Here is a 55,815-nt window from a genome sequence, read left to right on the forward strand (position 1 = left end):
GACGGCCTGGCTGGCGTACGGGCTCCAGGACGTCGTCCAGCAGCGCAAGATGATCGAGACGTCGGAGGGCGACGAGGCGCACCGCCGCCGGCTGGGCACCCACCTCGAAGCGATGCTGGCGCTGTGCGAGACCGTCGAGTGCCGCCGGGTGCGGCTGCTGGACTACTTCGGCCAGCAGAGCACGGCGTGCGGGAACTGCGACACGTGCCTGACCCCGCCGGAGGCGTGGGACGGCACCATCCCCGCGCAGAAGCTGCTCTCGACGGTGCTGCGGCTGGAGCGCGAGCGGCGCCAGAAGTTCGGCGCCGGCCAGATCATCGACATCCTGCTCGGCAAGAAGACGGCGAAGGTCATCCAGTTCGACCACGACACGCTGTCGGTGTTCGGCATCGGCACCGAGCTGGGGGTCTCCGGCTGGCGCGGGGTGGTCCGCCAGCTGCTGGCGCAGGGGCTGCTGGCCGTCGAGGGCGACTACGGCACGCTGGTGCTGACCGAGGCGAGCGGCGAGGTGCTCGGCCGCAAGCGCGAGGTGCTGCTGCGGCGGGAGCCGGAGAAGTCGGCCCGGGCCGAGAAGTCGTCCAGGTCGTCCCGCAAGTCCGCCCCCGTGGACCTGCCCGAGGAGCTGCTGCCGGTGTTCGAGCGGCTGCGCGCCTGGCGCGCGGCCAGCGCGAAGGAGCAGGGCGTGCCCGCGTACGTGATCTTCCACGACGCGACATTGCGGGAGATCGCCACGGCGGCCCCCGCGGACCTGGCGGCGCTCGGCACGATCAGCGGGGTCGGGGAGAACAAGCTGGCCAAGTACGGCCGGCAGATCCTGGACACGCTCTCGGGCACGGAGCGCGAGCCGGAGGCGCCGGACACCCCGGAGGACTTCGGCGACGTGGCCGAGCCCGAGGACGCGGAGGACCCGGCGGGGGAGCCCGACCCGGAGTTCTAACAGCCCGCAGTCAGCCGCCGGACCCGCGGGAGGTGCCGGCGGCCGCGTGCGCGGGCACGGCCCAGCGCGGGGGGCCGTCCGGGGCCGACGCGGTGACGAGCTTGGCGAGCAGCAGCCACACCACGAGCGCCACCACGAGCAGGACGGCCGAGGCGGTGTCGTGGCCGGCCAGCCGCAGGCCGACCGAGACGACCGCGGTGGCCATCGCGGCCCCGCCGGCGGCGGGGGAGCGGCCGGACCACCAGCGCCGCGCCGCCGGATGGTGCCTCACGGGCCGCTCAGTAGCGCAGGACGAGCGCGACCCGTCCGTCGTCGCTGAGCGAGTCGTCGGGCACGAAGCGGACCTCGGTCTCCTTGTCCAGGGCGGCCTCGATGAGCTGGTCGACGACGTCCTCCTCGACGCCGTCGGCCGCGGTGCCGCCGTCGACGGGCACCAGGTGCCCGTCCTGGATCCGGGCGGAGGCCTGGAAGTGCTCCTCGACCAGCAGCAGCGAGCCGCGGCCCTCGGTGACCGCCTGCCAGGCCTCGTCGAGACCGCCGGCGAAGCGGCGCTTGCCGCGCGCGGTGCCGAGCTCGTCCAGCGCCTCCGCGGTGCGCCGGGCGGTGTACTCCGCGATCACCGGCTGCAGCCGCTCCGCGAGCTCGTGGGCGGGCGCCTTGTCGAGCCCGGCGCGCTCCAGCCGGCCCACCAGGTCCTGCGGGTGCTGCGACAGCTCCGTCAGGAGCGCGACGGTGCTGGTCGTACCGACCAGGAAGACCGGCCGGCGCTCCTGGTCCAGGGCCTTGTCCAGGGCCGCGTCGACGGAGCGCAGGTACTGGCGCATCCGCTCGGTGCGCTGGTGGCCGGGGACGGAGCCGATGTTCGCGCCGGGGAGGGCGTCCTGCGGGTCCGGGATCTCGGGCCGGAGCGGGAAGCCGTGCCGCTCGACGGGCACCAGCCGGTCGCCGGAGCCCTCCCACAGGTGCGTCGCCTCCTCGGACACCACGAGCACCCAGTACGGGCGGGTGTACAGCCGCGCGGCGACGAGGTTGCGGGTCAGGAAGGTGTTGGCGAAGACGAGGCGCTCCTGGACCTCCACCGGGGAGGCCAGCTGCCAGATGTGCCGCTCCCCGGGAGCGAGCAGGACCAGCAGCCCGTCCTCCGGGGTGCGGAAGTCGACGTCCTGGGCGACCGCGTCGAGCTGGCTCTCCAGCTCGATCCGGTCGGCGCGCCCGACCTGCGGGTCCTCCGTGAGGCGCTTGCGGGCCTCTTCGAGGAGGTTGCGCAGCCGGATGGGGTCCTGCGCGTTCTCCGGCCGGTGCCGGTGGGTGGGCATCAGCAGCGAGACCGCCGGATAGGGCCGCGGCCTGCGCAGGCCTTCGAGGATCGCAGGGGTCAGTTCACTGGTGTGCATGCTCGCCCTCTCCACCTGCCCGCCGCGGGAGCGGGCGGATCCGTCCTACCAGGGGAACAGGCTTGGGGGCGGAGCGCGACTCGCGGAGCGCCGGACGGGCGCCGTTCGGCCACCGGCCCGGGCGCCGGCCGGGCGGAGAGCGGGCCGGATCCCGGTCAGGACCCCGGGCCGGTGGGGCGCCCGCGCCGTCCTACGCTGGAGCTTCGATCACTCTGCAGGAAGCGGTGCGCGATGCCCCAGCCCGGTCCGGTACCCGACCCAGCCGCTGCCTCGGCGTTCCCCGCCACCGGCCGCCGGGTGCTGGTCAGCGGCGCCTCGCGCGGGCTCGGCAGGGCGCTCGCCCAGGCGTTCGCGGCCAACGGCGACCGGGTGGCGGTGCACTACGGGTCGCGCCGCGAGGAGGCCGAGGAGACGCTGGCGGAGCTGCCCGGGACGGGTCACGTCCTGCTGGGCGCCGACCTCGCCGACCCGGCGGCGACGGCCGGGCTGGCGGCCGCGGCTGCGGACGCGCTGGGCGGCGGCATCGACGTACTGGTGAACAACGCGGCCGTCAACACCCCGCACCCGCCCGCGACCACCGGGTACGAGCAGTGGACGGACGCCTGGCAGCGGCATGTCGCCGTCAACCTGCTCGGCACGGCCAACCTCAGCCATCTCGCCGCGAACCTGATGATCGCCGCGGGCACCGGCGGCCGGATCGTCAACATCGGCTCGCGCGGTGCGTTCCGCGGCGAGCCGGACCATCCCGCCTACGGCGCGACGAAGGCGGCGGTGCACGCGCTGGGCCAGTCGCTGGCGGTCGCGCTCGCGCCGTACGGCATCGCCGTGGCGTCCGTGGCGCCCGGGTTCATCGAGACCGACCGCGTCGCCCACCGGCTGACCGGCGCCGGCGGCGACGCGATCCGGGCGCAGAGTCCGTTCGGCCGGGTCGCCGCGCCCGCCGAGATCGCCGCCGCCGCCCTGTGGCTCGCGTCGCCCGCCGCCCTGTGGGCCTCCGGGACCGTCCTGGACGTCAACGGCGCCTCTTACCTGCGGACTTGACGGGGTCGGGGGTGGTCACCGGACGGCGGTCGGGGCGGTGCGCCGACCGGTGCCGTTCCCCACTCGGCGCAGCCCAGCGGGCGATCCTTGTGACGGCCCCTCATGGTGGAGGCAAGGCCGCCGCACGAGCGGCCGGATCCACCGTTCGAGAGGCACCACCGTGACCGACAGCTTGCAAGATCTGCGCCGCTGCACCTTGGCGATCGATCTGGGGGCTGCACGGACCCGCATCTATGCGAAGCGCGCCGGACTGATCGTCGACGAACCGAGCCTGGTGGCGGTCGACATCCGCAACGGGCGGCTTGTCGCGGTCGGCGGCCTGGCCGAGCGCATGGCCGGCCGTACCGCCGAATACGTGCGCGTGGTCCGTCCGTTCTCCGGCGGAACCGTCGCCGACGTGGACATGGGCACCCTGATGCTGCGCCAGCTCCTCGGCGACAAGGCGCGCAGGGCCTGGCTGCGCCAGTCCAAACCGCGGATAGCGGCGGCCGTCCCCATCGGTGCCGGGCCGCAGGCGCGCCGGATCCTGTGCGAGACGCTGATGGAGCTCGGCGCCCGGCAGGTGGAACTGGTCCACGCCCCGCTCGCCGCCGCGGTGGGCTCCCTGATCCCGGTCGGACAGCCCGAAGGCAGCATGATCGTCATCTGCGGTGCCTCCGAGACCCAGGTGGCGGTGCTCTCCTTCGGCGGGATCATCGCCGGCGAGGTCCTGCCGGTCGGGGGGAACGCCATGGACGACGCGGTGCTCGAACACCTGCGGATCCACCACGACCTGATACTGCCGCACCAGGGGCTGCTGCCGCTGCACCAGGTGCTGTCCGAGTCGGCGGCGGAGCCCCAGGCGAGCACCGACGTGCACGGCAAGGACGTGTCGAGCGGGCTGGCCCGCTCGCTGAGCCTGGAGACCGCAGGGGTGCGGGACGCGATGCGCGACCCGCTCGCCGCGCTGGTCAGCGGCATCGGCCGGGTACTGCGGCGCTGCCCGCCCGACCTGGTGGTCGACATCGCCGACCGCGGGATCATCCTCACCGGCGGCAGCGCCGTCCTGCCCGGCCTGGACAACATGCTGGGCGCCGCGACCGGCATGCCGGTCCACATCACGAAGGATCCGGCGCTCTCCACGGTGCTGGGCCTGGGCATGATGATCGAGTCCGCCGAGGCGGCCGAACCCGTCGCCGCGGCGCCGGAAATCCGGCCGGAGGGCGCTGTACGGGCGGCGAGCCAGGAACTCGCATGACCGGCCGGTCGTACGGGGCGGCCCTGCCCATAGCATCCGGGGTACTCCCCGGGGTCGGGAGAGAGTGATGACCCTGGTGCCGGTTCTGGAGCGCGCGCGCCGCTGCACCGTCGCCGTGGACCTGGGAGCCGACAGGACCCGCGTGTACCTCCGGGGACACGGGCTGGTCGCCGACGAGCCCAGCGTCGTCGCGTTCGACACCGAGCGCGGCGAGGTGGTCGCGATCGGTACCACCGCGGAGCAGCTGACCGGCCGCACACCGGAGCACGTCGTCTTCATCAAGCCGGTGGCGGGCGGCATGGTGGTCGACGTCGAGATGGCGCGGCGCCTGCTGCGGCACGTGGCCGGGTCGAAGCTGCGCCGGGCGCGGCTGCGCACCCCGGTGCTCCGGGCGGCCCTGAGCCTGCCGCACGACGCCCCGCCGGTGGCGCGGCGCACCGCGTTCGAGACGCTGGCGGGGCTCGGCCTGCGCCGTGTCGAGCTGGTGGACTCGCTGCTCGCGGCGGCGGTGGGCTGCGGGCTGCCCGTGGAGTACCCGGAAGCGACCATGATCGTGCTGGCGAACGCGGACAGCACGCAGGTGGCGGTGCTCTCCATGGGCAATGTGGTGGCCTCCGAGACCGTGCCGGTGGGGAGCGACACCATCGACCGGGCGGTCGTGGAGTACTTCCGGGGCCATCACGAGCTGACGCCCTCGTACCAGACCGTGCAGTCGCTGCGCGAGGCGATCGGCCGCACCGTGACCGCCTCCGAGCCGGACGTCGAGCTGAACGGCCGGGACATCGTCAGCGGGCTGGCCCGTTCGGTGACGGCCGACGCCCAGGTGGCCCGGGACGCGATGGCGGGCCCGCTGCGCCCGATCCTCGACGGGGTCAGCATGGTCATGCGGCGCTGCCCGCCGGACCTGGTGGTCGACATCGCGGACAGCGGGCTGACGCTCGGCGGTTCGATCTCCCGGCTGCCGGGGCTGGACTCCCTGCTGCGGACGGCCACCGGACTGCGGGTGCAGATCGCCGAGCACCCGGACGGCTGTGTGGCGCGCGGGCTGGGCGCGATGATCGACGGCACGATCGCCCCGGCCCGCCAGAGCGTGCCGGTCAGGTAGCGGTCCCCGCGGAGGGCCCCCGGCACGAGCCGGGGGCCCTCCGCGTACCTCCGGGGCGCGGGCCGGCAAGGCACCCGTTCGCCGCCTGCCCGCGGACCCCGCGCCGGCCCGAGGGGCCGCGGCACGGGCGACCCGGAGCTTAAGAGCGCCTTATCCGGAACTCATCCTGGGCTCATCCGGGGCCGAGGCGGGCTCGATCCGGAACGCGCCCGGCACCGGTCGGGACCGGCCCCGGCACGCCCCGGTACTGGTCCGGACCGAACCCGCTCCACCCCTGACCAGGGGCGGAACCGGAGCCGGCGCCGATCGTCCGCGGGGCGGACCCGCGGCCCGTTCGGGGCCGGTCCGCGCGCATCCGGAACTGATCATCGAACTGCCCCTTGGCGTCCGTTCGTTGCGGTGCTTGAATACACCCGCCCGGTTAGGAAAGTTTCCTAACTAAGGCGTGGGCAACCTCCCGAGCCCCGAAGTGGCCGCCCCCCGGCCGGAAGCGGAGAGCACGTGAACGACCACCGCGCAGGACGATCCCGCAAGCGCCTGACCCTCCTCATAGCCACCGGACTGCTGGCGGCAGGCGCCACCCCCCTGGTGATCGCAGCCAACGGCAACGCCGCGACGCCCGTGGCCGCGCACAGTACCGCGGCCAAGGCAGCGGCCGTCGGCCTGGACGACGCGCACAAGAAGGACATCGCGATGCAGCTGGTGTCCAGCGCCGAGAACTCGTCGCTGGACTGGAAGTCGCAGTACAAGTACATCGAGGACATCGGCGACGGCCGCGGCTACACCGCCGGCATCATCGGCTTCTGTTCCGGGACCGGCGACATGCTGGACCTGGTCGAGCTGTACACCGACCGCAAGCCCGGCAACGTGCTCGCCAAGTACCTGCCCGCGCTGCGCAAGGTCAACGGCACCGAGTCGCACTCGGGCCTCGGCTCGGGCTTCGAGAGCGCCTGGAAGACCGCCGCCAAGGACACGGCCTTCCAGACCGCGCAGAACGACGAGCGTGACCGCGTCTACTTCAACCCGGCCGTCAAGCAGGCCAAGGCCGACGGCCTGCGGGCGCTGGGTCAGTTCGCCTACTACGACGCGATCGTGATGCACGGCCCCGGCACCGACAGCACCAGCTTCGGCGGCATCCGCAAGGCGGCGCTGAAGAAGGCCAAGACCCCCGCTCAGGGTGGAAACGAGACAACGTACCTCAACGCCTTCCTCGACGCCCGCAAGGCGGCGATGAAGACGGAGGAGGCGCACAGCGACACGAGCCGGGTCGACACCGAGCAGCGCGTCTTCCTGCAGAAGGGCAACCTCGACCTCAACCCGCCGCTGAGCTGGAAGGTCTACGGCGACAGCTACAACATCGCCAACTGATCCACGGCGGGGGCGGGCGGCGTCGCGGGCCACGCGGCGCCGTCCGTCCCAACAGCCGCTCCGCGTGCGCCCCTTGTGGTGGCCAAAACCTTCCGTCTAACCTGTGGGGCGCCAGTCCGGCCCCCGGTCGTGGAAGAGGACGAGGTCTATGCCATTACGTGGTCGTCACCGCCGCTACCGGCCCAGCCGGGTCTCGCAGGCCTCACTGACCGTCACCGCGGGCGGAGCGGGTCTCGCCCTTCCGCTGATCAGCGTCAGCGGCGCCTCGGCGGCGCCGCTCAGCACCTGGGACAAGGTCGCGCAGTGCGAGAGTACCCAGGACTGGAGCATCAACACCGGCAACGGGTACTACGGCGGTCTGCAGTTCGCCAACAGCACCTGGAAGGCCTACGGCGGCACCGTGTACGCCTCCCGCGCCGACCTCGCGACGAAGTCCCAGCAGATCGCCGTCGCGGAGAAGGTCCTGCGCGGCCAGGGCCCGCGAGCCTGGCCGGTGTGCGGGCCCAAGGCGGGACTGACCCGCGGCAGCGCGGCCCCGCAGCAGGCCGCGGCGCACGCGAAGAAGGCCGCTCCCGCGAAGACGCCCAAGGCGCCCGTGAAGCTGGCCACGAAGGCCGCGCCCGCCAAGGCCGCCCCGGTCGCCAAGCCCTCCTCGCCCACCACTCCGGGCCGGACCACGGCCGACGCGTATGTCGTCGTCAGCGGTGACACGCTGTCCGGCATCGCGACGGACCACCGGACCAGGGGCGGTTGGCCGCAGCTGTACGCCGCCAACCGGCAGACCATCGGCGGCGACCCGGACCTGATCTTCCCCGGCCAGCACCTCAGTCTGCCCAGTACCGGACCGGCCGACCGGACGCGGCCGCCGGCCGCGAAGCCGCAGCCGCACGAGAAGGCGGCGCCCGCCAAGCCGGCGGTGGTCCACAAGGCGGCCCAGAAGCCCGTCCACCAGCCGGCGCAGAAGCCGGCCCAGCAGCCCGCCCACCGGCCCGCACCGTCCGGATCGTCCTTCATGGCGCCGGTCAGCGTCAGCCCCAGCACCGCGTACCACGCCTCCGGCGCCAGCTGGTCGAGCGGCTACCACACCGGCGTCGACTTCCCGGTCTCCACCGGCACGTCGGTGAAGGCCGTCGGCAACGGGACGGTCGTCTCCGCCGGCTGGGGCGGCGCGTACGGCTACCAGGTCGTCATCCGCCACCCCGACGGCCGGTACAGCCAGTACGGGCACCTGTCGCAACTGTCCGTACGGTCCGGGCAGCCGGTCAACCGGGGCCAGCAGATCGGCCGTTCCGGATCCACCGGCAACGCCACCGGCCCGCACCTGCACTTCGAGATCCGCACCGGGCCCGGGTACGGCTCGGACATCAACCCCCTCGCCTACCTGCGGTCCCACGGCGTCAGCATCTGACCCCGGCGGGACCACCGGCAGGACCGCCGACCCGACCACCGGCACGCCGGCGCCCGCACGGCGCCGGCGTGCCGCCGTCGGCCGCCGGAACGAGGCGTTTCACTCTTTCGAGGGACAACGCGCGGCGGGCACCACCGCGCGCGCGAGGGCGGGCATGCCTTCATGAGGACAGGCCGTCCCCGGCCAGGCATCCCCCCCAGGAGTCCCCATGACGCTCCCTCAGTTGCGCCACGTCTTCGCCGGCGGGCAGCGGGCCGGCTCGCCCGAACCGGGCGGCCCGTCCACCGCCCTGGACCTGGTGGTGGACCTGGGAACCGCGAACACCCGGGTGCACAGCAGGAACGGCCCGGTGAGCGAGGGCGCCTCCGTGGTGGCGGTGCGCACCGGGACGAACAAGGTGCTGGCGATCGGCGAGGAGGCCCGGCGGATGCTCGGCCGCACCCCGCCGGGCATCGTGGCCACCGCCCCGCTGCGCCACGGGGCGATCACCGAACTGGAGGCGGCCTCGCGGCTGCTGTGGCACGCGCTGGGACGCAGGCGGCCGTGGACGGCGTGGGCGCCGCCCCGGGTGCTGGTCACCGTCCCGGTGCTGGCCACCTCGGTGGAGCGCCGGGCGCTGCAGGACGCGCTGCACGCCGCCGGGGCCCGCCAGGTGCGGATGCTGCCCAAGCCGCTGGCCGCGGCGATCGGCGTCGGACTGCCGGTGCGGGACGGCGACGGCTGCATGGTCGTCGACGTCGGAGCGGGTACCACCGACGTGGCCGCGTTCGCCTTCGGCAGCATGATCGCGTCCGCCTCCACGGCCGCCGCCGGTGACGCCTTCGACGAGGCGATCACCACGTACCTGGAGAGCCGGTACGGGCTGACGCTCGGCGTCCGCTGGGGGCAGCAGGTCAAGACCGGACTGAGCGGTGCCGGCCCCGCCGCGCTGCCGGTGACCGGCCGCGACCAGGACACCGGCCGGCCGCGTACGGTGCGGGTGACCCTGGCGGAGCTGACCGGGGTCGTCGCGCCCTACGTCCGGGTGATCGCCGAGACGGTCGACGCGGTGCTGGAGCAGAGCCCCACCGGCGTCGCCGACGACATCACCCGGCTGGGCCTGGTGCTGACCGGCGGCGGCTCGCTCATGGGCGGTCTGCGCGCGCAGCTCGCCGGCCTGCTCGGCATGCCCGTCCGCCCCGCGGCCGACCCGATGTCCTCGGCGATCCTCGGCGCCCGCAGATACCTCACCGAGGCGAGGTCGCTGCCGCAGCAGCTGCTCCCGGTCTGACCCTGAGGCAGACCGCGACCTACCGCTCGTCGCCCAGGACGTAGAGCCCCGGCAGGTTGACGACGACGGCCTCCTGGGTGCTGCGCGCGATCACGACGACGGCCTCCTCGTCGTCGCTCGGGTTCTCCTCGCGGTGCGGGACGAAGGGCGGCACGAAGATGTAGTCGCCGGGCGCGGTGCGCAGCCGGACCTCCTCGCGGACGCCGTCCGACTCGTCGAGGAAGACGAACTCGGGGTGCCCGCTGACGACATGGATCGCGGTCTCGGAGGCGCCGTGGTGGTGGTCGGAGGACGCGGTGGCGGGCGCGACATGGGTCTGCCCCATCCAGATGCGCTCCGAGCCGACCGTGCGCCCGCTGATGGCGGCGAACCGGCGCATGCCGCCGGTCTGCGCCGTGTCACCGTCCAGGGCGTCGGCGCGGATGTGGTGCAGCCGGGCGTGCAGCGGCAGCGAGCTGCCGGCGCCCGCGTCCGGAGCGGGGTCCGGCAGGTCGGGGTGGAAGCCGTCGAGCGGCGACGGCTGCGGGGGGTGCGGGTGCGAGGTCATGGCGGTTCCTGCCCGGGGCTCGACGGCTCGGTTGCGGACGGCGGTTGCGGACGGTGCCGCGGAGGCCCTGGCCCAGACCGTAGAGAGCGGGTTGAATGGATGTCAAGATGTGTCCATTAGCGTCGGCCCGGCTGTCCGCCGGTTGCCAGGGCCGCTCGATCCCAGGGACGCACCCTCACGAGGAAGACGGTACCCATGCACATCTCGGCCAAGACGGACTACGCCGTGCGGGCGCTCGTGGAGCTCGCCGCCGACGGCGGCAGGCCGCTGACCTGTGAGGGCATCGCCTCGTCGCAGGAGATCCCGTTCCGCTTCCTGAAGTCGGTCTTCGGCGATCTGCGCCGGGCCGGACTGGTCCGCAGCCAGCGCGGCTGCGAGGGCGGCTACTGGCTCGGCCGGGACGCCGGGCTGATCACCCTGGCCGAGGTGATGGTCGCGGTCGACGGCGACTTCATGACCCTGCGCGGTGAGCGCCTGGACGACCTGGACTACCCGGGCGCGGCCCGGCAGCTGCCCTCGGTGTGGCGCGCCGTGCAGGCGGCGGCGGAGGACCTGCTCGGGCGGATCACCGTCGCCGAGCTGGCGGACGGCGGGGCCGCGGCGGGGGCGGGTCTCGCGGAGCTGCTCGCACCGCGGGCGGGTGCGGTGGCGCGGGCGTGACGCCGCGGGCCGGAGGGACCCTGGAGATCGTGGAGTTCACCGACCCGGCCTGCCCCTGGGCCTGGGGCTCCGAGCCCACCTTCCGCAGGCTGCGGCACGCGCTGCGCGGCGCCGAGGCGGCCGGCGACGCCTCCTGGCGCCGGGTCTGCGGGATCCTCTTCGACGAGGACGACGACCCGGCCCCCGACCCCGCGGCGGAGGCGCGCTGGTACGAGGAGTTCGTCGCGGGGATCGCCCGGCACACCGCCGCGCCCTTCGCGCACCGGCTGGAGCGCGTCGCCGTCAGCAGCTGGCCGGCGTCGCTCGCGGCGAAGGCCGCCGAGGCGCAGGGCGCGCCGGTCGCGGAGCGGGTGCTGCGGCGGCTGCGCGAGTCCACCTTCGTGGTCGGCACGCCCGCGGACAGCGAGCGCGGGGTGTGCGAGGCCGTCGCCGGCGTCCCCGCCCTCGACCGGGAGCGGCTGGTGCGCGACATGCGGGACGCGGCCACCGTGCGGGCGGTGCGCCGGGACTGGCGCGAGACCCGCACCCCGGCGCGCTGCGTGCTGGACGCGGACGGTCCGGGGCCGCACGGCGGCCGGGCGAAGCTGGTCAACGGGCGGCACCGCTACGCCCTGCCGACCCTGCGGCTGACCGGTCCCGGCGGCACCGTCCACGTGCCCGGCTGGCGGCCCTACGAGGAGTACGCGGACGCGGTCCTGCGGGCCGCGCCGGGGGTGCGGCTCGCCCCGGGCCTGCTGGCCGCCGACGCGGCGCTGGAGCGCTACCGCACCCTCACCGACGTGGAGTTGGGCCTGCTCACCGGGGCCCGCGAGGCACCCGCGCACGCCGTGCGGATCGCGACGGGGAACGGTCCGCTGTGGCTGCACCCGGACGAGGCACGCACCCACCCGGCGGTGTCGAACGTTGCGTGACGTGGGCCGTTGGCGCAATCTCGGCTCATGAGACACCGAAAGGTGTCCATTGACAGCGCGTCGGCCCCGCCGCCAGTATGTGCGCATGAACCCGACGCACCCCGGTGTGGTGTGCCGATACGTGGACTACCGGCGTACCTCCAGCGCACTCTGTCGCTGACCCCGCCCTCTCCACCCGGCCACCAGTCCCGGCGACACCCGACAGGCACCTGACCCGCTGACGCGGTCCGGTCGCCCGCCGGCCGCCGGACGGCCGTCCGTGCGAGTTCCGTGGCGTCCCGTTCCCTGTCGACGGCGCCGCCGCTGCCGCCTGCCGCAGGCCCCTTCCCGTCGCCGTACCGCATCCGTCGCCGTACCGCCGCGCGTGCTCCCGCACCTGCTTCCCGCACGTTCCCGGCCGGCACCGCACGTACCGCACCCTGCCCGTCCTCATCCCCAATCCTCCGCGCCCTCGGTACCCGACGAGGCGCCGTACGGCCGTGCTCCCATGCCCCCGCCCCGGCATGGCCGCACGGCCGAGAAAGGTGGCGCACGCCCATGCAGAGCTTCCGCACCCCCTCCACCACCGCTGACGCCGACCGGCCCGCCGCGCTTCCCGCGGGCCTCGGCCGGCGCTCCTTCCTGGGCCTCGCGCTCGGCGCCGGCGCCGCCCTCACCCTGGCCGCCTGCGGCTCGGACGCCGCCCCGGCCACCGCCGGCGGCACCGGCGGCACCCTCAAGTGGGGCTGGGCACTGCCCACTTCGTGGGACCCGGTGACGTCCTCGGCGGGCTGGGACGTGCACGTCCTGTCCCTCGTCTACGCGGGCCTGACCAAGGAGAACGAGAAGGGCGACCCCGTTCCGGCGCTCGCCGAGTCGTGGAAGTACAACGCGGAGGGCACCTCGGTCACCTTCACGCTGCGCAAGGGGACGACGTTCAGCGACGGCACCCCGGTCGACGCGACCGCCGTCAAGAAGAGCATCGAACGCGGCCGGGACCACCCCAAGTCGCTCATCGCCGCCCAGCTGTCCAACGTCAAGACGGTCACCGCACCCGACGCCGGCACCCTCACCATCACCCTGGCGAAGCCCGACTTCCAGCTCCCGGCCCTGTTCGCGGGCAAGACCGGCATGGTGGTCAACCCCAGGGCGTTCGAGGCCGGGGCCGACGCCACCGCGATCGCCACCAAGCCGGCCGGCGCCGGACCGTTCACCCTCACGTCGTACGTGCAGAACTCCCGCGCGGTCCTGCGCCGCAACCCGGCCTACTGGGACGCCGCCCGGATCAGGACCGAGAACTTCGAGGTCTACCCGCTGCCCGAGGCCTCCACGGTCGTGGCGGCCCTGCAGTCCGGGCAGTACAACGTCGCGCAGATCCCGGGCAGCCAGGTCGAGGCGGCCAAGGCCGCCGGACTCCAGGTGCAGGTGATCCCGTCCCTGGTGGTGGCGACACTCGACGTCAACATCAAGAAGGCGCCCTTCACCGACCCGGACGTCGCGCTCGCGCTGAAGTACGCCATCGACCGGCAGGAACTGCTCAAGGCGGCCGCGTTCGGCCACGGCGAGGTCAGCTACCAGCCCTTCCCCAAGGGGTATGTGGCGCACAACGACGAGCTGGACGACCTGTACCCGTACAACCCGCAGAAGGCCAAGGAGCTCCTCGCCAAGGCCGGCCACGCCGACGGCCTCGAACTCACCCTCACCACCTCGGCCGCGCAGGGGGTGCCCGAACTCATCCAGGCGCAGCTGAAGAAGGTCGGCGTCACCGCGAAGATCGAGGTCATCCCGGCGGCGCAGGCCACCCAGATCATCTACATCCAGCACTCGCGGGCGCTGTTCACCGACCAGTTCGCCGGACGGGACTCCGCCGTCCAGGCCTTCCAGGTGCTCTTCGGCGAGCAGGGGCTGATGAACCCCGGCCGGACCGTCGACCCGGAGCTCACCGCGGCCCTCGACGTCGTGCGGCGCACCCCGCTGGAGTCCCCGGACTACCCCAAGGTGCTGCAGAAGGCCACGTCGATCGCCGTCCGCTCGATGCCCAACGTCTTCCTCTACACCGTGCCGCGCATCCTGGCCCGCAGCCCCAAGGTCTCCGAGATCCCCGCGTTCACCGTCGTGCAGCGCTTCGAGGGGGTCACCGCGTCATGAGCGTCACCGCGCCTGCCTTCCGGGCATCGCTGCCGCGGCTCGCGCGCCGGGCCGCCGCCGCACCGCGGCCGCTCGGCCGGCTGCTGGCCGTCAGCGGCACCGTCTTCCTGCTCTCCTCCTTCCTCACCTTCGGGCTGGGCGCGCTGTCCGGGGCCAACCCGGCGGCCGCCGTCCTGGGGGAGACCGCCACGCCCGACGACATCAGCCGCATGCAGCACCAGTTCGGCCTGGACCGCCCGCTGGTCGTCCAGTACCTGAGCTGGCTGGGCCACGCCCTCACCGGCGACCTGGGGCGGTCCTGGTTCACCACCCTGCCGGTCTCCGACAGCATCGCCCAGGCGCTGCCGGTGGACCTGTCGATCGCCGGACTCGCCCTGCTGATCGCGGTGCTGCTCGGCGGCGGTGCCGGCATCACCGCCGCGCTGCACGCCGGCGGCCGGACCGACCGCGCGGTCACCCTGGTCTGCTCGGTCCTGGGCACCCTGCCCGCGTTCGTGGTGGCGATCGCCCTGATCGTCGTGTTCTCCGTGCAGCTCGGTGCCCTGCCCAGCGGCGGCTACGTGGCCTTCTCCGCCGACCCGGCCGGCTGGCTGCGCTACGCGATCCTGCCCGCGTTCGCGCTGAGCGTCGACGCCGCCGCGTCCATCGCCCGGCAGTTGCGGACCTCCCTGGTCGGGGCGGTGCAGGAGAACTACGTGACCGGCGCGGTGATGCGCGGCTTCTCCGGGCGCCGGGTGCTCTTCGGGCACGTGCTGCGCAACGCGGCGGGCCCGGCCCTGACCGTGCTGGGCATGAGCGTGCCGGTGATCCTCGGCGGGGCGGTGGTCACCGAGCGGATCTTCAACCTGCCGGGGATCGCGCAACTGTCCCTGCAGTCCGCGCAGCAGCACGACATCCCCGTCATCCAGGGCACCCTGCTCGTCACCGTCACCGTGGTGCTGATCGCCAACGTCGCGGTCAACGCGGCGCTGGCCGCCCTCAACCCGGCGGCCCGGCGGGCCGCACCGGCCGCCGAAGGGAGCGGATCATGAGGTCACTGCGCCGGGTGTGGCGGGTGCGCGCGGCCCGCCTCGCGCTGCTCGTGCTGGCCGCCGTCGCCGTCCTGGCCGTCGCGGGCGCGGCGCTGAGCCCCTACGACCCGCTGGCCCAGGACACCGCGAACATGCTGCACGGCCCCGGCGGCGCGCACTGGCTCGGCACCGACTACCTCGGGCGCGACGTGCTGAGCCGGCTGCTGTCGGGCACCGGACTGTCGGTCGCGGGCGCGCTGGAGGCGGTCGGCGCCGCGATGGCCCTGGGCTTGCTGCCCGGCCTGGCGTCGGTCTGGCTCGGCCGCGGGGTCGAGTGGACCGCGCTGCGGGCGGTCGACGCCCTGATGACGCTGCCGTTCACCGTCTTCGCCATCGCGGTGGTGGGGGTGCTCGGCAACGGGATGCACCAGGCGATGCTGGCGCTGGGCGTGCTGTTCGCGCCGCTGTTCTTCCGCGTCACCCGCGCCGCCGCGCTCGGCCTGAAGCAGGCCCAGTACGTCGAGGCCGCCGAACTCGTGGGCGCCTCGCGCTGGTGGATCCTGCGGGTCCACATCTGGGGCAAGATCCTGCCGACGGTCGCCGTCACCACCGCCCAGGCCGTCGGCCAGGCGCTGCTGGTCGTCGCCTCCCTCACCTTCCTGGGCCTCGGCGTCCAGCCGCCCGCCCCGACCTGGGGCGGCATGCTCGCCGCCGACCTGGGCTTCCTCGCCCAGCAGCCCTGGGCGCCGCTGATCCCCGCCGCGGTGATCATGATCACCGTCGGTGCGCTGAACATCCTCGCGGACGCGATCCGCGACAGCGGCGCCGCCACCGAGCCGCCGCGGGACGCGCCGGCGGCCCCGCTCGCCGAGCCGGCGCCGGCCACCCCCGCCTCCATCGATGAGTTCCGCACCAGCCGGAAGGAGCAGACCGATGCCGCAGTCCCCGTCGCCTGAGCGCGTCACCGGCCGGGCCGTACCGCGGGGCGAGCCGGCCCTGTCCGTCGAAGGGCTGACGGTCACGGTCGCCGGCGGCCGTGCGCGGGCCGTGCGCGACGTCTCCTTCGCGGTGGCACGCGGTGAGTCCGTCGGCCTGGTGGGGGAGTCCGGCAGCGGCAAGAGCCTCACCTGCCGCTCGGTGCTGGGCGTCCTGCCGCCCGGCTGCGAGGTCGCCGCCGGATCCGCCGTCCTCACCGGGACCGCGCCCGACGGCGCGGACTCCGAAGGAACCGAACTCACCGCGCTGACCCGCCGCCAGTGGGACGCCGTCCGCGGCAGCCGTCTCGGAGCGGTCTTCCAGGACCCGGCCTCCTACCTCAACCCGACCCTCACCGTGGGCCGCCAGCTCGCCGAGCAACTGCGGGTCAAGCTGCGGCTGTCCGGCGCCGCCGCGCACGCGCGGGCCGTCGCGCTCTTCACCGACGTCGGGCTGCACCGCCCCGCCGACGTCTACCACCAGTACCCGCACGAGCTCTCCGGCGGCATGCTGCAGCGCGTCCTCATCGCCATCGCGATCTCCTGCGACCCCGAACTGCTCATCGCGGACGAGGCCACCACCGCGCTCGACGTCGTCGTGCAGGCCGAGATCCTGGAACTCCTGCAGCGGCTGCGCACCGACCACGGACTCGCGCTGCTGCTGGTCACCCACGACCTCGCCGTCGTGGCCGAGGTCTGCGACCGCGTCCTGGTGATGTACGCGGGCGAGATCGTCGAGGACGGACCCACCGCGCAGGTGCTCGCCGCGCCCTCGCACCCGTACACCGAAGCGCTGCTGCGGGTCGCCTCGCTCGGCACCTGGGGCCGCCGCGAACTGGACGTCATCCCCGGCCTGCCGCCCGAGGCGGGCGCGGAACTGCCCGGCTGCCGGTTCGCCGACCGCTGCGCGTACGCCACCGCCGCCTGCACCGCGGCGCCGATCCCCCTGCACACCGCGGGCGACGGCCACCGCTCCCGCTGCCTGCGGGCGGCGGAAGCCGCCGGTGCCGTGACCACGACGCGCAAGGAAGGAGCCACCGTATGACCACCGCCACGGAACACCCCCGCACCGCCGGGCCCGACACGGCCGGCCGGCCGCTGCTCGACATCCGCGGCCTGAGCGTGGCCTACGGCCGGCGCGGCGCCCACGCCCGGGTGCTGGACGGCGTCGACCTCGGCGCCCGCTCCGGCGAGATCCTCGGCATCATCGGCGAGACCGGCTCCGGCAAGACCACCCTGGCCCGCGCCACCGTCGGCCTGGTGCGGCCCGAGGCCGGCCGGATCGGCTTCGACGGCCAGGACCTCGCCGCGCTGCGCGGCCGCGCCCTGCGGGCCTTCCGCCGCACCGGGCAGGTCCAGTTCACCTTCCAGGACTCGCTGCGCTCGCTCGACCCCGAGCTGACCGTCGACCGCATCGTCGGCGAACCGCTCGCCGTGGCCGGCGTCCCGCGCGAGCGGCGCGCCGCCCGGGTGGCGGAGGCCCTCGCCCGCGTCGGGCTCGACCCCGCCGCCCTGGGCACCCGCACCCCCGGACAGCTCTCCGGCGGTCAGCGGCAGCGGGTCTGCGTCGCCCGCGCCATCGTCACCCGCCCGCGGCTGCTGATCACCGACGAACCCGTCAGCGCGCTGGACGCCTCCAACCGCAACCTCGTCCTGCACCTGCTCGACCGGCTGCGCCGGGAACTCGACCTCGCGATCATCGTCATCTCGCACGACCTCAGCTCGCTCGCCGGCATCGCCGACCGGGTCGCGGTCCTCTACCGCGGCCAACTCGTCGAACAGGGGCCGATCAGCGAGGTGCTGGAGCACCCGCGCCACCCGTACACGGCGCTGCTCACCGCGTCCGCCCCCAGCGTGCGGCGCGAACACCGGCTGCTGCCGGCGCAGTTGCGTACCGACGGCGGGAGGCAGGCGTGGCCGGACGGGGAGGGCTGCGCGTTCGCGCCGCGCTGCCGCTTCGCCGGACCGGAGTGCCGCGAACGGCCCGCCACCGTGCCGTCCGACGGCCCCGGGGCGCGCTCCGTCGCCTGCCACCACGCCACGACCTGGCGCCGCGAACTCGGCTGAGCCCCCGCGATCCGCCCGCCCGCATGCCGCCCGCTCCACCTGCCCCGACCGGCCGGAGACACCGTGCCCACCACCGCCGCACCCACCGCCCTGCCGCCGCTGGACCTCGACCGGCTGCCCGGCATCCGCGCCGAACTCGCCCTGCGGGCCGCGGAGCACGACCGGGACGCGTCCTTCCCCGCCGAAGGCTTCACGCTCGCCCACGGCGCGGGCCTGCTGACCGCCACCGTCGCCACCCGGCACGGCGGCCCCGGCGCGGGACTGGCCGACACCGTCCGGATCCTGCGCGCGCTGGGCGGCGGCGATCCGGCCGTCGCCCTGGTCACCGCCATGACCCTGTTCACCCATGCCGCCGAGGCCCGCTCCGCGCACTGGCCGCGGGCCCGGTACGCGGAGGTGCTGGCCGAGGCCGCCGCCGGACCCGCACTCCTCAACGCCCTGCGGGTGGAGCCGGAACTGGGCAGCCCGGTACGCGGCGGCCTGCCCGCCACCACCGCCCGCCGGGACGGCGCCGACTGGCTGCTGACCGGGCACAAGATCTACTCCACCGGCGCGGTGGGGCTCAGCCGGATGCTGGTCTGGGCCCGCACCGACGAGGAACCGGTGCGCGTCGGCTCCTTCCTGGTCCGCGCGGGAAGCCCCGGGCTGACCGTCGAACGCACCTGGAACCACCTCGGGCTGCGCGCCAGCCGCAGTGACGACGTGGTCCTCGACGCCGTCCGCGTCCCGCGCGGGGACGTGGTCGCGCTGGCGGCGCCGGGGTCGGCGGCCCCGGACCCGGTGGCCGGCGCCTGGGGCGCGCTGGGTCTGGCCGCCCTCTACCTCGGCATCGCGGGCGCCGCCCGCGACTGGCTGACCGGCTTCCTGCACGAACGCGTCCCCACCGCGCTCGGCGCACCGCTGGCGACCCTGCCGCGCTTCCAGAGCGCGGTCGGTGAGATCGAGGCCGCCCTCACCGGCGCCGACACGCTGGTCGACGCGCTCGCCGCGCGCGTCGACGCGGGCGACGCCGAGGCGGTCGACCGGGCGCAGATCGCCAAGCTGCTCGGCGTCCGGGCCGCGATCGGCGCGGTGGAGCAGGCCGTCGCCCTGGTCGGCAACCACGGCCTCACCCTCGACAACCCCCTGCAGCGCCAGCTGCGCGACGTGCTCTGCGGCCGGGTGCACACCCCGCAGGACGACTCGGTCCTCGCGGCGGCCGGCCGGGCCGCCCTCGCCCGCCACCGCCCGGAACCCGCACCGCCCGCCGCCGCTTCCGCGTCCCCCGCCTCCCCTCCCGTCTCCTCCGACCCTTCCGCAGTCCCCGCACCGAAAGGCAACTGATCCCCATGTCCGTCGAATTCATCGGCATGATCGGCACCCAGGACGTCTCCGAGACCCGGCCCCCGCACGGCCCGGTCATCGACACGGACTACACGGTGCGCTTCGCCCGCGCCCACGAGGACGCGGGCTTCGACCGCATCCTCATCGGCTACAGCTCCGGCAGTCCGGACGGCACCCAGGTCGCCGCGCACGTCGCCGCCCGCACCGAGCGCCTCGGCCTGCTCGTCGCGCACCGCCCCGGCTTCATCGCGCCGACCCTGGCCGCCCGCAGCTTCGCGACGCTCGACCACTTCTCCGGCGGCCGCGTCGCCGTCCACACCATCACCGGCGGGCACGACACCGAGCAGCGCCGCGACGGCGACTACCTCGGCAAGGAGGACCGCTACGCGCGCACCGACGAATACCTCGGCATCCTGCGCCGCGCCTGGACCTCGGGCGAGGCCTTCAGCCACGAGGGCGAGCACTACCGGTTCGAGGACTACCGCAGCGACGTCCTGCCGGTCCGCGCCTCCGGCATACCGCTGTTCTTCGGCGGGTCGTCCGAGGCGGCCTACCGGGTCGGCGGCCGGCACGCCGACACGTTCGCGCTGTGGGGCGAGCCGCTGGCCGAGACCGCCGAGCAGATCGCGTCCGTCCGCGCGGCGGCCGTCGCCGCGGGCCGCACCGACGTCCCCGGCATCAGCGTCTCGTTCCGCCCGATCCTCGGCCCGACCGAGGAGCTCGCCTGGGACCGCGCGCACCGGATCCTCGACACCATCAAGGGCGGCAACGGCGGCTCGTTCGTGGGCAAGCTCCGGCGCTTCACCGGCAGTGAGGGGCCGCAGAACGTCGGCTCGCAGCGGCTGCTGGCGGCCGCCGCCAAGTCCGACCGCCACGACCGGGCGCTGTGGACGGCGCCGGCCCAGGCCACCGGCGCGGGCGGCAACTCCACCGCGCTGGTCGGCACCCCCGAGACCGTCGCGCAGGCCCTGCTCGACTACATCGACATCGGCGTCACGACCATCCTGATCCGCGGCTACGACCCGCTCAACGACGCCATCGACTACGGGCGCCACCTCATCCCGCTGGTCCGCCAGGAACTGGCCCGGCGCGAGGCCGCGGGGACCCCCGCCGAAGCCGGATCGGCCGCGCTCGCGACCGCGGGCAGCGCGCGATGACCGACGTCCTCACCACCACGACCTCGCTGACGCACAGCTGGCACCCACCGGGGGGCGTCACGACCCGCGGCACCCTGCTGGTGCTGCCCGGACGCGGTGAGCACGGCGGCGTCTACGAGCGCTTCGGCCGCCGCCTGGCGGCCGACGGGTACGCCGTCCACACCACGGGTCCGGGGGTGGAGGACGCGCCGGACAGTATCGGCGCGGCCCTGCTGGAGGCGGCCGGGGCGGATCCCGTCACCCCGCTGGTCCTCGTCGGCGCGGACACCGGGGCGCTGCTGGCCCTGCGGGCCGCCGGGGATCCGCGGCTGCCGGTGGACGGCATCGTCCTCGCGGGCATCGCCTCCGCCGAGGCCGCCGCTCCCGGCCGGACCGCCGGGACCGCCGTGTCCGGCATCGTCTCCAGCGCCGACTCCGCCGGCTACCGGCCGGGTGACGGGCCGGGCTGGCAGGACGAACTCGGCGCCCGGACGGCCTGCCCCGTGCACCGCCGGCGTCTGAGCTCCGACCCGGAGTTCCGGCGGGGCGCGCTGTCTGCGCCGGTCCCCGCGGCCCTGCTGGAGCCCACGGCGCTGACGGCACGCGGGCTGCCGGTGCTCGTCCTGCACGGCGACGCCGACCCCGTCACCTCCGCCGACGAGGCGAGGGGGCGGGCCGAGGGATTCCCGCGGGCCGTCGTCGGCATCGTCCACGGGGGAGTGCACGACGTACTGAACGACGCCTCGCACCGCACCGTGGCCGCGACCGTCGTGCAATGGCTCGAACGGCTCCGCGGGGGAGCGGAGCTGAGCCCCGTGCTCACCGTCGAGACCGATCCGCACCACGTCCTCGGAAGGATCCCGGAATGACCGTGACCAGCGAACGCCCCGCCCCGCCCGTCTCGCCCGCCGGCACGGCGGACGCCTCCGTACTGCTGCGCCGTACGCTGCGGCGGCACGCCGCCGGGGTCACGGTGATCACGGTCCCGGGGCCCGCCGGATTCACCGCGACGTCCTTCACCTCGGTCTCGCTGGACCCCGCGCTGGTCACCTTCTACCTCGGGCTGACCGCGTCCACCGCCCGCGCCGTCCAGGAGGCCGAGCACTTCGCGGTGCACGTCCTGGGCCCGGGGAACGCCGCGCTGGCGCAGCAGTTCGCGCGCAGCGGCACGGACCGGTTCGCGGGCGTGTCCTGGACGCGGTCCCCGGACGGGCTGCCGCTGCTCGACGGCGTCCCGGCCTGGCTGACCGCCCGGGTGACGCTGCGCCAGCGCATCGGGGACCACCTGCAGATCGTCGGTGAGGTCGAGACCGGCGGCGGCCCGGCCACCGGCCCCGGCCTGGTGCACCACGACGGGGTCTTCGCCTCGACCGCGTCGCTGTAGCCGGGCCGTCCGGCGCCGCCCTTCCAGGCGGCGCCGGCGCGCGCCGATCGCCCGCCGCATAGGGTCTGCGGCATGGACGACACCTGGGGACCCGGCGCCTCCCTGCGGATCCGGCTGCTCGCGGCCGCGGCCGCCGCGCTGACGGTCGCCGCGGCGCTGGGTATTCGGGCGGGCGCGACGGGCCTGCCGGGAGCGGCCGAGAAGTACGCGGGCGACGCGCTCTACACCGTGCTGCTCCACACCCTCATCGTGCTCGCCGTGCCCCGGGTTGCGCCCCGCACGGCCGCCGCGGTCGCCCTCGCCGCCAGCTGGGCCGTCGAGTTCTGCCAGCTCACCCCGGTCCCGGCCGAACTGTCCGCGCGCAGCACCCTCGCCCGTCTGATCCTCGGCTCCACCTTCAACGCGCCCGATCTGTTCTGGTACGCCGTGGGCGCTCTGGCCGCCTGGCTCACGCACGCGATGCTGCGGAACGGCTCCATCACGGGTTAGCGCCCCGCGCGCCCCTCGCCCGCCCCGCCAGGACACCCGCCGGGCCGGGCCGTTCGCCCCCTCTTCCAGCGCCTTTGCGCCTACCGCCGAGGCGGGGAGGGTACGGCCGCCGGGAAGCGCTCTCACTGATGCGTGTTCATCTCTTGAACACATTGGCGCGCATCACGGATCAATTGCTTCGCGAACCGACCTCTTACATTGCTGACACGTGTCATCTACGCTCCTCGACAACGCCCCGCCGCGGCCTTCGGAGCCGGTCGGTTCGACCGCTGGCGCGCGTTCTCTCCGCCCTGCCCCCGTTCCGCTGTCTCTTCCGTCGAAGGGTCCACCGATGAGCACACTGCTTCCCGAAGAAGGGTCCCCGGTCCTCGCCTCCGGAGGCCCTGACGAGGTCATGCTCCCCGTCAACCGCTACCGCCTGGGCCCGCTGTACGTCACGCTCCCGCTCGCGAACATCGCCCTGTACCTGCTGTGGCTGGGGGTCGGCAGCTTCCTGCTGCCGATCCAGGTCGCGCAGATCACCGGTACGAACGACACGGGCGCGCTCTCCACGGCGAGCACCACCGGCGCCATCCTGGCGACCGTCGGCAACCCGATATTCGGCCAGCTCTCGGACCGCACCCGCTCGCGCTTCGGCCGCCGCGCCCCCTGGATCCTGCTCTGCGCGGGGTTCGGCGCGCTGGCGCTGATCGGTCAGGCGCACGCGAGCTCGATCGCGATGCTGGGCCTCAGCTGGGGCGTGGTGCAGTTCATCATGAACGGCTACCAGGCCGCCCTCACCGCCTGCATGCCGGACCGGGTCCCGCAGTCCAAGTACGGCACGTTCTCGGCCCTCGTCGGACTCGGCGTACCGCTGGGCACCATCGTCGCGGCCCTGGTCATCGGCGGGGTGCCGGGCGGCAAGTTCGGCCTCGACGGCGTGATCGGCGGCTTCGGCGGCCGGTTCGCGGGGGAGAGGGGCTACTACCTGATCGCGGCCTGCGTCGTCGTCGCCGCACTGCTCTTCACCGTCGTGTCACCGGACGCGCCCGCCCGGGACCTGCCCCGGCAGACGTTCGACCTGCGGGCGTTCCTGTCCAACTTCTGGGTCAACCCCAAGGAGCACCCCGACTTCATCTGGGCCTTCCTGTCCCGGCTGGGGGTCATGCTCGGCTACTTCGTCGTCCTGACCTACAACATGTACCTGCTGGCCGACTACATCAGGATCCCGCCGCAGGACCTGCTGCCAACGGTCGGGTTCCTGATGATCGTCAACGCGGTCTGCACGATCGCCGCCGTGGTGCTGATCGGGCCGATCGTCGACCGCGTCGGCAGGGTGAAGCCCTTCGTCCTGGCCTCCGGCATCGGCGCGGCGCTGGCGCTGACCCTCCCGATGATCTCGCCGACCGAGGGCGGCATGGTCGCCTACAACGTCGCGGGCGGCGCCGCCTTCGGGGTGTACATGGCCGTCGACATGGCCCTGATCACCAAGGTCCTGCCGGCCACGGACGACGCGGGCAAGGACATGGGGCTGATCAACATCGCCAACGCGGGCCCGCAGATCCTCGCCCCGACCGTCGCCGGCTGGATCGTCAGCGCCGCCGGGTACGACGCGCTCTTCCCGGTGGCCGCGGTCGTCTCCCTCGCGGGAGCCGTCCTCGTGCTGCGCGTGCGGGGTGTGCGATGAGACTCCGCCACCACCGCTCCACCGCCGCGGCGGTGCTCGCCGCCGGAGCCCTCGTCCTGCCGCCGGCCGGCAGCGCGAACGCCGGGACCGACCACTCCCGTCACGACGGTTCGCTCGCCGGGATGCGGATCCTGCTGAGCAACGACGACTCCATGCAGCTGGCCCGCCCCAACGGCTCCGACGGAAAGGGCCTGTACGAGGTGCGCCGCGCGCTGTGCGCCGCCGGCGCCGACGTCGTCGTCATGGCGCCCTGGGCCAACCAGAGCGGTGCCGGCACCGGCGCCACCGGCAGCGGAACGCTCACCGTGCGGCGCCGTACGGTCCTGCCCGCAGACTACGGCCGGGACTGCGCGGGCGCGCCCGCCGCCGGCGCCGTCCTCGGCGTGTGCAAGGGCGCGGTCGCCTGCGACGCCGGGAGCGTGAGCGCCACCCCGGTCGACACCGTCCGGCTCGCCCTGAACGGCGGCCTCGCCGCCAAGGCGGGCTGGACGACGGGCCCCGACCTCGTGGTCACGGGCAGCAACTACGGGCCCAACGTCGCCTCCGTCGTGAACGATTCGGGCACCGTCAGTGCCGCGCTCGCCGCGATCGAGGAGGGCGTGCCCGCCGTCGCCCTCAACAGCTCCTACGACCCGACGGTCACCACCTCCTTCGAGGTCGCCGACCGCACCTACCGGCAGACGGCCGCGTTCGGTGCCGCCTTCATCGCGTCCCTGCGTGACCGGCGGCTGCTGGGCACCGACTTCGTCGTCAACGTCAACTACCCGTACCTGGCGGAGGGGCAGCGGCCCCGGGACACGGTCTGGTCGTCGGTGGGCAGCCAGAAGCTGATCCAGCCCGGCTACGTCCCGACCGCGCCCGCGGGCGACACGTTCACGGTCGGCGGCGCCCTCTGCACCGCGGACCAGCCCCGGTGCCGTCCCGAGACCAAGCGCGACGCGGACTACCGGCTGCTGCAGCAGGGGAACGTCACCGTCACCCCCATCACTCCTGACCGGACGTTCGAGGGCCGCGAGGCCGGGCGGCTCGAACGATTCGTCAGGACCGGCCGCTGACCTGACCCCGGCGGCCGAACGAGGACACCGGCTCCGGCCCTGGGAGGGGAAGCGCCGGGGCCGGTGTCCTCGCCCGCACGTCCGGGTGGGGGCGGCGGTCACGCCCGGGTGATGACGGAGAACTCCGTGCCGAACGGGTCGGTGACGGTCGCGATCCTGCCGTAGGCCATGTCCTCGGGGGCACTCGCCGTGCCGCCGGCCGCCGTGGCCCGCTCCACCGCGGCGTCGGTGCCGTCGACCTCGAAGGTGGTCGCCCAGGCGGACGCGGAAGCGCCCGGCAGGCCGAAGACACCGCCGATCTCGTAGCCGTCCGGGCGGCGCAGGAAGGTGAAATCGAAGTCCGGGAGGTCCGGGTTGGAGTCCAGCGTGTAGTCGAAGACACCGGTGTAGAAGGCACGGGCGGGTCCGGGGTCCGGGGTGACCAGGTCGTTGCGGACCAGCGAGCCCGGTTCGTTCACGACCTCGCAGCCGACGTGCGCCCGGCCCTGCCAGAGCCCGAACCGCGCCCCGACCGGGTCCTCGGCGACGGCCGCGCGGCCCAGGTCCATCACCTCGTCCGGCGCCATGAGCAGGGTGCCGCCCGCGTCGCGCACGCGCTTCGCGGTCGCGTCGCAGTCGTCGGCGGCGATGTACATGAGCCAGCGGGGGACCGCCGCCCCGTCCGTACCCCGCGTGATCGCCGCGACCGCCTTTCCGCGCAGCAGGCACGTCGTGCGGGAGTCGCTCGCCGCGGACCCGCCGGCGTACTCCCAGCCGAAGAGCGCGCGGTAGAACCCCATCGCGCGCTCGCGGTCCGGGACGCCGAGCTCGATCCAGGTCGGCGTGCCGTTCGGGGGGTTGCTGGTGACGTGGCTCATCGCACGGCCTCTCGTCGCAGCCTCGGAACCGGGGAGGCTGGGTACCCGTGGCTCCGACGCTAGGAGGCCATGCGGTCAGCCCGTGTCCTCGACGGATCCGCCGACCGAACGGCCGCTCGACCGGGCGCTTGGCTGAGCGACCGACCGACCGACCGCTCGACCGACCGGCTACGGCGTCGGGGCGCCGCGCACGGTCAGCTCGGCGAGCAACTGCCGGGTGGCCTCGGCCACCGCGTCCACCGCGTGGTCGAACGTCTCGCGGTTGTGGGCGGCCGGCGCGCGGAATCCGGAGATCTTCCGGACGTACTGCAACGCCGCCGCCCTGATGTCGTCCTCGTCGACGTCGGGAGTCATCGGGGGGCGGAGGGTCTTGATGCTTCGGCACATGCCTCCAGTGTGCTACCCCCCTCTGACACCCGCCGGGGGCGGACGGCCGGCGCAACCGGTGGATACTCGTCCCACGGAGACGACGGACCCACCCCGCCGCACGGCGACCCCGGACAGAGGCGGACATGAGCAGGCAGCCGACCACGGCCCAGCGCCGGGTGATCCTGGCGGCCGACGCGAGCACCGGTCTGCTCGGCGGCTCGCAGGCCCTGCAGGACGCCCTCTGCGGGCAGGGGCTCGCCGTGCGGCACCCGCGCCCGCCGCACCGGTGCTATCTGACCCCCGCCGGACGCGCGCTGCGCGCCGAACTCCTCGCGCCCCCGCCGGAGCCGCCCGCCGGCGTGCCGCCCGAGGTGGGGACCTTCGCCGCGCGGACCGGTCACGAGACGGCTCCCGCCGACGATCCGCGCCGGGCCCGGGAGGTCGCCGTCGCCTGGGAGGGCCTGCTGGAGCTGCGGCGCGTCACCAACCGGGGCATCACCGACCGGCCCTGCCCGTGGGAACGCGCGCACCTCGTGCCCGGCGCCGCGCTGGCGCTGGAGGCGGCCGGGTGCCGTCCGGCGGTGGACGGCGGGAAGGGCGGGGACGGCTACCGGGTCGGTCCGGCGCCGCAGCCCGAGGCGGTGCGCGTCGACTGGAGCGGCGGCGCCGCCGACGCCGTCGCCGCGGAGGCGGCCGTCTGCGCGGCCGCCCTGGAGCGGGCCGGCTGGCAGGTCACCGAGCATCCGGACGTCGTGCGGGGGCGCTTTCTGCTGGCTTCGCCGCGCCGCGCGTGACGACTCCCTCACCGCGTCGTGACGACTCCCTCGCCGTGTACAGCACTCGCGCTGTACACTGGTGGAATGTCGAAGCATGTGACGATCCGCCTTGACGAGGAATTCCTCGAGAGACTCAAGGCCCGCGCCGCTGAGCGGGGCACCACGGTCACCGCTCTGATCACCGAAGCCGCCAAGCGCGAGCTGGACGAGAACCGCGACCGGTTCCTGGCCGAGGCCGCGGACTTCAACAACGAGGAGAACTGGGCGTACGTCCAGGAGAGGTTCGGCCCTCGCTCGTGAAGATCGATCTGACCTGGGCCTGGAACGTGCTCGCCCACCACCTGCCCTCCGACCCCATGGTCTGGGATCCCTCGGGGATCGAGGCCGCCATAGCGCGCCACGCGTCGGACCTCGTCATGGCGCCCGACAGCCCCGGCCACGACACCGCCTGGCGGGCCGCGGCCCTGCTGCACACGCTGACGGTGTGCCCGCCGCTCGAGTCGCCCATGAACGAGTTCTACGCCATGGCCATGACCCGCTCGTACTGCGCTGCGGCGGGCTGGAAGACCCTCCCGGACACGGTCGCCCTCGGCGACCTGGTGGAAGAGGTCAAGACCCACAGAACCGGCATCCAGCAGGTGGCCGAGGTGCTGCGCCCCCTGAACTGAGGCCGTGGGGACAGGGGCGCGCCGTGGTCCCGGAGCGCTGACGCGCCCGGCCGCGGAACCGCTCCCGGGCGGTCGTACGAACGCTCGCCGTAACCCCCTCCCCCCGTGGAAGCGGGTGCCGGCGAGCGCTCGTACGGCCGCCCGGGTCGGCCGTCGGCTGCCGGCCGTCAGCCGGCGTCCGAGGGGCCGGTGAGCAGGGCGAACTGGGCGCCCGCCGGATCCAGGAGCATGGCCAGCCGGCCGACGCCGGGTGCGTCGTCGGGCGGCATGACGGCGGTGGCGCCGTGGGCGACGGCGGTGGCGAAGGTGGCGTCGCAGTCGGCCGTCGCGAAGTACGGGTGCCAGTTCACGGTGGCGCCGGGCCCGGAGGCGCCCGGGGGCAGCTCCATGAGCCCGCCGTGCTCCGCCTCCGCGGTGGCGTCGGTGCCCGCCGGGCGGCAGAGGGTGTAGGTCATGCCGGGCATCGGGGTGTCGGTGTACTCCCAGTCGAAGACCTGGTGGTAGAACGCCTTCGCGGTGGCCGCGTCGGTGGTGTGCAGTTCGACCCAGCACAGCGCGTTGTCCGCGCTCACCACGTCCAGCCCCTTGTTGTCGCCGGGCTGCCAGACGTTGAACCGGGCGCCGGCCGGGTCGGTGAAGACAGCCATCCGGCCCATGGTGAACACGTCCATCGGCGGGTAGGGCATCGTGCCGCCGGCCTGCTCCACGGCCTTGCCGGTCGCGTCCGCGTCGGGCGTCATGAAGTACGGCGTCCAACACGGCTCCACGCCTTCGGCCATGATCGGACCGATGCCGGCGACCGTCCTGCCGTCGTCCTGCACGAACATCCCGTAACCGCCCGCCTCGGGGCCCGCGGACTGGAACGTCCAGCCGAAGACCGCGTTGTAGAAAGCGGCGGACGCCGGGATGTCGCGGCTCGCGAGGTCGAGCCAGTTCGGGGCGCCCGGGACGTAGTCGGTGGAGAGCATGAGGGGTTCCTTCCAGCTGATCTCGGTGCGTGCCCGGTGCGGCGGGCGCGGCTGTCTGTGGGTAGACGACGCGCCGCCGCAGAACTCATCGTCCCCGCGCGCGGTATTTCCAGCGACTCGTGGATCCGCCCCGCGCTCGGAGGTGACCTGCGGCTATGTCGTGACCGGCGGGCGGTTCTCACCGGAGCTCTTGACAGCGGCCCCGGATGGCGCTCCCATGCATGCCTAGTTAGGAAACTTTCCTAACACTGCTTGCGTCCCGTCCCGCCGTTCTGAGGGAAGGTCCCCCACGTGCGCATCCCCACCCCCCGAAGACTCCTCGGTCTGACCCTGACCGCGTCGCTCGGCCTGGCCCTGCCGCTGGCCGCCCAGGCGCCGCAGGCCCAGGCGGCCACCACCCGCTACGAGGCCGAGAACGCGGCCCTGTCGCAGTCGGCCGTCGCCACCAACCACACCGGGTTCTCCGGCACCGGTTTCGTCGACTACACCAACGTCTCCGGCTCCTCCGTGGAGTTCACCGTGACCGCCGCGGCCGCCGGCAGCGGCACCCTCGCGTTCCGCTTCGCCAACGGCACCACCGTCAACCGCCCCATGGACATCGCGGTGAACGGCACCACGGTCGCGTCCGGAGTCTCCTTCGCGGGCACCGGCTCCTGGGACACCTGGCAGACGAGAACCCTGACCGCCGCGCTCGCGGCGGGCACCAACAAGGTCCGGGCCACCGCGACCACCGCCAACGGCGGACCCAACCTCGACTACCTCGACGCCGACTCCCAGGGCGGCGGAGGCGGCGGTCCCGCCGTCCCCTTCGGCAGCCACCGCTTCCCGTACACCGCAGGCACCCTCAAGCCCTCCGGCGCGCAGAGCACCGTCGACCAGGCGGTCGTCACCACGTACAACCAGTGGAAGGCCGCCTTCGTCAAGCACAACTGCGGCAACGGCTGGTACGAGGTCATCTCGCCCGACGCCGACCACCCCTACGTCGCCGAGGCCCAGGGCTACGGCATGGTCGTCACCGCGCTGATGGCCGGCGCCGACGCCAACGCCAGGACCGTCTTCGACGGCATGGTGAAGTTCGTGCTCGCCCACCCTTCGGTGAACAACGCGCACCTCCTCGCCGCCGAACAGGACAGCTCCTGCCGGAGCGTCAACGGCTCGGACTCCGCGACCGACGGCGACCTCGACGTCGCCTACGGCCTGCTGCTCGCCGACCGTCAGTGGGGGAGCACCGGCACCTACGACTACAAGAGCCTGGCGATCGCGCACATCAACGCCATCAAGGCCAGTGAGGTCAACGCCACCACCCACCTGATGCTGCTCGGCGACTGGAGCGGCCCCGGCGAGTCGCACCAGTGGATCACCCGGTCCTCCGACTGGCTGATCGACCACTTCCGCGCCTTCAGGACCGCGACCGGTGACAGCGCCTGGGACACCGTCCGCACCGCCCACCAGAACCTGATCACCCAGCAGCAGGCGAGCTACGCGCCTGGCACCGGACTGCTCGCCGACTTCGTGGTCAACACCAACACCACCCCCAAGCCCGCCGCGGGTGAGGTGCTCGAGAGCCCCAACGACGGGGACTACGGGTGGAACGCCTGCCGCGACCCCTGGCGGCTGGCCGCCGACGCCGTCACCAGCGGCGATCCGGCCTCCCTCGCCTCGGCCCGCAAGCTCAACGCGTGGATCAAGACCAGGACCGGCGGCAACCCCGCCGCCGTCGTCACCGGCTACCACCTGAACGGATCGACGTTCGACAGCGGCCATGACATGGCGTTCACCGCGCCGTTCGCCGTCGCCGCCCTGACCGATCCCGGCTCCCAGGCCTGGCTCGACGCGCTGTGGAACAAGCTGGCGGGCACGCCCATCGACGCGTCGCTCTACTACGGCGGCAGCGTCCAGCTCCAGTCGATGATCGTCGCCTCCGGGAACTACTGGGTTCCCTGACCCGAGCGGTGGGGGCACCTCCCGGCGGGGAGCCGGGAGGTGCCCCCACCGGGCCGCGGCCGTCACGCCGTGGCCCGCCCGTAGAGCACCAGGCACCAGACCAGGCAGCCGAGCGCGCCGGTGGCGGCCACCGCACGGAAGGCGTTCCAGCGGACCCACCGCGTCTCGAAGCGCAGCCGGACCGCGGCGAGCGCGGAGGCAGCGGCGGAACCGGCGTCCCCGACCGCGTCGAGCTCGTCGTTGAGCGGGATGTTGACGGCGAACGTCGAGACCAGCGTCAGCACGTACAGGGCGGCCGCGGCGCCGATCCAGGGCAGCGGACCGTCCGGGGCGTCCCCGACCAGGTGCAGCGCTCCGGCCAGCACGGTGAGCACCAGGGAGCCGCCGAAGCCGAGGGCGAACCAGCCGTTGAGGATCCTCACGTTGATCCCCTGCATGGTGCCGACGAACGTCCGGTCGTCGGTCCCGCGCAGACCGGGCATGACGGCGCACGCGAAGCCGTAGTACAGGCCCGCGATCAACCCGGTGGTGAGCGTGGCGGCCACCAGTGCGACCGTGCGGAACGCGTCCATCGTCCGAACCTCCCTCGGCGGACCGCCGTGCGGCTCGGCGGTCATGGGAACAGTCAAGTCCCCGCGTCCCGGGCGGTCCATGACTCAGAGCCTCAACTCCATACGCGTGCGTCCACGGCGGCGTCTAGGCTGAGCGCCATGGACGCACTCGCCGGTCTCCTGGACGGGCCCCGGGCCCGGGGCGCCTTCCTGATGCGCTCGGTGCTGGACCCGCCGTGGTCGCTGCGGATCGAGGACCGGGCGCCGCTGACCCTGATCTCCCTGGTCCGCGGCGAGGCGTGGGTGCTGCCCCGGGACGGCGCGCCGGTGTGCCTGCGCGCCGGGGACGTCGCCGTCGTACGCGGCCCGGCCCCGTACGTCGTCGCCGACACCCCGGACACACCGCCGCAGATCGTCATCCACCCCGGGCAGCGCACCACCACCCCGGACGGCGAAGAGCTCTGCGAGGCCATGGACTTGGGGGTCCGCACCTGGGGCGACCGGCCGGACGGCGCGACGATGCTGTTCACCGGCACCTACGCGATGGACGGTGAGGTCAGCCGGCGGCTGCTGGAGGCCCTGCCCACGCTGCTGGTGCTGACCGCGGACTCGTGGGAGTGCCCGCTCGTCGCCCTGCTGAACGAGGAGATCGTGCGGGACGAGCCGGGCCAGGAGGTCTTCCTCGACCGGCTGCTGGACCTGCTGCTGATCGCCGTCGTCCGCGCGTGGTTCTCCCGGCCGGAGGCCGAAGCGCCCACCTGGTACCTGGCGTTGGCCGACCCGGTGGTGGGCCACGCGCTGCGCCTGCTGCACGACCACCCGGCCCACCCGTGGTCGGTGGCCGCGCTCGCGGCCAAGGCCGGGGTGTCGCGCGCCGCGCTGGCCCGGCGCTTCACCGACCTCGTCGGTGAGCCGCCGATGGCGTACCTCACCGGATGGCGGCTGTCCCTCGCCGCCGATCTGCTGCGGGAGCCCGAGGCCACGGTCGGATCGGTCGCCGGAAAGGTGGGCTACGGCAGCGCGTTCGCCCTGAGCACCGCCTTCAAGCGGGTCCGCGGCATCCGGCCGCAGGAGCACCGGGCGGGCGTGTGACGCCCCACGAGGCAGGGGAACGGAGCAGGATGACGGCTGAACGGCGCGTGGCGGTGCCCGCGGCGCGGGTGCGGCTCGAGAGCTGGGCGGAGCGGGACCTGGCGCTGCTGCGGGCGACGAACTCCCCGCAGATGATGGAGCACCTGGGCGGCCCGGAGACCGAGGAGCAGCTGTTCGCCCGCCACCAGCGCTACCTGCGGATCGAAGGCGCCGGCACGGGCCGGATGTTCAGCGTCGTGCTGCTCCCGCAGGGCGAGGCGGTCGGCACCATCGGGTACTGGGAACGGCCCTGGCAGGGCGAGACGGTGTACGAGACCGGGTGGGGCGTGCTGCCGCGGTACCAGGGCCGGGGGATCGCGGTGGCGGCCGCCACCGCCGTCATCGCCGACGCCGCGGCCCGGCGCACGCACGCCTCCCTGCACGCGTACCCCTCCGTGGACCACCCCGCGTCGAACGCGATCTGCCGCAAGGCCGGGTTCACCCTGGTCTCCGCGTGCGACTTCGAGTACCCGCCGGGCAACCCCATCCGGTGCAACGACTGGCGGGTGGACCTGACCGCGGCCGCCGGGTAGCGCCGCCGCGGCCCCTGCGGGGGCGGCCGACCTCGTCATGGCGGTGAAATGTCCGCTTTCGAAACCATGGTGGCCGACATCCCGGGCACACGTACACTGGAGCGGTGTCGGGCAGGTCCCTGCTCCGCCCGACCACCTGTACGCATCACCTGTATCCAATCGTCCGCGGCCGGACCAGTCAGCGCCGCCGCCCGGAAATCGGCCGACCCCCACGGGTCCGGAGCCGGCTCCGGGCGCATGCCGCAGTCGTTGCGCAGTGACAGGTAGCGGTCCTCGGCCGATCCGGCCCTACGATCCGCACGCAGATCTCCCCCTGTGGGGACGGCCCCACCTCCACGCGCATCATCGCGGTATCCGGTCTGCCCTCGTCCCTGCCGTCCGGCCGGGCCACCCAGTGCACCGCCGGCCGCTTCCGAGGGGATAGTTGTGAAACTCAGTGCACTGCTCGACGGGCACGACCACCACGTACTGCAGGGCGACCCGGCCACTTCGATCAGCGGGATCGGCTTCGACGCCCACCGGATGACCCCCGGCTCGCTGTACATCGCCGTACCCGACCACGAGGACGGCGGCCCCGGGCTGATCGGGCGGGCCCTGGAGCTCGGCGCGGTCGCGGTCCTGGCCCAGGGCGACGGCCCGCACCTCGCGGGCCTGCCCGAGACGGTCTGCGTGGTGCGGGTGAGCGACGTCCGGGCAGTGGCCGCGGTCGTCGCCTCCCGCTACTACGGCGAGCCGGGCCGCGCGATGGACATCGTGGCCATCACCGGCACCAACGGCAAGACCTCGGTCTCCTACATGGTCGAGGCGGTCCTGCGGATCGCCGAGGGCGTGAAGGTCGGCGTCATCGGCACCTCGGGCAGCCGGATCGGCGGCGAGTCGATCCCCATGCCGAGGTCGGTGCTGAGCACCCCGGAGGCGCCGGACCTGCAGTACCTGCTCGGTCACATGCGGGACCGCGGGACGGCCGGGGTGGTGCTGGAGGCGACCTCGATGGGGCTGCTGCAGCGCCGGGTCGAGGGCGTCTTCATCGACGTGGGCGTCTTCACCAACCTGACTCAGGACCACCTGGACGACCACGGCACCATGGGGCACTACAAGGACGCGAAGCTGCGGCTCTTCCAGGGGCTGTGCCGGCGTGCGGTGGTCAACGCCGACGACCCGGTCAGCGCCGAGATCATCGCGCTGATGCCGGACGCGGTGACCACGTACGCCCTGGACGGCGCGGCGGACTACCGCGCCACGGACCTGGTCGTGGACGCGGCCGGCAGCCGCTTCACGCTGCACCACGCGGGCCGCCGGTACGCGGCCGCGATCCCGGTGCCCGGCCGCTTCTCGGTGGCGAACGCGCTGGCCACCGTGGCGGCGTGCCATCTGCTCGGCCACGACCTGCAGGGGCTCGTCGACGCCCTCGCCCTGATGCCGCCCACGCCCGGGCGCCTGGAGCGCTACGACACCCCGGGGGGCGCCCGCGTGATCGTGGACTACGCGCACTCCCCGGACTCGCTGGAGAAGGTCCTCACCACCATCCGCACCTTCACGACCGGCCGGATCATCACCGTCTTCGGCTGCGGCGGGGACCGGGACATCACCAAGCGGGCCACCATGGGCACCATCGCCGGTGAACTCTCCGACCTGTGCGTGCTGACCTCGGACAACCCGCGCTACGAGGACCCGGAGGAGATCCTGGACCAGATCGCCCCCGGACTGGTCCGCACCGGGATCCCGTTCCAGCGCATCGCCGACCGCCGGGAGGCGATCCGCTACGCGCTGTCCGCCGCCGGCCCCGACGACATCGTGCTCGTCGCGGGCAAGGGCAGCGAGCCGTTCCAGATCGTCGGGGACGAGCTGCTCCCGTTCAGCGACATGGGCGTGGTCCACGAGCTGGCACTGGAGCCGGCAGCGGAGCCGGCGGTCCGCTAGCCGCACGGCGGCCGCCGAGGTCCCGCCGCCCGGGTCGGACCGCTCAGGTCAGGCGCATCGCGAAGGTCACGACGGTCCCGGGGGAGGCCGCCGTGATCACCAGGCGGTCGGAGAGCAGCCGGGTGAGCCACAGTCCGCGGCCGACCGGGGCGCCGTCGAGTCCCGGCACCAGCTCGGGGATGACGTCCGCGGAGAAGCCGGGGCCGCAGTCGCTGACACGGCACTCCAGTTCGTCGCCGACCTTGGTCAGGGCCAGATCCCCGTCCCCGCCGGCGTGTTCCACGACGTTCGAGGCGACGGCGTCCACGGCGAGGACGAAATCGCCGCGGCGCGGCCCCGACAGCCCCGCCAGGGACGCGCGCCGGTCGACGAGGACCCGCAGCCGGGGCAGGTCCGCGCCGGTGAACGCGACCTGCAGCAGGCACTCCGCGGGCCGGTCGACCGAGCCGCCGGCCGGGTAGGTCAGCATCGCGTCCCCGTCCCGGTCAGCACCAGCCGGTCCGGTCCCGGCTCGCCCAGCGCGCGCAGGACGCGGAGCTGGCCGGGCTCGCAGCGGACGTCGACGCGGTCGTGCTCCTCGGCGGCGCCGACCAGGCGCAGGAGGTCGTCGGCGCACCGGGCGCTGAGGAAGCTCAACTGCGTCAGGTCCACGACGAGTTCGCGGGAGTGCGCGGTGCGCGCGAGCGCCCCGCGGACGGCAGCGCAGAACTGCTCGCCGGTGGCGAGGTCCGCCTCGCCGATCAGCCGCAGCGAGGTGTCGCCGTGCACCGCCCGCAGCTCGCCGAGCCGGGAGAGCAGGTTGACGGGGTGCGCCCGGCACATCCGCGCCAGGATGTCGTCGTCGAACCGGCGGCGGTCGTACGCGCAGATCTCGCTGTAGGAGCCGTCCGCGAACAGGTGCTCGGCGTGGGACTCCCGGTGCGCCATGGTGTCGAGGTCGGCGTCCAGGTCCGCCACCCAGTGCATGTCGATGTAGGTGCGCAGCCCGGTGTACCCCTGGCGGCGCGCGCGGGCGGTCTCCTCGCGGATCCGCTGCCACTGCCGTTCGGCGGTGAAGCCGCGGTCGGGGCGCAGGAGGGCGCGCATGCTGGTGAGCACCAGCTGGCCGCAGGCCCGGACACCGGCCATCGACGGGCTGTCGGCCTCCAGGCGGGACCACAGCTCGTCATCGCTCACCCGGGGAGCGGCGAAGAGCATGACCTTCTCGCCCCGGGCGAGGCCTGTCCAGGCGAAGGTGGTGAGTACATCCCAGTTCGACTCGTCGTCGTCATAGCCGACGAAGCAGTGGTCGCCCGCTCGCGTGCGCTGCACGGAGATCGTGGCGGGATGGACCTCATCCCAGACGGGCATCGCCCCTCGCTTTCCTACGGTTCGGGCCGCGGTTCCCGCGGCCCGAAGGCGTGGCAAAACTAGCGAGTCTGCATTCACGTGCGGCGAGGACCGACCGAAATGAGCGATGGCGGAGGGAAGTTGTTCTCCCGCTGCCAGGAGGGCTCGCGATATGTCATCGCGTGATCGGATCTGACCGTTCGTCGAGATGCCGGTGACCGGTCACCGGCGTAGGTCATCGACGTCGCGGCTCAGCGCGGAACGCGGTGCCCCGCCGTGGCGCGTCCTACCACTTCGAGCGCTGCATGAAGCGCCGGTGGGCCGACTGGGCGGAGTCGGAACGCTGGACGGGTACGGGTGAGGGCTTCTGCTGCGGACTGTCGGTGGACTGGCTCGGGCCGCTGGTGGTGCCGGGCATGATCTTCGTCCTCCCTGTCGGTGTCGACGGCGCTGTGGATCAGGAGGCGCCAGGTTAACCGCCGATGGTGCGGTCCGGGCTTCTCATCGGGCCGCATACCCCCGTTCGGGGGACGCATCCACCGCAACCTGTTGACGGGACACGGTCAGAGTTCTACCGTCCGATGGCGGTGGACTGAGTTGTCTTCTGTTCGCTTTTCGGAACCCTTCTCCACAAACCCCAACGGCCCTTGCCCGGCCGCGAAGAAGGAGCCCCCCGTATGCGAAGCATTCCGCGCACCCCCTTATCCGTGCTGCGAACACCCCTGGCCGTCCTGCTCGCACTCGTGCTCGCCGCGTTCGCCGTCCTGCAGGCGCCGCCCGCCCACGCGGCGGTGAACACCGCGATCACGCTCGACGGCGCCTCCCCGGGCCGGGTCTTCGACGGCGCCGGCGCGATCAGCGGCGGAGGGGGCAACTCACGCCTGCTGGCGGACTACCCGGAGCCGCAGCGCGGCCAGATCCTGGACTACCTGTTCAAGCCCGGGTACGGCGCGGCGCTGCAGATCCTCAAGGTCGAGATCGGCGGCGACACCAACTCCACCGACGGCGCGGAGCCCAGCCACGAGCACACCCGCGGCGCCGTCGACTGCACCACCGGCTACGAGTGGTGGCTCATGGAGCAGGCCAAGGCCCGCAACCCCGCGGTGAAGCTGTACGGACTCGCCTGGGGCGCGCCCGGCTGGATCGGGAACGGGAACTTCTGGTCGCAGGACATGGTCGACTACCTGATCGCCTGGCTGGGCTGCGCCGCGCAGCACGGACTGGCCATCGACTACCTGGGCGGCTGGAACGAACGCGGCTACGACAAGGCCTGGTACGAGAACCTGCACGCGACCCTGGCCGCCAAGGGGTACGGGGCGACGAGGATCGTCGGCGCGGACTCCGACTGGTCGGTCGCCGGGGACATCAGGACCGACGCGGCCTTCGCCGCCTCCGTGGACATCGTCGGCGCGCACTACCCGTGCGGCTACATGTCGGCCATGACGTCCTGCTCCACCACCTCCGACGCCCTGGCGACCGGCAAGCAGCTGTGGGCGAGCGAGAACGGCTCGGAGGACCACAACACCGGCGGCGCCCCGATCGCCCGCGCCATCAACCGGGGTTACCTGGACGCGAAGTTCTCCGCGTTCATCAACTGGCCGCTGGCCGCCGCCCTCTACCAGAACCTGCCGTTCAACACCGACGGGATGCTGACCGCCACCCAGCCCTGGTCCGGCTCGTACAGCGTCGGGAAGAGCACCTGGGCCACCGCGCACACCACGCAGTTCACCCAGCCGGGCTGGCAGTACCTGGACTCCGGCAGCGGCTACCTGGGCGGCGACCGGGCGAACGGCAGCTACGTCAGCTACCGCTCGCCGGGGAAGACCGCCTGGAGCACCGTCCTGGAGACCCTCGACGCCCCCGCCGCCCAGACCGTCACCCTCAGGACCGCCGGGGGACTGCCCGGCGGCACGGTGCACGTCTGGTCCAGCGACTTCGCCTCCGGCCGGCAGGGCGACTACCTCGTGCGCGGGGCCGACCTGACTCCCGTGGCCGGTGCCTACCAGCTGACCCTGCAGCCGGGCCGGGTGTACTCGGTGACCACCACCACCGGCCAGGGCGCCGGAACGGCCGCCCCGCCCGCCCGCAACCTGCTCGCGCTGCCCTACGCCGACGACTTCCAGTCCGTCCGGCGCGGCGGCGAGGCCCGGTACCTGGCCGACATGAACGGCTCCTTCGAGGGGGCGGCGTGCGGCGCGGGCCGCACCGGCACCTGCGTCCGGCAGATGGCCACGACGACGCCGATCACGTGGGACAACGGCAGTGATCCGTACGCGACCCTCGGCGACCTGAGCTGGTCCGACTACACCGTGTCGGCCGACGCGATGCTGGAGCGGGCGGGCGCGGTCCGGCTGCTGGGCCGGATCGGCACCCAGAAGGGCTTCTCACCGGGCAGCATCAACGCCTACTCCCTCCACCTCGCCAGCACCGGCGCCTGGTCCATCCTCCGCGACAGTGCCACCGGGGCGGTCACCACCCTCGCCTCCGGCACCGTCGCCGCCCCCGGAACCGGCAGCTGGCACCGCCTCGCCCTGACCTTCGCCGGGCGCACCATCACCGCGACGATCGACGGCGCCAGGGCCAGCGCCGCCACCGACGACTCCTACGGGGCCGGGCAGGTCGGCATCGGCACCGCCGGGTACGTGGCCGCCCAGTTCGACAACCTCAGCGTCACCCCCGGCTCACCGGCCGTCCCGTCGGGCACGTACACGCTGGTCAACCGCAACAGCGGCAAGGCGCTCGACGCGGCCGGGCAGGGTACCGCCGACGGCACGCCCATCATCCAGTGGACCCGCAACGGCGGCGGCAACCAGCAGTGGCGGATCGCCGCGGCCGGCGGCGGCTACTCCACCGTCACCGGAGTGAGCAGCGGCAAGGCACTCGACGTACCCGCCGCCTCCAAGGTCGCGGGGACGCAGCTCAACCTCTGGACGGCCAACGGGGGCGCCAACCAGCAGTGGCTGCTCGTGCCCTGCGGCGGCGGCTCCTACACGCTGGAGAACCGCGACAGCGGTCAGCTCGCCGATGTCAGCGGGGCCTCCACCGCCGACAACGCACCGGTCGTCCAGTGGCCGGCCAACGGCGGCGCCAACCAGCAGTGGCAGCTGGTGCCCGTCCCCTGAGTGACTGCCCCGTCCGCGACGGACCGGCCGATCCGTCGCGGACGGCAGCCGGACCCTGCCAGTGGTAGGAGCCGCGCTGGTACGCACCGCGTGCGTACGCGGCACAGAGGGCTGGGTCGGCCTGGCCGGACGGCGAAGTATTCCTTCCGGGAGCCCGCGGCGCGATCGGCGCGGCGGGCCCGGTATCCGGAGGGAACGGGACGATGACGATGACTGAAGGGGCGCCGACCGGGGTCGGGGCGCCGGCCGGCGGATCCGTGCGGGAGCCGGTGCGGGAGGTGGGACGCGAGCCGGCCCCGGAGCCGGTGCGGGAGTCCGGGCCCGACCGGATGACGGGCCGGCTGCGGCTGGTCCTGGTGGTGCTGCTGGTCGCCCAGTTCATGCTGGCCGTGGACTTCTCGATCCTCAACGTGGCCCTGCCGGTGGTGGGCCAGGGGCTCGGGTTCCCGCTGGCGGACCTGCAGTGGATCGGTACCTCGTTCGCCCTGGCCGCCGCGGGGTTCACGCTGCTGTTCGGCCGGATCGCCGACATCGTCGGCCGCCGCCGGCTCTTCCTCGGCGGGCTGGCCGTGCTGGGCGTCTCCTCGCTGGTCGGCGGGCTCGCGGTCGACCCGGCCATGCTGCTGGCCGCCCGCGTCGCCCAGGGACTGGCGACCGCGGCCGTCACCCCGGCCGGACTGTCGCTGCTGACCTCGTCCTTCCCCGAGGGCCCGCTGCGGGACAAGGCGCTCGGTCTCAACGGCGCCCTGATGTCGGCCGGCTTCACCGCGGGCGCGGTCCTCGGCGGGGTACTGACCGACCTGCTCTCCTGGCGCTGGGCCTTCTTCGTCAACGTCCCGGTCGCGGCGGCGGTACTGATCGTGGCCCCGCTGGTGATCAAGGAGAGCCGTCCCGCGGTCCGGCCGCGGCTGGACGTGCCCGGCGCGATCACCGTCACCCTCGGCCTGCTCGCCCTGGTCTTCGGGCTGACCACCGCGGGTGAGAAGGGCTGGGGCGATCCGGTGGGGCTGCTCTCCCTGGCGGCCGGCGCCGCGCTCCTCGTCGCCTTCCATGTCGTGGAGAAGAGCGCGTCCGCCCCCCTGGTGCCGGTGGCGATGCTGCGGCGCCGCACCGTGATCTGGGGCAACGTCGCCGGTCTCATCGCCTTCGTCACCGAGACCTCGCTGGTCTTCCTGCTCACCCTCTACCTGCAGAAGGTGCTGGGCTTCTCCCCGCTGGCCGCGGGCCTGTCCTTCGGGGTGCTGGGGCTGGGCACCGTCGCCGGCGGCCTGGTCGCGGCCCGGGTGATCGGGCGGATCGGCACCCGGGCCACCCTGGTGGCCGGAGGCCTCGTCCAGGCCGCCGCGACGCTGGCGCTGGTCGCCCTGGGCGACGACCGCGGCTGGATGGCGCTGCTGCTGGCGGCCACGTTCGTCGGCGGGATCGGCAACATGCTGGTGATCGTCGGCTTCATGGTGACCGCCACCTCCGGCATCCCCGACGCCGAGCAGGGCATGGCGACCGGCCTGGCCACCATGACGCAGCAGGTCGGCATCACCATGGGCGCCCCGGTCATGAGCGCGATCGCCACCGCCGGGATCACCGCCTCGTCCGGGACCGGTGCCGTCCTGGCCGGCATCGGGAACGCGGTCCTGGTGAACGCGGCCCTCGTGCTGGCCGGCGCGGTCCTCGCGGCCCTGTTCCTGCGCGGCGCCCGGCGGGCATGACGCCGGTCCCCGGCGGTGCGCCGCACACGCGGCGCACCGCCGGAACGGCCGCATCCGGCACGGACGGCGGTCACGTGCTACTGTGGATCTCAGTTGCAGTTGTGGTACCCATGAAACTTTGTGTGCACCTGACGGTTACATCCCTCAGGTGCATTTTGTTTTTCCGGTCATCTCCGGATGGGCTCATTGCGGCGACGCGGAACACGTGAAGTGCGTATTCCGGCTGTGCCCCCTATCAGAGGAGATTTGACATGGCTACTGGCACCGTGAAGTGGTTCAACGCGGAAAAGGGCTTCGGTTTCATCGAGCAGGACGGTGGCGGCGCTGACGTCTTCGCCCACTACTCGAACATCGCCGCTCAGGGCTTCCGTGAGCTCCAGGAGGGCCAGAAGGTCTCCTTCGACGTCACCCAGGGCCAGAAGGGCCCGCAGGCGGAGAACATCGTTCCCGCCTGACGCTGACAAGAGCTGAGCCAGGGCCCGCACCTCACGGTGCGGGCCCTGGCTGTTGCCCGGACTCCGTCGTGAACGCCGGAGTCCGTGTTCGTCATTCGTCATTTGCTTCGGTTCGTTCTTGCGATTCCTTGCGCGGCTGCCGGCCGCCGAGCCTTCCTCGACACGCGCCGCATCGAGGAAGGTTCCGCATGAACCGCACCACGCGCTCGAACAGCCCCTACGCCCGCAGCAGCCGCACCGGCGGCTCGGGCAGCAGCTACACCAAGCCCTCCGGCGGCTCCGGGAACACCAACGGCTTCACCGGCCGCTCCCGCTCGCAGTCGTCGAACCGCCCCAGCGGTGCCGGCCGCCGGCCGGCCGCGCTGCAGGGCGAGTTCGCCCTGCCGGTCACGATCACCCCGGCGCTGCCCGCCGTCACCGCGTTCGGCGCGCTGGACATGCCGGTCGAGGTGCTCAAGATGCTCACCAGCCTGGGCATGAACGAGCCGTTCCCGATCCAGGGCGCGACGCTGCCGAACTCACTGGCGGGCCGTGACGTCCTCGGCCGCGGCCGCACCGGTTCCGGCAAGACCCTCGCCTTCGGCCTGGCGATGCTCTGCCGCACCGCCGGGCAGCGCGCCCAGCCGCGGCAGCCGCTCGCGCTGGTGCTGGTGCCGACCCGCGAGCTGGCGCAGCAGGTCACCGACGCGCTCACCCCGTACGCCCGTGCCCTGCACCTGCGGCTGGCCACGGTCGTCGGCGGCATGTCGATCGGCCGCCAGGCGAGCGTGCTGCGCGGCGGTGCCGAGATCGTCGTCGCGACGCCCGGCCGGCTCAAGGACCTGATCGACCGGGGCGACTGCCGGCTGGACCGGGTGGCCATCACGGTCCTCGACGAGGCCGACCAGATGGCCGACATGGGCTTCATGCCGCAGGTCACCGCGCTGCTGGACCAGGTGCGCCACGACGGGCAGCGGATGCTGTTCTCGGCCACCCTGGACCGCAACGTCGACCAGCTGGTGCGCAAGTACCTGCACGACCCGGTCGTCCACTCCGTCGACCCCTCGGCCGGCGCGGTCACCACGATGGAGCACCACGTGCTGCACGTGCACGGCGCCGACAAGCGGGCCACCACCACGGAGATCGCCGCGCGTGAGGGCCGGGTGCTGATGTTCCTGGACACCAAGCACGCCGTCGACATCCTCACCCGCGAGCTGCTGGCCAGCGGTGTGCGGGCGGCCGCGCTGCACGGCGGCAAGTCGCAGCCGCAGCGCAACCGGACGCTGGAGCAGTTCAAGACCGGGCACGTGACCGTGCTGGTGGCGACCAACGTCGCCGCCCGCGGCATCCACGTCGACAACCTGGACCTGGTCGTCAACGTCGACCCGCCGAGCGACCCGAAGGACTACCTGCACCGCGGCGGCCGTACCGCCCGCGCGGGGGAGTCCGGTGTGGTCGTCACGCTGGTGCTGCCCAATCAGCGCCGCGACATGACGCGCCTGATGGCCGACGCGGGCATCACGCCCAAGACGACCCAGGTCCGCTCCGGCGAGGCCGAGCTGACGCGGATCACCGGCGCCCAGGCCCCGTCCGGCATTCCGGTGGTCATCACCGCCCCGGTGTCCGAGACCGCGAAGCGCAGCGCCGCCTCGACCCGCGGCCGCCGCAGCCGCACGGCCCAGGCCCGTCGTGCCGGTGCGCCGGATCGTTCCTCCCGGCCGCGTACGACGACCGTCTGACCCCTGCGGGGCTGATCCCGCAGAGCCTCCGTCCGACCGTTGCCGGTCGGCCGGGGCAGTACCGAAAGACCGCCGGGTCCCACTGACGAGTGGGGCCCGGCTTTTCCGTTGTCAGCCGCCGCTCTCGCCGGTGAGCGGTTCGCGCGGCGACGCCGGGAGCACCGCCTCGCTCACCCCGTCGACCAGCGTCAGCACCTGGTCGGCGCCGGTCAGCTCCAGCGTGCGCAGCAGTTGCGGGGTGGGGTCGGCCAGCACGAGGACGTCGCCGGCGTCCTCCAGCTTCTGCCGGATGGTGAGCAGCAGACCCAGCCCGCGGGAGTCGCAGAAGGTGAGCCCGCCGCAGTCCAGGACCAGCCGGGAGCGGCGGGCAGGACCGTCCTGCCGGGCCCGCAGCACGACGTCCACGGCGCTCGCCAGGACGTCCTCGCTGTCGAGGTCGAGCTCGCCGACCAGGGCGAGGACGTGGGCATCCCCCTGGTCGTGGTGTACGGGCCGCACCTGCAGCCGAGTCATGGTCGTCTCCCGGAAGATCAAGATCACCGATGGTGGGGTGCGCCTGCGGCGGGGCGGGCGAGGGTAGCGTACCTGGCTTCCTGGCGAGCGTAAATCTATCTCCGCCACGATAGACATTTCCTGATCGGGTTGTTAGGTTTTCTGACGTAAAGAAGGACGTCGGTGATCTCCGGCCGTTGCCTCGCCCCGCGTGGGCCGTACGCCGCAGAGGTGCGATGACTCGATGACTCCCAGACCCCGTACGAAGACGACGGACAAGTTCGACGACGACGACTACCCCGCCTACACGATGGGCCGCGCCGCGGAGATGCTCGGCACGACGCCCGCCTTCCTGCGGGCGCTGGGTGAAGCGCGCCTGATCACCCCGCTGCGCTCGGAGGGCGGCCACCGCCGCTTCTCGCGCTACCAGCTGCGCGTCGCCGCGCGCGCCCGCGAACTCGTCGACCAGGGGACGGCCATCGAGACGGCCTGCCGCATCGTGATCCTGGAGGACCAGCTCGAGGAGGCCCTGCGCCTGAACGAGGAGCTGCGCCGGCCGGCGGGCGGCGAACCGGTCCAGGACACCTGAGCCGCTGGACGTCCGGCGGTCCTTCGGTCCCGGCGGCCTGCCGCCGCGGGGCCGCAGCGCCTAGGGTCGGGGCTGTGCTGAGCATCGTGGATGAACTGACCGGCCCCGGTCCGCTGCGCGTCTGCGCCCATGTGCCGGGGGAAGGCGAACCGGGTGATCTGACCGGGCTGCGGGTGCTCCTCGTCGCGGACGTGCTGGCGCGCGTCGTCGAGCTGCGCGGCAGAGCCGTGCTCCTGGGACGGACCGGCCCGCACGTCCCGTCGGCCGAGGCGGCGGGCATCCGCCCCGCCGACGCCACCGGCACCCTCGAGGAGATCACCGCAACGCTGGGCGGCCCTCCCGTCGCGCATGTCACCTCGCGCGCCTACGAGGGCGCGGGCGGCGTGACGGTCCGGGTCGGCGAGGCGGGCATCACGGGACCGGCGGAGCCGGACGCGCTCGCCGCGCGGGCGCTCCTGCTCGGGCATCCGCACCACGAGCCGCTCGCCGCCACGTCGGAGGACATCGCCGCCGACGGGCGCCTGCTGGCCCGCTGGCGGGGCGCGGTGGCCGACTGGGCCGAGGAGCCGTCCAAGCCGATGGCCGCCGACCTGGTGCGCGCGGCCCGGGCCGCGCTGGAGGACTCCCTCGACACCCGCGAGGTGCTGCGGCTGCTGCGCGGGCTGGAGGCGGCGGGCGAGGTGCCGGCGGGCGCCAAGTTCGAGACCTTCGCCCACCTCGACCGCGTCCTCGGCCTGGAGGTCGTCCGCGAGATCGGCCGCCCGCGCGCCACCGGGACGCCGGAATGAGCGGGACGCGACAGCTGGTGGTCCTGCGGCACGCGAAGTCCGCCTGGCCCGAGGGCGTCCCCGACCACGACCGGCCGCTGAACCGCCGCGGCCTGCGCGACGCCCCCGCCGCCGGCCGGTGGCTGGCCGAGGCGGGCATACGGCCGGACCTCGTCCTGTGCTCCACCGCCCGCCGCACCCGCCGGACGTGGGAACTGGCCGCCGCCGAGCTGCCGGCGCCGGTGCCGGTCCGCCACGAACCGCGCCTCTACGGCGCCCCCGAGGACGAACTGCTCGCCCTCGTCCGCGAAACGCCCGCCGGCGTGCGGACGTTGCTGCTGGTCGGCCACAACCCCGGCGCCCAGGAACTGGTCCTGCGCCTGGCCGGCGAGGCTGCCGGCACCACCCTGACCCGCGCCGCGACCAAGTTCCCCACCTCCGCCACCGCCGTCCTCACCTGGAGCGGCCCGTGGTCCGTCCTCCGGCCGGGATGCGCTCTGCTGGCCGACTTCGCGGTGCCGCGCGGGCGGCCCGAGGACCGCCCCTGAGCCGCGGGTCACGGCAGCAGCGGCGCCAGGAGTTCTTCGTCTGCGGGGTACGGGCGCTCGGCGGGGAGCAGCCGGGTCGCGGCGGGCAGGTCGCCGGCGCGGACCAGGGCGTGGACCTCCCGGGCGAGCGGTGTCACGTCCGTGATGCCCACTGTCCACGCGTCCGCGTACCGGCCGGCCGCGGCGCCCGACAGGCCCAGCTGGAGCGAGCGGTAGGGCAGCGGCTGGAGCCGCAGGTCGCGTTCGGGGTCCCACTGGACGCGGGCGGGGGAGCGTTTGAGCTCGTGCTTCCACGCGGCCGGGTCGGCGTGGAGGCCGCGCTCGTAGTGCGAGAGGCACGCGTGGCGCAGCGCCCACTCGAAGCCCTCGCGGGTGATCTCGACGGCCAGCACCGTCTCCTGGCCCTCCTTCGTGCCCCACCCGCAGCGGTACATCATCCACAGGAAGCTGGGCTTGATCCAGGTCATGCGGTCGCGCTGCCAGGCGGCCGGGAAGCGGCCGGTGCGGGCCGCGGGCAGGCCGAGGTGCGGTGCGTAGGCCTGGTAGACGGTGACGGTGGTCTCCGTGTGCAGGGCGCGGATGCGGCGGTTCGGTTCTTCCACGGGATACAGGGTGCGGGTGGCGGCCGCGGGTGCGCCAGCGGTTTCTACCGGTGGGTGGGGCCCAGGGTCCAGTAGACGATGGACAGGGTGGCCATCGAGACCAGGGTGGAGACCATCACCGCGTCGCGGGCGAGGTCGGTGTCCAGGTCGTACTGGCGCGCGTAGATGAACGCGTTCTGGGCGGTGGGCAGGGCGGAGCACAGGACCACGGCGAGCAGCTGGTGCCGCGGCAGGTGGAGGAGGAGGCCGCCGACGGCCAGGGCGATCAGCGGCTGCACCAGGGTTTTCAGGCCGACCGTCACTCCGACTTCGAGGATCCGGCCCGGGCCGGTGGCGGCCGGGCGGCCGTGCAGGGACATGCCGAGGGAGACCAGCGCGGTGGGGACCGCGGCCGCGCCCAGCAGTTCGCAGGAGTGGCCGAGGGCCGTCGGCAGCCGCCAGCCCGCGGCGGCGACGACGGCTCCCAGGGCCGAGGCCATGATGATCGGGTTGCGGACCGGCATCGTCAGCATCCGGGTCAGGCCGCCGCTCCGCCGGCCGGAGCCGGAGCCGGAGCCGGTGCCGGCGTCGAGCAGGGTCAGGATGACGGGGGAGACCAGCAGCACCTGGAAGAGCAGGATCTGGGCGACGAACGAGGCGTCCCCCAGTACCCGCAGCGCGACCGGGATCCCGAGGTTGGCCGAGTTGACGTATCCGGCCGCCATGCTGCTGACAGCCTGGTCGGCGAGCTTGTGGTGGAAGAGCCGGCGAGCGGCCAGCAGACCGAGCGCGCAGACCGCGACGGTGCCCGTGGCGAAGGCGATCATCGAGGTGTTGGCGAAGGTCTCGAGGCGGGCCCTGGAGATCATGACGAACAGGGCGGCGGGCATGGCCACGTGGAAGACGAAGCGGCCGAGGACGGGCTCCGCCTGCTCGCCCAGCAGACCCGTGCGGCTGACCAGGTAGCCGGCCGCGGTCAGTATCCAGATCGGGGCGAAGGCGGCGAGCAGGGAGTTCATGCGTCCTCGGGTCCGGTGGTGCGCGGACGGGGCCGGGCGGGGGCGGCCCCGGATCGGCGGTGCGCCGCCGTCCATGATCCTCTTCGGCGCGCGGCCGGTTCCGGCGGGGCGGCGGGCCCCGCGGCCGGGACGCGGCACCCGGTCGGCCACTCCGGTGGACACCGCCCGAAACCTTGTACGAAGCCCCGACGGGTCACCCGGATCCGTGTCACGATGTCGCTGTCCGGACTCGGGGGGAGTGCGGCCACCATGGCAGTTGAATTCAAAGTGCTCGGCAGTATCGAGGCCAGCGTCGACGGCCGGCCGGTCGCGCTGGGCCATGCCCGGCAGCGGGGCGTGCTGGCGGTCCTGCTCGCCGACGTCGACCGCCCGGTGACGACCGATCAGCTGGTCGACCGGGTCTGGGGGGAGCGGCAGCCGCGCCAGGCGCGGTCCGCCCTGCACAGCTACCTGTCCCGGCTGCGGCAGGCGCTGGCACCCACCGACGAGGCGCGGATCGTCCGCCACCCCGGCAGCTACTCCCTCACCGTCGCCGACACCGCGACCGTGGACCTGCGCACGTTCCGCCGCCTCGTGGTGCAGGCCCGTGCCACGCGGGACGAGGCGGAGGCGGCGGCCCTGTTCGAGCAGGCGCTGCGGCTGTGGCGGGCGGAGGCCTTCGCCACCATGGACACCCCGTGGATCAACGCGCTGCGCGGCACCCTGGACCGGGAGCGGTTCGCCGCCCAGCTGGACCTGGGCGACCTCCAACTGCGCCTCGGGCACCACGCGGCGCTGCTGCCGGAGCTGTCGGCCCGCGCGGAGGCGCACCCGCTGGACGAACGGGTGGCCGGGCAGCTGATGCTGGCGCTGCACCGCAGCGGCCGGACCGCCGACGCCCTCGACCACTACCAGCGCGTCCGGCGCCGGCTCTCCCGGGAGCTGGGCCTCGACCCCGGGGCGGCGCTGCGGGACATCGAGGCGGGAATCCTGCGCCAGGACACCGGCTCCGGCCCGGCCGAGCCGGTGCCCGCGACCCGGCCCGTGCACCGGCCGGGTCCGATGACGGTGCCGGCCCAGCTCCCGCTGGCGGTCGCGGCGTTCACCGGCCGGGAGAGCGAGCTGGCCCGGCTCGACGCCCTGCTGCCCGGGGCGGGGCCGCCCCGCACCGGCGCCGTGGTCATCTCGGCGGTGTCGGGGACCGCCGGGGTGGGCAAGACCACGCTGGCCGTGCACTGGGCGCGCCGGGTGCGTGACGCCTTTCCCGACGGGCAGCTCTACGCCAACCTGCGGGGGTTCGACCCCAGCGGGTCGCTGGTGACGCCGATGGAGGCGGTCCGCGGCTTCCTGGACGCGCTGGGCGTGCCGCCGGCCCGCATCCCGGCCGGTCTGGAGGCGCAGGCCGGGCTGTACCGCAGCATCCTGGCCGACCGGCGGGTGCTGGTCGTGCTGGACAACGCCCGCGACGCGGAGCAGGTCCGCCCGCTGCTCCCCGGCGCGTCCGGCTGCCTGGCGCTCGTCACCAGCCGCAACCGGCTCACCGGCCTGGCCGCGACCGAGGGCGCCCAACTGCTGACCGTCGATCTGCTCGCCCCCGGCCAGGCCCGGGAGCTGCTGGCCGGGCGGCTGGGCGCCCGCCGGGTGGCGGAGGAGCCCGCCGCCGTCGAGGAGATCGTCGCCCGCTGCGCGGGGCTGCCGCTGGCGCTGGCCATCGCGGCGGCCCACGGCGCGGCCCAGCCCGGGTTCCCGCTCGCCGCGCTCGCCGGGGAGCTGCGGGAGGCCGGCAGCCGGCTGGACGTCCTGGACGGCGGCGACCCCGTCACCCAGGTGCGGGCGGTGTTCTCCTGGTCCTACGCGACGCTGAGCCCGGACGCGGCCCGGCTCTTCCGGCTGCTGGGCGTCCACCCCGGGCCCGATATCTCGGTCCCGGCCGCCGCCGGACTGGCCGGGGTGCCGCCGGCGGCCGCCCGTGCGGCGCTGGCCGAACTGACCCGTGCGCACCTGCTCACCGAGCAGGCCACCGGCCGGTTCGCCTTCCACGACCTGCTGCGCGCCTACGCCGCGGAGCTGGCGGGGGCCGTGGACACCGACACCGGGCGGCGCGCGGCGGTGCACCGGATGCTCGACCACTACCTGCACACCGCCCACCTGGCCGACCGGTTGCTCGGCCCGCCGCGCGACCGGATCACCCCGGCCCCGGCGCGGCCCGGCGTGGTGCGCGAGGAACTCACCGACCACGGGCAGGCGCTGGCCTGGCTCAGCGCGGAGCACCCGGTGCTGACCGCGGTCTTCCGGCAGGCCGTGCAGGCCGGATTCGACACGCACATCTGGCAGTTGGCGACGGTGCTGGCCACCTTCCACCAGCGCCGGGCGCTGTGGTCCGACTGGACCGCCACCCACACGGCCGCGCTCGCGGCCGGACACCGGCTGGACGACCGCAGGGTGCAGGCCGGCGCGCACCGCAACCTCGGCAGTGCCTGCTCCGCCCAGGGCCGCCACGGCGACGCGCTCACCCACCTCCAGCAGGCGCTGGCCCTGTACCGGGAGGCCGGCGACCGGCCGGGCGAGGCCCAGGCCCATCTGGTGCTCGGCGGCATCTGGTCCCGGCAGAACCACCCCGAGGACGCGCTCGTCGCCGCGCAGCGGGCTCTGGAGCTGTTCCGCGAGGAGGGCGACCGGGCCTGGCAGGGCCAGGCCCTCAACAACCTGGGCTGGTACCAGTCCCAGCGGGGCGACCACCACCAGGCACTGGAGCTGTGCCAGCAGGCACTGGCACTGGTACGCGGCACGGGCCACGTCACCAGCGAGGCCCACACCTGGGACAGTCTGGGCTACGCCCACCACCACCTCGGACAGTACGACCGGGCCGTCGACTGCTACCAGCACGCGGCGGAGCTCTTCAGCCGGCTCGGCGACCGGTACCACGAGGCCGACATCCTCGCCCATCTCGGCGACACCCACCACGCGGCCCGCAACCCGGCCGCGGCCCAGGACACCTGGGCCCGTTCGCTGGCCATCTTCGAGGATCTCGACCACCCGGACGCCGCCGCCCTGCGCGGCAGGCTGCTGCACCACCTGGGCAGGGACCCGGACGGCGCCTCGCTGCCCGTGCGGGAATGAGGCCCGGCGGCCGTGCCCGGGGGAGGGCCGGACCGCCGCCGTCACGCGCTCGCCAGCAGTTCCTCGATGTCGTCGAGGTGCGCGCCGAGCCGCCGGCACACCTGGAGGTCGGCGACGCCCATGTCGTACTGGTCCAGGCCCAGCAGGCACAGCCCGCGCTGGTAGTGGATCTCGGCGAGGTCGGCGCCGGGCAGGGTGAGCGCCGTGTCGAAGTCGTCCAGTGCCAGGGCGGCCCGCTGGGCGGCGGCGTGCGCCATTCCCCGGTGCAGCAGGACGTGCGGGTCGGCGCCGACGCTGTGCAGGGCGCGGGTGAGGACCTCGGCGGCCGCGGCCGGGCGGCCGAGCCGGAAGTGCGCCGCCGCCCGGTTGACCAGGGCCGGCGGGTAGTCCGGGTCGGCCGCGAGGGCGGCGTCCAGGCGCCGCTCCGCCTGCCGCACCTGTCCGCGCTCCAGCAGGACCATCCCGTACAGGCAGAGCAGCCGGGCGTCGTCCGGGCGCAGTTCCAGGCCGGCCAGGACATCGCGTTCGGCGCCCGCCAGGTCGCCGGCGTCCAGCAGCAGTTCGGCGCGGTGCGCCCGGGCGGGCAGGTCGTCGGGCTCCAGCTCCAGGACCAGGTCGAAGTCGGCCAGCGCCCCCTCGGCGTCACCCGCCTCCCGCCGGGCGGCGCCCCGGTCGCGGTACAGCTCAGGGAAGGGCGGCGAGAGCGCGATCGCGGTGTCGTAGTCGGCGAGCGCGGCGGCCGGGTCGCCGCGCCCGCGGGAGATCCTGGCGCGCTCGCCGAGGTACTCGGTGGAGTACGGGTCCAGTTCGACCAGCGTGCTGAGGTCGGTGTACGCCTCGTCGACGCGGCCCAGCGCGGCCAGCAGCCGCGCCCGGTTGTACAGGAGCCGGGACCGGTGCACCACCCATTCCTCGGTGGCCGGCTGCCCGTCCAGGCGGGCGATGCCCGCTTCGATCAGGGACAGGCCGTGGTGGAAGTTGCCCCGGTGCATCTCGATGACGGCCAGCGCGTTGTCGTTGAACACCTGGTGCAGCGCGCGCTCCCGCGGGTCGCGCAGCAGCGCCGACAGCGCCACGGCGTTGTTCTGCCAGGCGATGGCCGCCTCGTGGTCGCGCGGGGAGAAGAAGCGGGTGTAGAGCATCGCGATGGCGAAGCTGGTGGTCATGTGGACGACCGGGTCGGTGTAGCGCTTGCGCAGGTCGAAGTAGAGCGCGAGCGACTCCTCGAGCCGGCCCAGCGGCACGAGCGCGCCGGCGGCCTGCGTGGTGAACTCGCAGAACGCCTGCTGGTCGGCGGCCGGGTCGGTCACGGCCCGGCCGCGCAGGCCGAGGTCCACGACGGCGGCGGAGAAGTCCTGCTCCGCGCAGAGCCGCAGCGCCTCGGTGAGTGCCGCCCGGCCCCGGCGGCCGGGATCCGTGCCGCGCTCGCGGTGGTAGGGCAGGGCGCCCACCCGGGTGCCCCACGTCGCGTTGCGCTCCAGGCGGTCGGCGCGCCGGTCGTGCAGGGCGCGGATCCGCTCGGGGTCCGCGGCGTAGGCGGCGGCGTAGGCGGCGGCCTCGGCCGGGTCGTCGCTGGAGCCGTCCGCCTCCACATACGCGCGGACCAGGGCCTCCGGCCCGCGCTCGTCGTGCGGCACCGTACCAGCGGGGGCGTTCGCGGTGTCCGCGACGCGCAGGGTGCGTGCGCGGCGGGGTAGCGTCCCGGCCAGTTCGCCGTCCGGCAGCTCGTCCCGGCCGCAGACCACGACCTGGAGGATCTCCGGGTCGCAGCGGCGCAGCAGCAGGGCCACGAATTCCTGCGTGGTCACCTCCGCCGCGTGGATGTCCTCGAAGACCAGCCGCAGCGGACCACCGCCCTCCGCGGCCACCCGCCGCGCGTACCCGAGCAGGAAGGTCACCACTCCCTGGCTCATGCAGCGGATCATCCTGCCGCCGGAGCGGCGGGTGCGGTGCGCGAACGGGCCGGTGGACGTGAGCTGCTGCGGGACGGTGCCGATCACCTCGGCGAGTTCGGGTACGCCGTAGAGCAGTTCCGCGCGGTGCTCCTCGACCAGTTCCGGCCAGCGGGCGTGGGCCTCGGGAAGCAGTGCGGTCAGCACCGTGTCGACCCCGGTGTACGGGCCGCGCAGCCGGCGGTCGCACAGGGCGACCACGGTCGGGCCCCCGGCCGCGGCCGCGCAGCGCAGCCGGTCGGCCCGGCGGGCGCCGATCACTCGCAGATGACAGTGGGCTTCGGACATGTCACATCACTCCTTCGGGGATCGCCGGTGGCGACGGGCGGTGCGCGCCGAAGCGCGCACGACCCGCGCAGGGCGCCTCCTTCGGAAGATCCACGGTGAATGGACTGTGCAGTTGCCAGGGGTTGGCGATGCAGGGAAATTATGTGCGGGCGGAGCGCCGAACGGCCTGGATACCGTACGAGTTGAGAACAGAAAGGGAATTGTCAGAACGCCGTGAGAACACCCGTGGACCGCCGGAATGCCGGATACCGGAATCCGTCCGCCGGTTCCGCGGGGCCCTGCCGGATACCGGCGGGCGGGGGCGATACAAGGTTTCTCCAAGGATTGCCGAAGGCCGGCCGGGCACAGTGGTGTGCCCGGGCGTCACGGCCGGGTCGCCACCTCCGTGCCGCCCGGGCCGCAGGACCGCGTTCGCGGTCGCGGCACGGCGGAAAACCGGGGGATGGCACGATGCGCGTCGAAACAGACAGGAGCCGACCGCCCTGTCCGCCGGCTGCAACGCCGACGGCCACGGCCCTGGCCCGCGAACTGGTGCGGTTGCGGCTGGAACGGGGGCTCTCGCTGCGGAGGCTGGCCCGCCTGGTCGGGATGACGGCCCACAGCGGCCTGGTCGACTACGAGCGGGGCGTGCGGATCCCGCCCGACGACCTGATGGCCATGATCGTCCGGGCGCTGAGACCCGCCGACGACCGGCTGGCCCGGCTGTACCGGGCCGCCGTCGCGGAGCGGGCCCGGCAGAAGCTGGCGGCCGGCCCGCACGGCGGCGCCGGGTGCGCCGCGGAGCGCGACCTGGACACGCTCCTCGCGGAGGGCACCGACGCCCTGGTCGTGCACGGTGATCCGCCGGCCGGGCGGCAGCACTTCGAGCGGGCCCACCAGCTGGCGGAGCGGGCGGGGGACCCGGTCGCGCTGGGCATCGCGGCGCTGGGCCTGAGCGGGCTGTGGCCCCAGCAGCAGCGCACCGCCGCGGGCGCCGCGCTGGTCTGCACGCGGCTGCGGCACGCGCTCTCGCTCGTCGACCCGCAGTCGTCGCTGGGCCTGCGGCTGCGGATCCGGCTGGCCGCGGAGGGCGACGACCCGGCGGGCACCCACACCGCGGTCCTCGCGGCGCTGGACGAGGCCAGGTCCGTCCCCGACCCGGTGGCGCGGGTGGAGGCGCTGGGCCTGGCCCACCACTGCCTGCTCGGTCCCGACCACGGTGAACTGCGGCGGGCGCTCGCCGTCGAGCTGGTGGAGGAGAGCGTCCGCACCGGCCGCCGGGGCGACGTGCTGACGGGGGTGCTGTGGCGGACGGTGGCCGCGTTCCTGGAGGCCGACCCGCGCGCCCAGCGGCTGCTGATGGAGCTGCGGGAGCTGCTGGCGGCGGGGAACCACCGGGCGGTGGCGTTCGTCGCCGACGCGATGGACGTCATGCTCACCATCCGGTCCGGACGGTTCGACGAGGCCGAGGCGCTGGCCCGGGCGTGCGCCCAGCGGGGGGCGGCGATCGGTGACGTCAACTCCGTCGGCTGGCTCGGCACCCACCTGGTGGCGATCCGCTGGTTCCAGGGCCGTCTTCCGGAACTGCTGCCGGGGCTGCGCGTCATGGTGCACTCCCCGGTGCTCAGCGCACGCGACCACTCGGGGTTCGCCGCCCTGGCGGTGGCCGCGGCCCAGGCCGGCAGCCGGCGGGAGGCGGCCGGCGCGCTGGCGACGCTGTGCGGGCGGGGCCTGGCGAACCTGCCCCGGTCGACCACCTGGCTGGGCACGATGGGCGGTGTCGTCGAGGCCGCGCACCTGCTGCGGGACCGCGACACGTCGGCCCGCGCGTACGAACTGCTCGAACCGTTCGCGCACCTGCCGGCGATGTCGGGCCCGGCCGTGGTCTGCTTCGGCTCCGTCCACCACAGCCTGGGCGTCGCGGCGCTGACGACGGGCGACGCCGACCGGTCGGTGGAGCACCTGCGGGCCGCGATCACCGGCCACCTGGCGATGGCGCACTGGCCGGCCGTCATGACCTCCCGGGTGCGGTACGCCCAGGCGCTCACGCTCAGGGGCCGCCCGGACGACGCCGCGGCCGCCCGGCTGGAACTGGCCACCGCCGCCGAGGAGGCGGCGGCGATGGGCATCGCACCGCCGGCCGTGTGACCGGTCGCGCTCCGCGCGGACGCGACCCATATGGCCCTACTCGCCGGGTAAGGGGGAGGGGAAGGTTCAAGGGGGACCACCACGAGCTTTGGAGGACGACATGCGCGACGTCCCGACCCCGAACCCGACCCCGGCACCCGGTATCGCTGATGCGGAACTCCGGTCGCTGGACGCCCACTGGCGCGCCGCCAACTTCCTGGCGGCCGGGCAGATCTACCTCATGGGCAATGCCCTGCTGCGGCGACCGCTGGTGCCGGAGGACATCAAGCCCCGGCTGCTGGGCCACTGGGGCACCTCGCCGGGGCTGAACCTGGTCCACACCCACCTCAACCGGGTGATCAAGTCCCGCGGGCAGGACGCCGTGTGCGTCTGGGGGCCCGGCCACGGCGGGCCGGCGGTGCTGGCCAACTCCTGGCTGGAGGGGTCCTACTCGCAGACCTATCCGAGCATCGGGCGGGACGCCGACGGGATGGCGAAGCTGTTCCGGCAGTTCTCCTTCCCGGGCGGGGTGCCCAGCCATGTCGCGCCCGAGACCCCCGGCTCGATCCACGAGGGCGGCGAGTTGGGCTACTCGCTCTCCCACGCCTACGGCGCCGCGCTGGACAACCCCGGCCTGCTGGTGGCGTGCGTGATCGGGGACGGCGAGGCGGAGACCGGCCCGCTGGCGGCGTCCTGGCATTCCAACAAGTTCCTCGACCCGGTGCACGACGGCGCGGTGCTGCCCATCCTGCACCTGAACGGCTACAAGATCGCCAACCCGGCCGTCCTCGCCCGGCTGCCCGCGGCCGAACTCGACGAGCTGCTGCGCGGCTACGGCCACGACCCGCTGTACGTCACCGGCGACGACCCGATGACCGTCCACCGGGCCATGGCCGCGGCGATGGACAGCGCCCTCGACCGCATCGCCGAGATCCAGCGGGCCGCCCGCGACGACGGCGCCACCGGGCGCGAGCGCTGGCCGATGATCGTGCTGCGCACCCCCAAGGGGTGGACGGGGCCGGTCGAGGTCGACGGGCTGCCGGTGGAGGGCACCTGGCGCGCGCACCAGGTGCCGCTGTCCGGGGTGCGGAGCAACCCGGAGCACCTGCGGGCGCTGGAGGCGTGGCTCAGGTCCTACCGCCCGGAGGAGCTGTTCGACGCCGACGGCCGCCCCACCGAACAGGTGCTGGCCTGCGTGCCGGAGGGCGACCGCCGGCT

The 55,815-nt window shown here is 74.0% G+C and carries 52 protein-coding genes (2 of these 52 only partly in view); 38 read left to right on the forward strand and 14 right to left on the reverse strand.

Going from position 1 to position 55,815, the window contains the following annotated elements:
- A protein-coding gene (recQ, locus tag ABZ721_RS27085) for a DNA helicase RecQ (RefSeq protein ID WP_358791320.1) crosses the window boundary here: on the forward strand, positions 1-937 show its 3' portion. 1,010 nt of this gene lie to the left of the window's left edge; only the last 937 of its 1,947 coding nucleotides appear in the window; its start codon lies off the left edge, out of view; it ends in the stop codon at positions 935-937.
- 10 nt (positions 938-947) lie between these two features.
- On the opposite strand, the gene ABZ721_RS27090 is transcribed toward recQ, so the two are convergent.
- A complete protein-coding gene (locus ABZ721_RS27090) occupies positions 948-1,208 on the reverse strand; it encodes a hypothetical protein (RefSeq protein ID WP_358791321.1) in 261 nt (86 codons plus the stop codon).
- 7 nt (positions 1,209-1,215) lie between these two features.
- Complete coding sequence (locus ABZ721_RS27095; protein ID WP_358791322.1) at positions 1,216-2,331, reverse strand: hypothetical protein; 1,116 nt, start codon at positions 2,329-2,331, stop codon at positions 1,216-1,218.
- Positions 2,332-2,562: 231 nt separating this feature from the next.
- Between ABZ721_RS27095 and ABZ721_RS27100 the strand changes: the two genes are divergently transcribed.
- The 6 genes from ABZ721_RS27100 to ABZ721_RS27125 all read left to right on the forward strand — a co-directional run bounded on the left by ABZ721_RS27100 (position 2,563) and on the right by ABZ721_RS27125 (position 9,760).
- On the forward strand, positions 2,563-3,372 hold the full coding sequence (locus ABZ721_RS27100) for an SDR family oxidoreductase (RefSeq protein WP_358791323.1): 810 nt from the start codon (positions 2,563-2,565) through the stop codon (positions 3,370-3,372).
- 160 nt (positions 3,373-3,532) lie between these two features.
- Positions 3,533-4,609, forward strand: coding sequence for a rod shape-determining protein (locus tag ABZ721_RS27105; RefSeq protein ID WP_358791324.1), 1,077 nt, complete (start codon positions 3,533-3,535; stop codon positions 4,607-4,609).
- 67 nt (positions 4,610-4,676) lie between these two features.
- On the forward strand, positions 4,677-5,714 hold the full coding sequence (locus ABZ721_RS27110; protein ID WP_358791325.1) for a rod shape-determining protein: 1,038 nt from the start codon (positions 4,677-4,679) through the stop codon (positions 5,712-5,714).
- Between the two features lie 591 nt (positions 5,715-6,305).
- The gene (locus tag ABZ721_RS27115; protein WP_358791378.1) at positions 6,306-7,082 is read left to right on the forward strand and encodes a chitosanase; all 777 of its coding nucleotides are present in this window, start codon (positions 6,306-6,308) and stop codon (positions 7,080-7,082) included.
- A gap of 148 nt (positions 7,083-7,230) precedes the next feature.
- Positions 7,231-8,490 carry a transglycosylase family protein gene (locus ABZ721_RS27120; RefSeq protein ID WP_358791326.1) on the forward strand — a complete coding sequence of 420 codons (1,260 nt, stop codon included), beginning with the start codon at positions 7,231-7,233 and terminating at the stop codon, positions 8,488-8,490.
- Positions 8,491-8,698: 208 nt separating this feature from the next.
- Positions 8,699-9,760 carry a rod shape-determining protein gene (locus tag ABZ721_RS27125; protein ID WP_358791327.1) on the forward strand — a complete coding sequence of 354 codons (1,062 nt, stop codon included), beginning with the start codon at positions 8,699-8,701 and terminating at the stop codon, positions 9,758-9,760.
- A gap of 19 nt (positions 9,761-9,779) precedes the next feature.
- On the opposite strand, the gene ABZ721_RS27130 is transcribed toward ABZ721_RS27125, so the two are convergent.
- Positions 9,780-10,307 (reverse strand): cupin domain-containing protein, encoded by a 528-nt coding sequence (locus ABZ721_RS27130; protein WP_358791328.1) that lies wholly within the window; start codon positions 10,305-10,307, stop codon positions 9,780-9,782.
- A 195-nt stretch (positions 10,308-10,502) separates the two neighbouring features.
- Between ABZ721_RS27130 and ABZ721_RS27135 the strand changes: the two genes are divergently transcribed.
- The 14 genes from ABZ721_RS27135 to ABZ721_RS27200 all read left to right on the forward strand — a co-directional run bounded on the left by ABZ721_RS27135 (position 10,503) and on the right by ABZ721_RS27200 (position 25,109).
- Positions 10,503-10,967, forward strand: a complete 465-nt coding sequence (locus ABZ721_RS27135; RefSeq protein ID WP_358791329.1) for an Rrf2 family transcriptional regulator — start codon at positions 10,503-10,505, stop codon at positions 10,965-10,967.
- Entirely contained in the window at positions 10,964-11,878 is a 915-nt protein-coding gene (locus ABZ721_RS27140; protein ID WP_358791330.1) for a DsbA family protein, read from the forward strand. The genes ABZ721_RS27135 and ABZ721_RS27140 overlap by 4 nt, the downstream gene beginning before the upstream one ends.
- A gap of 537 nt (positions 11,879-12,415) precedes the next feature.
- A complete protein-coding gene (locus ABZ721_RS27145; protein ID WP_358791331.1) occupies positions 12,416-14,005 on the forward strand; it encodes an ABC transporter substrate-binding protein in 1,590 nt (529 codons plus the stop codon).
- Positions 14,002-15,036, forward strand: coding sequence for an ABC transporter permease (locus ABZ721_RS27150; protein WP_358791332.1), 1,035 nt, complete (start codon positions 14,002-14,004; stop codon positions 15,034-15,036). The genes ABZ721_RS27145 and ABZ721_RS27150 overlap by 4 nt, the downstream gene beginning before the upstream one ends.
- Positions 15,033-15,971, forward strand: a complete 939-nt coding sequence (locus ABZ721_RS27155) for an ABC transporter permease (protein ID WP_358791333.1) — start codon at positions 15,033-15,035, stop codon at positions 15,969-15,971. Before ABZ721_RS27150 ends, ABZ721_RS27155 begins: the two co-directional genes overlap by 4 nt.
- A complete protein-coding gene (locus ABZ721_RS27160) occupies positions 15,949-17,034 on the forward strand; it encodes an ABC transporter ATP-binding protein (protein ID WP_358791334.1) in 1,086 nt (361 codons plus the stop codon). Before ABZ721_RS27155 ends, ABZ721_RS27160 begins: the two co-directional genes overlap by 23 nt.
- The gene (locus ABZ721_RS27165; protein ID WP_358791335.1) at positions 17,031-18,056 is read left to right on the forward strand and encodes an ABC transporter ATP-binding protein; all 1,026 of its coding nucleotides are present in this window, start codon (positions 17,031-17,033) and stop codon (positions 18,054-18,056) included. Before ABZ721_RS27160 ends, ABZ721_RS27165 begins: the two co-directional genes overlap by 4 nt.
- Before the next feature lie 63 nt (positions 18,057-18,119).
- Positions 18,120-19,379: an acyl-CoA dehydrogenase family protein gene (locus tag ABZ721_RS27170; RefSeq protein WP_358791336.1), complete on the forward strand. Its 1,260-nt coding sequence runs from the start codon at positions 18,120-18,122 to the stop codon at positions 19,377-19,379.
- A 5-nt stretch (positions 19,380-19,384) separates the two neighbouring features.
- Positions 19,385-20,536, forward strand: a complete 1,152-nt coding sequence (locus tag ABZ721_RS27175) for an LLM class flavin-dependent oxidoreductase (RefSeq protein ID WP_358791337.1) — start codon at positions 19,385-19,387, stop codon at positions 20,534-20,536.
- A complete protein-coding gene (locus tag ABZ721_RS27180; RefSeq protein ID WP_358791338.1) occupies positions 20,533-21,384 on the forward strand; it encodes an alpha/beta hydrolase in 852 nt (283 codons plus the stop codon). The genes ABZ721_RS27175 and ABZ721_RS27180 overlap by 4 nt, the downstream gene beginning before the upstream one ends.
- Positions 21,381-21,899 (forward strand): flavin reductase family protein, encoded by a 519-nt coding sequence (locus ABZ721_RS27185; protein ID WP_358791339.1) that lies wholly within the window; start codon positions 21,381-21,383, stop codon positions 21,897-21,899. Before ABZ721_RS27180 ends, ABZ721_RS27185 begins: the two co-directional genes overlap by 4 nt.
- Positions 21,900-21,971: 72 nt before the next feature.
- Positions 21,972-22,388, forward strand: a complete 417-nt coding sequence (locus ABZ721_RS27190) for a DUF2809 domain-containing protein (protein ID WP_358791340.1) — start codon at positions 21,972-21,974, stop codon at positions 22,386-22,388.
- Positions 22,389-22,719: 331 nt separating this feature from the next.
- Complete coding sequence (locus ABZ721_RS27195; protein WP_358791341.1) at positions 22,720-24,054, forward strand: MFS transporter; 1,335 nt, start codon at positions 22,720-22,722, stop codon at positions 24,052-24,054.
- Positions 24,051-25,109, forward strand: a complete 1,059-nt coding sequence (locus ABZ721_RS27200; protein ID WP_358791342.1) for a 5'/3'-nucleotidase SurE — start codon at positions 24,051-24,053, stop codon at positions 25,107-25,109. Before ABZ721_RS27195 ends, ABZ721_RS27200 begins: the two co-directional genes overlap by 4 nt.
- A gap of 98 nt (positions 25,110-25,207) precedes the next feature.
- Here ABZ721_RS27200 and ABZ721_RS27205 read toward each other — a convergent pair whose 3' ends face one another.
- Positions 25,208-25,966, reverse strand: a complete 759-nt coding sequence (locus tag ABZ721_RS27205) for a VOC family protein (RefSeq protein WP_358791343.1) — start codon at positions 25,964-25,966, stop codon at positions 25,208-25,210.
- A 168-nt stretch (positions 25,967-26,134) separates the two neighbouring features.
- Complete coding sequence (locus ABZ721_RS27210) at positions 26,135-26,353, reverse strand: DUF2277 domain-containing protein (protein WP_358791344.1); 219 nt, start codon at positions 26,351-26,353, stop codon at positions 26,135-26,137.
- 125 nt (positions 26,354-26,478) lie between these two features.
- On the opposite strand from ABZ721_RS27210, the gene ABZ721_RS27215 reads away from it, so the two are divergent.
- The 3 genes from ABZ721_RS27215 (at position 26,479) to ABZ721_RS27225 (ending at position 27,779) form a co-directional block, all read left to right on the forward strand.
- Positions 26,479-27,129 (forward strand): hypothetical protein, encoded by a 651-nt coding sequence (locus ABZ721_RS27215; protein WP_358791345.1) that lies wholly within the window; start codon positions 26,479-26,481, stop codon positions 27,127-27,129.
- 66 nt (positions 27,130-27,195) lie between these two features.
- On the forward strand, positions 27,196-27,411 hold the full coding sequence (locus ABZ721_RS27220) for a ribbon-helix-helix protein, CopG family (RefSeq protein WP_358791346.1): 216 nt from the start codon (positions 27,196-27,198) through the stop codon (positions 27,409-27,411).
- Positions 27,408-27,779 carry a hypothetical protein gene (locus tag ABZ721_RS27225; RefSeq protein WP_358791347.1) on the forward strand — a complete coding sequence of 124 codons (372 nt, stop codon included), beginning with the start codon at positions 27,408-27,410 and terminating at the stop codon, positions 27,777-27,779. The genes ABZ721_RS27220 and ABZ721_RS27225 overlap by 4 nt, the downstream gene beginning before the upstream one ends.
- Before the next feature lie 167 nt (positions 27,780-27,946).
- On the opposite strand, the gene ABZ721_RS27230 is transcribed toward ABZ721_RS27225, so the two are convergent.
- Positions 27,947-28,747 (reverse strand): VOC family protein, encoded by an 801-nt coding sequence (locus ABZ721_RS27230; RefSeq protein ID WP_358791348.1) that lies wholly within the window; start codon positions 28,745-28,747, stop codon positions 27,947-27,949.
- A 291-nt stretch (positions 28,748-29,038) separates the two neighbouring features.
- Between ABZ721_RS27230 and ABZ721_RS27235 the strand changes: the two genes are divergently transcribed.
- Entirely contained in the window at positions 29,039-30,691 is a 1,653-nt protein-coding gene (locus ABZ721_RS27235) for a glycosyl hydrolase family 8 (RefSeq protein WP_358791349.1), read from the forward strand.
- A 62-nt stretch (positions 30,692-30,753) separates the two neighbouring features.
- Here the strand turns inward: ABZ721_RS27235 and ABZ721_RS27240 are convergent, their stop codons facing one another.
- Positions 30,754-31,263 (reverse strand): anthrone oxygenase family protein, encoded by a 510-nt coding sequence (locus ABZ721_RS27240; RefSeq protein ID WP_358791350.1) that lies wholly within the window; start codon positions 31,261-31,263, stop codon positions 30,754-30,756.
- A gap of 138 nt (positions 31,264-31,401) precedes the next feature.
- Between ABZ721_RS27240 and ABZ721_RS27245 the strand changes: the two genes are divergently transcribed.
- From ABZ721_RS27245 to ABZ721_RS27255, 3 genes are all read left to right on the forward strand, one after another.
- On the forward strand, positions 31,402-32,334 hold the full coding sequence (locus ABZ721_RS27245) for an AraC family transcriptional regulator (protein WP_358791351.1): 933 nt from the start codon (positions 31,402-31,404) through the stop codon (positions 32,332-32,334).
- Between the two features lie 29 nt (positions 32,335-32,363).
- Positions 32,364-32,906 (forward strand): GNAT family N-acetyltransferase, encoded by a 543-nt coding sequence (locus ABZ721_RS27250; protein WP_358791352.1) that lies wholly within the window; start codon positions 32,364-32,366, stop codon positions 32,904-32,906.
- A gap of 426 nt (positions 32,907-33,332) precedes the next feature.
- Positions 33,333-34,826, forward strand: coding sequence for a UDP-N-acetylmuramoyl-L-alanyl-D-glutamate--2,6-diaminopimelate ligase (locus ABZ721_RS27255; RefSeq protein ID WP_358791353.1), 1,494 nt, complete (start codon positions 33,333-33,335; stop codon positions 34,824-34,826).
- A 43-nt stretch (positions 34,827-34,869) separates the two neighbouring features.
- Here ABZ721_RS27255 and ABZ721_RS27260 read toward each other — a convergent pair whose 3' ends face one another.
- From ABZ721_RS27260 to ABZ721_RS27270, 3 genes are all read right to left on the reverse strand, one after another.
- Positions 34,870-35,295: an ATP-binding protein gene (locus ABZ721_RS27260; protein WP_358791354.1), complete on the reverse strand. Its 426-nt coding sequence runs from the start codon at positions 35,293-35,295 to the stop codon at positions 34,870-34,872.
- A complete protein-coding gene (locus tag ABZ721_RS27265; protein WP_358791355.1) occupies positions 35,289-36,176 on the reverse strand; it encodes an MEDS domain-containing protein in 888 nt (295 codons plus the stop codon). The genes ABZ721_RS27260 and ABZ721_RS27265 overlap by 7 nt, the downstream gene beginning before the upstream one ends.
- Before the next feature lie 265 nt (positions 36,177-36,441).
- Positions 36,442-36,573, reverse strand: coding sequence for a hypothetical protein (locus tag ABZ721_RS27270; RefSeq protein ID WP_269288301.1), 132 nt, complete (start codon positions 36,571-36,573; stop codon positions 36,442-36,444).
- A 259-nt stretch (positions 36,574-36,832) separates the two neighbouring features.
- Here ABZ721_RS27270 and ABZ721_RS27275 point away from each other — a divergent pair, with 259 nt between their 5' ends.
- From ABZ721_RS27275 to ABZ721_RS27290, 4 genes are all read left to right on the forward strand, one after another.
- Positions 36,833-39,277 (forward strand): RICIN domain-containing protein, encoded by a 2,445-nt coding sequence (locus tag ABZ721_RS27275; RefSeq protein WP_358791356.1) that lies wholly within the window; start codon positions 36,833-36,835, stop codon positions 39,275-39,277.
- 329 nt (positions 39,278-39,606) lie between these two features.
- Positions 39,607-40,983 carry an MFS transporter gene (locus ABZ721_RS27280; RefSeq protein WP_358791379.1) on the forward strand — a complete coding sequence of 459 codons (1,377 nt, stop codon included), beginning with the start codon at positions 39,607-39,609 and terminating at the stop codon, positions 40,981-40,983.
- A gap of 251 nt (positions 40,984-41,234) precedes the next feature.
- Entirely contained in the window at positions 41,235-41,438 is a 204-nt protein-coding gene (locus ABZ721_RS27285) for a cold-shock protein (RefSeq protein WP_034275260.1), read from the forward strand.
- Positions 41,439-41,626: 188 nt separating this feature from the next.
- Positions 41,627-43,156, forward strand: a complete 1,530-nt coding sequence (locus ABZ721_RS27290) for a DEAD/DEAH box helicase (RefSeq protein ID WP_358791357.1) — start codon at positions 41,627-41,629, stop codon at positions 43,154-43,156.
- A gap of 111 nt (positions 43,157-43,267) precedes the next feature.
- Here ABZ721_RS27290 and ABZ721_RS27295 read toward each other — a convergent pair whose 3' ends face one another.
- Complete coding sequence (locus ABZ721_RS27295) at positions 43,268-43,669, reverse strand: STAS domain-containing protein (RefSeq protein ID WP_358791358.1); 402 nt, start codon at positions 43,667-43,669, stop codon at positions 43,268-43,270.
- A 223-nt stretch (positions 43,670-43,892) separates the two neighbouring features.
- On the opposite strand from ABZ721_RS27295, the gene ABZ721_RS27300 reads away from it, so the two are divergent.
- The 3 genes from ABZ721_RS27300 to ABZ721_RS27310 all read left to right on the forward strand — a co-directional run bounded on the left by ABZ721_RS27300 (position 43,893) and on the right by ABZ721_RS27310 (position 45,552).
- A complete protein-coding gene (locus ABZ721_RS27300; RefSeq protein ID WP_358791359.1) occupies positions 43,893-44,237 on the forward strand; it encodes a MerR family transcriptional regulator in 345 nt (114 codons plus the stop codon).
- A 74-nt stretch (positions 44,238-44,311) separates the two neighbouring features.
- A complete protein-coding gene (locus ABZ721_RS27305; protein WP_358791360.1) occupies positions 44,312-45,025 on the forward strand; it encodes a hypothetical protein in 714 nt (237 codons plus the stop codon).
- The gene (locus ABZ721_RS27310) at positions 45,022-45,552 is read left to right on the forward strand and encodes a histidine phosphatase family protein (RefSeq protein WP_358791361.1); all 531 of its coding nucleotides are present in this window, start codon (positions 45,022-45,024) and stop codon (positions 45,550-45,552) included. The genes ABZ721_RS27305 and ABZ721_RS27310 overlap by 4 nt, the downstream gene beginning before the upstream one ends.
- An 8-nt stretch (positions 45,553-45,560) precedes the next feature.
- Here the strand turns inward: ABZ721_RS27310 and ABZ721_RS27315 are convergent, their stop codons facing one another.
- Together ABZ721_RS27315 and ABZ721_RS27320 are read right to left on the reverse strand one after the other, a co-directional pair.
- On the reverse strand, positions 45,561-46,154 hold the full coding sequence (locus ABZ721_RS27315) for a DUF4291 domain-containing protein (protein WP_358791362.1): 594 nt from the start codon (positions 46,152-46,154) through the stop codon (positions 45,561-45,563).
- Between the two features lie 44 nt (positions 46,155-46,198).
- On the reverse strand, positions 46,199-47,152 hold the full coding sequence (locus ABZ721_RS27320) for an AEC family transporter (RefSeq protein WP_358791363.1): 954 nt from the start codon (positions 47,150-47,152) through the stop codon (positions 46,199-46,201).
- Positions 47,153-47,401: 249 nt separating this feature from the next.
- On the opposite strand from ABZ721_RS27320, the gene ABZ721_RS27325 reads away from it, so the two are divergent.
- Positions 47,402-50,251: a BTAD domain-containing putative transcriptional regulator gene (locus ABZ721_RS27325; RefSeq protein ID WP_358791364.1), complete on the forward strand. Its 2,850-nt coding sequence runs from the start codon at positions 47,402-47,404 to the stop codon at positions 50,249-50,251.
- 41 nt (positions 50,252-50,292) lie between these two features.
- Here ABZ721_RS27325 and ABZ721_RS27330 read toward each other — a convergent pair whose 3' ends face one another.
- Positions 50,293-52,491, reverse strand: coding sequence for a tetratricopeptide repeat protein (locus ABZ721_RS27330; protein ID WP_358791365.1), 2,199 nt, complete (start codon positions 52,489-52,491; stop codon positions 50,293-50,295).
- A 450-nt stretch (positions 52,492-52,941) separates the two neighbouring features.
- Between ABZ721_RS27330 and ABZ721_RS27335 the strand changes: the two genes are divergently transcribed.
- Together ABZ721_RS27335 and ABZ721_RS27340 are read left to right on the forward strand one after the other, a co-directional pair.
- A complete protein-coding gene (locus ABZ721_RS27335) occupies positions 52,942-54,618 on the forward strand; it encodes a helix-turn-helix transcriptional regulator (protein WP_358791366.1) in 1,677 nt (558 codons plus the stop codon).
- A gap of 100 nt (positions 54,619-54,718) precedes the next feature.
- Positions 54,719-55,815: the beginning of a phosphoketolase family protein gene (locus ABZ721_RS27340; protein ID WP_358791367.1), read on the forward strand. It continues 1,297 nt past the right edge of the window; 1,097 of the gene's 2,394 nt are visible here — the first part of the coding sequence; it begins with the start codon at positions 54,719-54,721; its stop codon lies beyond the right edge, outside the window.

Origin of the sequence: Streptomyces sp. NPDC006733, from assembly GCF_040636125.1 — a bacterium.
In the GTDB taxonomy this organism is placed as follows: Bacteria; Actinomycetota; Actinomycetes; order Streptomycetales; family Streptomycetaceae; genus Actinacidiphila.

What these genes read in the sequence shown, in the direction of transcription:
- ABZ721_RS27095 (WP_358791322.1), bottom strand. Translation starts at nt 2,331, where the DNA reads ATGCACACCAGTGAACTGACCCCTGCGATCCTCGAAGGCCTGCGCAGG.
- ABZ721_RS27100 (WP_358791323.1), top strand. Translation starts at nt 2,563, where the DNA reads ATGCCCCAGCCCGGTCCGGTACCCGACCCAGCCGCTGCCTCGGCGTTC.
- ABZ721_RS27110 (WP_358791325.1), top strand. Translation starts at nt 4,677, where the DNA reads ATGACCCTGGTGCCGGTTCTGGAGCGCGCGCGCCGCTGCACCGTCGCC.
- ABZ721_RS27120 (WP_358791326.1), top strand. Translation starts at nt 7,231, where the DNA reads ATGCCATTACGTGGTCGTCACCGCCGCTACCGGCCCAGCCGGGTCTCG.
- ABZ721_RS27125 (WP_358791327.1), top strand. Translation starts at nt 8,699, where the DNA reads ATGACGCTCCCTCAGTTGCGCCACGTCTTCGCCGGCGGGCAGCGGGCC.
- ABZ721_RS27130 (WP_358791328.1), bottom strand. Translation starts at nt 10,307, where the DNA reads ATGACCTCGCACCCGCACCCCCCGCAGCCGTCGCCGCTCGACGGCTTC.
- ABZ721_RS27135 (WP_358791329.1), top strand. Translation starts at nt 10,503, where the DNA reads ATGCACATCTCGGCCAAGACGGACTACGCCGTGCGGGCGCTCGTGGAG.
- ABZ721_RS27145 (WP_358791331.1), top strand. Translation starts at nt 12,416, where the DNA reads ATGCAGAGCTTCCGCACCCCCTCCACCACCGCTGACGCCGACCGGCCC.
- ABZ721_RS27150 (WP_358791332.1), top strand. Translation starts at nt 14,002, where the DNA reads ATGAGCGTCACCGCGCCTGCCTTCCGGGCATCGCTGCCGCGGCTCGCG.
- ABZ721_RS27155 (WP_358791333.1), top strand. Translation starts at nt 15,033, where the DNA reads ATGAGGTCACTGCGCCGGGTGTGGCGGGTGCGCGCGGCCCGCCTCGCG.
- ABZ721_RS27160 (WP_358791334.1), top strand. Translation starts at nt 15,949, where the DNA reads ATGCCGCAGTCCCCGTCGCCTGAGCGCGTCACCGGCCGGGCCGTACCG.
- ABZ721_RS27165 (WP_358791335.1), top strand. Translation starts at nt 17,031, where the DNA reads ATGACCACCGCCACGGAACACCCCCGCACCGCCGGGCCCGACACGGCC.
- ABZ721_RS27175 (WP_358791337.1), top strand. Translation starts at nt 19,385, where the DNA reads ATGTCCGTCGAATTCATCGGCATGATCGGCACCCAGGACGTCTCCGAG.
- ABZ721_RS27180 (WP_358791338.1), top strand. Translation starts at nt 20,533, where the DNA reads ATGACCGACGTCCTCACCACCACGACCTCGCTGACGCACAGCTGGCAC.
- ABZ721_RS27185 (WP_358791339.1), top strand. Translation starts at nt 21,381, where the DNA reads ATGACCGTGACCAGCGAACGCCCCGCCCCGCCCGTCTCGCCCGCCGGC.
- ABZ721_RS27190 (WP_358791340.1), top strand. Translation starts at nt 21,972, where the DNA reads ATGGACGACACCTGGGGACCCGGCGCCTCCCTGCGGATCCGGCTGCTC.
- ABZ721_RS27195 (WP_358791341.1), top strand. Translation starts at nt 22,720, where the DNA reads ATGAGCACACTGCTTCCCGAAGAAGGGTCCCCGGTCCTCGCCTCCGGA.
- ABZ721_RS27200 (WP_358791342.1), top strand. Translation starts at nt 24,051, where the DNA reads ATGAGACTCCGCCACCACCGCTCCACCGCCGCGGCGGTGCTCGCCGCC.
- ABZ721_RS27205 (WP_358791343.1), bottom strand. Translation starts at nt 25,966, where the DNA reads ATGAGCCACGTCACCAGCAACCCCCCGAACGGCACGCCGACCTGGATC.
- ABZ721_RS27210 (WP_358791344.1), bottom strand. Translation starts at nt 26,353, where the DNA reads ATGTGCCGAAGCATCAAGACCCTCCGCCCCCCGATGACTCCCGACGTC.
- ABZ721_RS27215 (WP_358791345.1), top strand. Translation starts at nt 26,479, where the DNA reads ATGAGCAGGCAGCCGACCACGGCCCAGCGCCGGGTGATCCTGGCGGCC.
- ABZ721_RS27220 (WP_358791346.1), top strand. Translation starts at nt 27,196, where the DNA reads ATGTCGAAGCATGTGACGATCCGCCTTGACGAGGAATTCCTCGAGAGA.
- ABZ721_RS27230 (WP_358791348.1), bottom strand. Translation starts at nt 28,747, where the DNA reads ATGCTCTCCACCGACTACGTCCCGGGCGCCCCGAACTGGCTCGACCTC.
- ABZ721_RS27240 (WP_358791350.1), bottom strand. Translation starts at nt 31,263, where the DNA reads ATGGACGCGTTCCGCACGGTCGCACTGGTGGCCGCCACGCTCACCACC.
- ABZ721_RS27245 (WP_358791351.1), top strand. Translation starts at nt 31,402, where the DNA reads ATGGACGCACTCGCCGGTCTCCTGGACGGGCCCCGGGCCCGGGGCGCC.
- ABZ721_RS27250 (WP_358791352.1), top strand. Translation starts at nt 32,364, where the DNA reads ATGACGGCTGAACGGCGCGTGGCGGTGCCCGCGGCGCGGGTGCGGCTC.
- ABZ721_RS27260 (WP_358791354.1), bottom strand. Translation starts at nt 35,295, where the DNA reads ATGCTGACCTACCCGGCCGGCGGCTCGGTCGACCGGCCCGCGGAGTGC.
- ABZ721_RS27265 (WP_358791355.1), bottom strand. Translation starts at nt 36,176, where the DNA reads ATGCCCGTCTGGGATGAGGTCCATCCCGCCACGATCTCCGTGCAGCGC.
- ABZ721_RS27270 (WP_269288301.1), bottom strand. Translation starts at nt 36,573, where the DNA reads ATGCCCGGCACCACCAGCGGCCCGAGCCAGTCCACCGACAGTCCGCAG.
- ABZ721_RS27275 (WP_358791356.1), top strand. Translation starts at nt 36,833, where the DNA reads ATGCGAAGCATTCCGCGCACCCCCTTATCCGTGCTGCGAACACCCCTG.
- ABZ721_RS27280 (WP_358791379.1), top strand. Translation starts at nt 39,607, where the DNA reads ATGACGGGCCGGCTGCGGCTGGTCCTGGTGGTGCTGCTGGTCGCCCAG.
- ABZ721_RS27285 (WP_034275260.1), top strand. Translation starts at nt 41,235, where the DNA reads ATGGCTACTGGCACCGTGAAGTGGTTCAACGCGGAAAAGGGCTTCGGT.
- ABZ721_RS27290 (WP_358791357.1), top strand. Translation starts at nt 41,627, where the DNA reads ATGAACCGCACCACGCGCTCGAACAGCCCCTACGCCCGCAGCAGCCGC.
- ABZ721_RS27295 (WP_358791358.1), bottom strand. Translation starts at nt 43,669, where the DNA reads ATGACTCGGCTGCAGGTGCGGCCCGTACACCACGACCAGGGGGATGCC.
- ABZ721_RS27300 (WP_358791359.1), top strand. Translation starts at nt 43,893, where the DNA reads ATGACTCCCAGACCCCGTACGAAGACGACGGACAAGTTCGACGACGAC.
- ABZ721_RS27310 (WP_358791361.1), top strand. Translation starts at nt 45,022, where the DNA reads ATGAGCGGGACGCGACAGCTGGTGGTCCTGCGGCACGCGAAGTCCGCC.
- ABZ721_RS27320 (WP_358791363.1), bottom strand. Translation starts at nt 47,152, where the DNA reads ATGAACTCCCTGCTCGCCGCCTTCGCCCCGATCTGGATACTGACCGCG.
- ABZ721_RS27325 (WP_358791364.1), top strand. Translation starts at nt 47,402, where the DNA reads ATGGCAGTTGAATTCAAAGTGCTCGGCAGTATCGAGGCCAGCGTCGAC.
- ABZ721_RS27330 (WP_358791365.1), bottom strand. Translation starts at nt 52,491, where the DNA reads ATGTCCGAAGCCCACTGTCATCTGCGAGTGATCGGCGCCCGCCGGGCC.
- ABZ721_RS27335 (WP_358791366.1), top strand. Translation starts at nt 52,942, where the DNA reads ATGCGCGTCGAAACAGACAGGAGCCGACCGCCCTGTCCGCCGGCTGCA.